The sequence below is a fragment of the Stenotrophomonas sp. genome (assembly GCF_032066555.1).
In the GTDB taxonomy this organism is placed as follows: Bacteria; Pseudomonadota; Gammaproteobacteria; order Xanthomonadales; family Xanthomonadaceae; genus Stenotrophomonas.
Window position 1 is genome coordinate 129,949 of sequence record NZ_DAMBKV010000008.1, and the last position, 50,164, is coordinate 180,112.

The window sequence follows — 50,164 nt, forward strand, 5'->3', positions numbered from 1 at the left end:
GGTCGGCAGCGAGCGGTAGCGGGAAGGCCCCAGCCGAGCATGGCTCGGCACTACCTTCCGGCTTCGCGATGGTTGGCAGCACGCCGGCTTCACTGTAGTGCCGACCCATGGTCGGCAGCGAGCGGTAGCGGGAAGGCCCCAGCCGAGCATGGCTCGGCACTACCCTACGGCTTCGGGATGGTCGGCAGCAGCTCGGCTTCACTGTAGTGCCGACCCATGGTCGGCAGCGAGGGGCACCGGGAAGGCCCCTGCCGAGCATGGCTCGGCACTACAAGGGCCTTGGCAGCGCCGTCAGGGCTGATCGAGCGGGATGCCGTTGAGCTGCCGTTCGACGATCTCCAGGATGGTCGCAATGCTGACGCCGAACGAGCCCGCGTTGCCGGCATCAAAGGCCTCGCGCCATTGGCCATAGCCCTGCAGGTACGCCGGATCCGGGTCGCGTCGGCCGATCAGCTGCAGTTGACTGCGGGCCAGGGTCTGCTCGGTCACCGGTGCATGCGCCAGCTGGGTCATGAGGCCCTCGGCCAGGCGGGGGTTCCGGATCTGCAGCGCGTTCAGGGTGACATGGTAGATATTGCCGCCGCCCAAGGGATGCTGGTCAATGCGGTTGATCAGCAGGGTGGGGCGCTCGCCGTCATGACGGCCCTGGCAGGCCCACAGCTGGCCAACTGCATATTGATTGGGGGGAATGACTTGGCTCATCGGGGCAGGATCCGGGTGCAGGTGTGCCCGATGATGCAGGCAATGCAAACCCGGGACTTTTCTTCATTTGGCGGAAGCGTTCTTGGCCAGGTACTTATGGCCAGCGCTGTAGCCCCCACGGCTGGCTAGAATGGCTGGGCACGCCCCCGCTGCCCGCCTGACTGATCCGATGCGTATTGATCCCGCCGAAATCGAAGCCCTGTTCGACGCCATTCCCAGCGTGCTGTTCTTCGCCAAGGACAGCGACGGGCGCTATACCCACGTCAACATGACCATGATGCAGCGGCTGGGCATGAAGTCGCGCAACGATGCGATCGGCAAGCGGGCCGACGAGCTGTACCCGGTGGGCATGAGCGAGGCCTATACCGAGCAGGACGCGCGGGTGCTGGCTGGCGAGGTCATAGAGAACGTGATGGAACTGCAGCTGTTCCCCAACCAGCAGCCGGGCTGGTGCCTGACCTGCAAGCGCCCCATTGTCGAGAACGGCAAGGTGGTCGGTTTGATCGGCATCTCGCGTGACCTCGGCCAGCGCGGTGGGCTGGAGTCGCAGTACGAGCCGCTGCGCTTGGCGCTGGATTACCTCAACACGCATTACGCCGAGAACGTGCGCATGCAGACGCTGCTGGATATCACCGGCTTCTCGCTGTCCAAACTGGAGCGCTCGTTCCGCAAGGTGTTCCAGATGACGCCGCAGCAGGTGTTGACCCGCCTGCGCATCCAGATCGCGTTGCACCTGCTGCATGGCGAGGACAGTGTGGCCAGCATCGGCCAGGCCTGCGGTTTCAGCGATCAAAGCGCGTTCACCCGCAAATTCAAGGCCGAGGTCGGCATGGCTCCACGTCAGTATCGGGCGATGATCGCCGAGCGGGCATTACAGGAAACAGCGCGCGCAGGGATATGACTTCCGGGAGTGTTGGGCGGCGGCGGTCGGGCAGATGATGGGATCTGCTGGGCATCCAGCCCATGTCCGTCAGGAGCTTCGATGCGCCGTTCCCTTGTTGTCGCGATCAGTCTTGCTCTTTGCTGTGCAGCCACGCCGGCCGTGTTTGCTGCCGAACCTGTTGCGGCAGGAGTGAGCCAGAGTGAAATCACCACGCAGCTGCCACGCACCGCACGGCCTGAGCACTACCGGGTGCAGATCACCCCGCATCCGGCGCAGATGCGTTTCGATGGCAAGGTGAGCATCGACCTGGAAGTGCTGCAGCCAACCTCAAGCATCGTGCTGCAGGCGGCGGGCATGCGCTTTGGCAAGAGCCATCTGCAGCCCGCTGGCGCCGGCAAGACGCTGCCGACCACGGTCAGTGTCGATGAGGCCAACCAGACCGCGAGCTTCACCGTTGCCGCCCCCTTGGTGCCCGGGCGCTACACACTGGCCATCGATTACAGCGGCACCATCAACACCCAGGCCAATGGTCTGTTCGCCCTGGACTACCCGGTGGCCGATGGCAGCAAGAAGCGTGCACTGTTCACCCAGTTCGAGAATTCCGATGCGCGGCGCTTCATTCCCTCCTGGGATGAGCCCGGCTTCAAGGCAACGTTCGACCTGAGCGTCAACGTGCCGGAAGCGGAAATGGCGGTCAGCAACATGCCGGTGGCCAGCAGCAGGACGCTGGGCAAGGGGCTCAAGCAGGTGGTGTTCCAGACCACGCCGAAGATGTCGACCTACCTGCTGTTTTTCTCCAGCGGTGAATTCGAGCGCGCAACGGTCAACGAAGGTGGCACAGAGATCGGCGTCATTGCCCAGACCGGCAAGGTCGAGCAGGCGCGCTTCGCGCTGGAAGGCAGCGCCGAGGTGCTGCGTGAGTACAACGATTACTTTGGAGTGAAGTACCCGCTGCCCAAGCTCGACAACATCGCAGCGCCGGGCGGCAGCCAGTTCTTCAGCGCGATGGAGAACTGGGGCGCGATCTTCACCTTCGAGTATGCGCTGCTGCTGGACCCGGCGGTCTCCAGTGTGTCGGACAAGAAGGCGGTGTTCTCGATTGCCGCCCACGAGATCGCGCACCAGTGGTTCGGCAATCTGGTGACGATGGCGTGGTGGGACGACCTGTGGCTCAACGAAGGCTTCGCCTCGTGGATGGAAGGCCGCACCACCCGCAAGCTGCATCCGGAGTGGGATATCAACAATGTCGATGCCGCGCACACCAGCCGTGCCGCGATGGGCCGTGATGCCTATGTCACCACCCATCCCATCGTGCAGCATGTGGCCACGGTGGAGCAGGCCAGCCAGGCCTTCGATGGCATCACCTATGGCAAGGGCGCGGCGGTGATCTCGATGTTCGAGGATTACGTGGGCGCCGACGCCTGGCGTGATGGTGTGCGTCGTTACATCGCAGCGCATGCCTATGGCAATGCGGTAACCGATGACCTTTGGGCCGAGATCGACAAGGCGGCACCGGGCAAGCGTTTCATCGAGGTGGCACATGATTTCACCCTGCAGCCGGGTGTGCCGCTGATCCGCGCCAGCAGCAGCTGCGTTGCCGGCAATACCCAGGTGAAACTGAGCCAGGGCGAGTACACCATCGACCGCAAGGACAAGCAGCCGCTGCATTGGCGCGTGCCGGTAAGCCTGCGTGTGGGCAGCGGCGAGGTGGTGCACACCCTGGTCGATGGTGACACTGCCGTGCAGCTGCCGGGCTGCAGTGGTCCGCTGCTGGTCAATGCCGGGCAGAAGGGCTACTACCGCACCTTGTATGCGCCGGCACAGTTCAAGGCACTGAGCGCAGGCTTCGACAAACTGCCGGTGGTGGACCAGCTGGGGGTGATGATGGATACCAGTGCGTTGGCCGCGGCCGGCCTGCAGCCCGATGCGGATCTGCTGGATTTGATCGCGAAGATCAGCGCCGATGCGCCCATCGATCTCTGGGATATGGCCTCGGGCACACTGAGCGGCATCGACGGTATGTTCGACGATGATACAGCGCGCCAGGCCGCTTTCCGCAGTTACGCACGTTCGCGTTTGTCGCCAGTGCTGCAGTCACTGGGTTGGGACGGGAAGGATAGTGACTCGGCGCAGACCAAGGAGCTGCGCAGTGGATTGATCGATACCTTGGCGGATCTGGATGACGCGGAGGTGATAGCAGAAGCGCAGCGCCGTTTTGATTCCTTCCTGGCCAAGCCGGATTCGCTGTCGCCGGACCTGCGCAGCAGTGTGCTGGGTGTGGTGGCGCACAATGCCGACGCGGCAACCTGGGACAAGCTGCACACGCTGGCCAAGCAGGAAACCTCGGCAATGGTGCGTGACCAGTACTACGCGCTGCTGGCGGTGGCCAAGGACAAGGCGCTGGCGCAGCGCGCACTGGACATGGCGTTGACCGATGAGCCGGGTGCGACCAACAGCGCGGGCATGATTGGCGGTGTATCGCGCGAGCATGCCGATCTGGCGTTCGACTTTGCCGTTGCCCATCGCGAGAAGGTGGACACCCTGGTCGACAGCACTTCGCGTGCGCGTTACTACCCGGGCCTGGGCCGCAGCGCCGACAACCTGCAGATGGTGGACAAGATCAAGGCATTCGCCGAGGCGCATATCGCGCCGACCTCGCGGCGTGATGCGGAGACGGTGATTGCCGGTATCCAGACCAAGCTGCGGCTGCGCGCGGAGCGCAAGCCGCAGGTGGATGCGTGGTTGAAGCAGAAGGGGTATTGAAAGCTGCAGCTGTTTGCTTGAAGCCCCTCTCCCGTTTACGGGAGAGGGGTTGGGGTGAGGGGAAGCTTCTAGCTAAGCAAAGTCAAAATCCCCCTCATCCGCCCTTCGGGCACCTTCTCCCGTAAACGGGAGAAGGGAGAGCGGAAGCCAAAACCAAAGCCAAAACCAAAGCCAAAACCAAAACCAAAGCAGAGGCCAAAGCAGAGGCCAAAGCAGAAGCCAAAGCAGAAGCCAAAGCAGAAGCCTTCCACACTTGCTGTTGGCACCGCTCCAGGAAAACCCGGCGCTCCAGCTCCCCAATCGACACAGAAAAAGCAGCCGGCTTTCGCCGGCTGTTTTCATTTACGCATCAGGCAATCAAACCCCGATCACGCCTCGACATCTTCCTTGTACGCATCCACCGGGATGCAGGCGCACATGATGTTCTTGTCGCCGTAGACATTGTCCACGCGTGCCACCGGCGGCCAGTACTTCTGCAGCTTCAGCGACGGCAGCGGGAAGGCAGCAAGCTCGCGCGGATACGCATGGGTCCACTCGCTGGCCGACACTGCACCGGCAGTGTGCGGGGCGTGCTTGAGCGGGTTGTCCTCGCGGTCCAGCTTGCCATCTTCGATGGCCTGGATTTCCTCGCGGATCTGGATCATCGCGTCGATGAAACGGTCCAGCTCATGCTGCGATTCGCTCTCGGTCGGCTCCACCATCAGCGTGCCGGCAACCGGGAAGCTCAGGGTCGGGGCGTGGAAGCCGAAGTCGATCAGGCGCTTGGCCACGTCCTCGGCACCGATGCCGGAGGTCTTCTCCAGCGGACGCACGTCGAGGATGCACTCATGCGCCACCAGGCCGTTACGGCCGGTATACAGGGTGGCGTAGTGCGGGGCCAGGCGCTTGGCGATGTAGTTGGCGTTGAGCAGTGCAACCTGGGTTGCCTTGCGCAGGCCCGCGGTGCCCATCAGGGTGATGTACATCCAGCTGATCGGCAGGATCGAGGCGCTGCCGAAGCTGGCGGCGCTGACCATGCCGACCGGGCCGTTGTCGCCGAGCTTGCCCGGCAGGAACGGTGCCAGGTGTGACTTCACCGCACATGGGCCAACGCCCGGGCCGCCGCCGCCGTGCGGGATGCAGAAGGTCTTGTGCAGGTTCAGGTGCGACACGTCCGAGCCCCACTTGCCGGGCTTGGCCACGCCGACCAGGGCGTTCATGTTGGCACCGTCGGTGTACACCTGGCCGCCGTGCTTGTGGATGATCTCGCAGATCTCGACCACTTCTTCCTCGAACACGCCGTGCGTGGACGGGTAGGTCATCATGATCGCGGCCAGGCGGTCGCTGTACTTCTCGGCGTTGCGACGGATGTCTTCGACATCGACGTTGCCGTTGCTGTCGGTCTTGGTGACCACCACGGTCATGCCGCACATCTGTGCCGAGGCCGGGTTGGTGCCGTGCGCCGAGTCCGGGATCAGGCAGATGTCGCGATGGCCTTCGTTGCGCGAGCGGTGGTAGGCGCGGATCGCCAGCAGGCCGGCGTATTCGCCCTGCGCGCCGGAGTTTGGCTGCAGGCTCACTGCGTCATAGCCGGTGCACTCGACCAGCATCGCTTCCAGGCCGTCGATCAGTTCCTTGTAGCCCTGCGCCTGGTCGGCCGGTGCCAGCGGATGGATGTTGGCGAATTCCGGCCAGGTCACCGGGATCATCTCGGCGGTGGCGTTGAGCTTCATGGTGCAGCTGCCCAGCGGGATCATGGTGCGATCCATCGCCAGGTCCTTGTCGGCCAGCGAACGCAGGTAGCGCAGCATTTCGTGCTCGCTGTGGTGCGTGTTGAACACCGGGTGGGCGAGGAAGTCGCTGGTGCGCAGCAGGGCCTTCGGCAGTGCGTCGGCGGTGCTGGCATCCAGTGCGTCCACGTCGACGCTGGCGTCGAACAGCTGGCCCAGTGCGATGACGTCGGCGCGGGTGGCGGTTTCGTCCAGGCTGATGCCGACCGAACCGGCATCGATGATGCGCAGGTTGATGCCGGCAGCTTCGGACTTGGCCTTCAGCGCGGCTGAATCAACGCCGGTGATGTGCAGGGTGTCGAAGAAGTCGTTGCCGACCGCCACGCCCTTGCCACGCAGTGCGGCGGCGAGGATGGCAGCCAGGCGGTGGGTGCGGCGGGCGATGCGCTGCAGGCCTTCCGGGCCGTGATAGACGGCGTACATCGAGGCCATCACCGCCAGCAGCACCTGTGCGGTGCAGATGTTGGAAGTGGCCTTCTCGCGGCGGATATGCTGCTCGCGGGTCTGCAGGGTCAGGCGGTAAGCGGCTTTGCCTTCGGCATCGACCGAGACGCCGATCAGGCGACCCGGCATCGAGCGCTTGTAGGCATCACGGCAGGCCATGAAGGCGGCGTGCGGGCCGCCGAAACCGAACGGCACGCCGAAACGCTGGCTGTTGCCGATGGCGATGTCCGCGCCCCATTCGCCGGGAGCGGCGATCAGGGTCAGGGCCAGCAGGTCGGTGGCGACGGCCACCAGGCCCTGGCGGGCGTGCACGGCCTCGACCAGCGCCTTGTAGTCGCCAATGTTGCCCAGGCTGTCCGGGTACTGCAGCAGCACGCCGAAGGTATCAGCGCTCAGCGCCTCGGCCGGCTTGCCGATCAGCAGCTCGATGCCCATCGGCTCGGCGCGGGTGCGCAGCAGTTCCAGCGTCTGCGGGTGCACGCTGTCCTGCACGAAGAACACCTTGGACTTGGACTTGGCCGAACGCTTGGCCAGGGTCATCGCTTCGGCGGCGGCGGTGGCTTCGTCCAGCAGCGAGGCGTTGGCGATCTCCATGCCGGTCAGGTCGGCGACCATGGTCTGGAAGTTGATCAGTGCTTCCATGCGGCCTTGCGAGATCTCTGCCTGGTACGGCGTGTACGCCGTGTACCACGCCGGGTTCTCGAGGATGTTGCGCAGGATTACGTTCGGCGTATGGGTGCCGTAATAGCCCTGGCCGATGAAGCTGCGCAGGACCTTGTTCTTGTCGGCGATGGCGCGGATCTTGGCCAGCGCGTCGACTTCGGTCAGCGACTCGGGCAGCGCCAGCGGCGCCGGCGACTTGATCGAACCCGGCACGATGGCGTCGGTGAGCGATTCCAGCGAATCATGGCCAACGGTGCGCAGCATCTGCGCGATTTCAGCGTCGTTGGGGCCGATGTGGCGGTCGACGAACGCCGAATTGTATTCGAGTTCGCGCAGCGAAGGGGTGTTCTGGGTCATGGCTGACGTCCGGAGAAGGCATGCAGGGCAGGGGCGGTGAGCCAGGTCTGCCCGGTAGCCGTCCGGGTGCCGCGCACGCGCGCCACCACAGTCGGCAAGCCAAAGGCTTACCTCGCGCCCCTCTGTCCTTTTGCCTGAGAGTTTGGAAGCGACGCGACGAGGATCGTGCGCTTCGTGCACCTTCGGCGCCGGATTGAACCGGTCTCTCCAGAGTTTTGATGCAGGTGGTATCGGGCCTGAGCGATTACGGGCGTTTGCGCCTTCGGCAGCGGGGTGAGCCGCTTCTCCCACCGTGTTCGTACAGCGCGCCGATTATAGCCCGGTATGGCCCGGTAAAGGTCCGGGGCAGACCCGCGCGGCGGCTTGGATTACCATCTACCTCCCGGTTCCGGGATCGCGCCTTGCGGGCGTTGGCCTGGCGACTCCAAAGTCGCTGGTCAATCCGGCTAAATGTCCGGACAATAAGTCTTCCGGTCGCGCGGCACAGCCTTGGGCCTTGGCCCTGTTCATTCTGAATTCCCACCCCGCACCGGACATTGCCGGTGCCGTTGCTGGTTGTTGAAACTGATGGAAGCAAGCAAGCAGGTCTCGCTGCGTCGGATTGCCATACTGGTCGGCGGACTCTCGATGTTCGGTCCGTTCGCGATCGACGCGGTATTCCCCGCATTTCCGCATATCGGCGCCGATCTGGGCGCCGACAAACTGGCCATGCAGCAGGTGATCAGTGTCTATCTGCTGGCCTATGCGCTGATGAGTCTGCTGCACGGTGCGCTGTCCGATGCGCTGGGACGCAAGCGGGTGATCCTGGGCGGGCTGGCGGTGTTCATCGCCGCCTCGGTCGGCTGTGCACTGGCCACCGACATGACCACCTTGCTGTTCTTCCGCGCGCTGCAGGGGTTGTCGGCCGGCGTGGGTTACATCATCGGCCGCGCCGTCATCCGCGATCTCTATGATGGCGATGATGCGCAGCGCCTGATGAGCCAGGTTTCGATGATCTTCTCCATCGCCCCGGCCATCGCCCCGATCATCGGCGGTTGGCTGCTGGGCTGGAGCAACTGGCAGGGGATCTTCTGGTTCCTGGTGGTGTTCTCCACGGCCTTGTTGCTGATCACCATGACCTGGTTGCCGGAAACCCATCCGCCGCATGCGCGGCTGTCCCTGCATCCGGCACGCCTGCTGCGCGATTACATCAGCATCGCCCGCAATCCACGCTTCCTGCGGTTGGCGGCGGCGGGCTCGTTTGGCTTTGGCGGCTTGTTCCTGTACATCGCCTCGGCACCGGCCTTCATCCTGGATCTGTTGCAGCTGAACGAGCGCCAGTTCGCCTGGCTGTTCATCCCCACCATTGGCGGCATGGCCCTGGGTGCCTATGCCTCGGGGCGTGCGGCCGGGCGCATGGACGGCGCGCGCGCGGTGCGCATCGGCTACGGCTGTATTGCTGCGGCGACGTTGTACAACATCGGCTACAACGCGCTGGCACCGCAGATGAGCGTGCCATGGGCGGTGCTGTCACTGCCATTGAGTTCGTTCGGGGTGGCGCTGATCTTCCCGATCCTCAGCCTGGCGATCCTGGATATGTACCCGCGCCAGCGCGGTACAGCCTCCTCCATGCAGGCCTTCAGCACCTTGCTGACCAATTCCATCATCGCTGGACTGTTGTCGCCGCTGCTCAGCCGTAGCGGGCTGTGGTTGGCGATCGGCGCAGGCCTGTTTGCCGTAGCCAGCGCAGCGGCCTGGAAATGGGAACGCAACAGCCTGCGCGCGCAGCGTGCGGCGGCCGAACCCTGAGTCCACCACCGCGTCATCACCTCCATAAGCGACAATAGCGTCGCCGCCATCACCGGCGACCGTTCACGAGTACTCAACGATGTCGATCCAATCCAAGGGCCGCCGCGAGGCGAAGAAGAAGCTGGCCGAGCGCGAGCGCAACCAGGCCGAGGCCAACCCGCCGGCAAAGGCCAAGGTTGAACCACATGCCGAGCTGCGTGACCAGCACCGTGCGCTGTTGGCCGGCATCGTCCGCCGCGATGGTGAATGGGTGCTGGGCATGGACGGCAAGATTGCCGGGGAGACCACCAGTGCCGCACGCGTACTTGCGCTGATCATGCAGGCCGCCGAATGGCATGAGAACAACGACACCCCGGTACGGCTGATGTATTCGGATGCACTCAAGGACGCCGCGCACGCGGAAGCGGCCGAGCAGGGCATCGACTTCGATACCTACAAGCGCAATCTGGCCGGTGAGCTGGGTGTGACCGGCAAGGCGGCGGCAGGTACGCATTGAGGCTGCGCGCAAGCTTGAAGCCGACAAGGGCGCCGTTGGCGCCCTTGTCGTCTGCAAACGGCACAATCTGCGCTATCCAACGTGGGAGCGGCGCAGGCCGCGACACATGTACAGAGCCCACCGCAGTGGGGCTTGGCCGTTGCTGAAACTGCTGCCAAGGCTGATTCGAGGTCCTGCATCATTCCACCGGTGAAGCCCCTCCCGGGCACGGCTCGGTGCTTTGGATCATTCCATCGGTGAAGCCCCTGCCGAGCACGGCTGGGCACTACGGGGAATACGCGCGGGCAAGCGGCTTGCACTGCGGAATTCGGCAGGGGGCAACGCCTTGGCTGCAGCGTCGTCGGATATCAAGGCTTCCCTGATCTGCCGCACCAGTGGGTGATCGCGATTGGGTTCTGCCTTTCCCTGGCAAGCGCGCAGTTCTCCCTGGTGGCGGCGGCATCCGCAGGCGACGGGCTACCGGCAGGTGTGGAACTGCATGCCATCAGGACCAGCAGCATCGGCATTGCGCACGGCAGGCGGGTGAGAAGCGTCATCGATTTGCTTGTTCCTTGAACGTGGGAGCCGTCTGGAGATTCCGCGGCAGCCGCAGGCCTGTGCGGGCTCGGTATTGGAGTGTAAAAAGTCGCAGGCGCCGTTGTGGCTATAATCCTGCCACGACGTCCCCTGAGCATGGAGGCACACCCGATGTCTGTTGCAGCTATTCCCGATGTCTCGCTGGTTGATAACAGCGAGCAGCGTACCCCCTTGATTCTGGTGCTGGACTGCTCCGGCAGCATGAGCGGGGCGCCCATTGCGCAGTTGAATGCCGGGCTGAAGCTGCTGGAGCAGGAGCTCAAAGGCGATGTGATCGCCGCCAAGCGCGTGCGTGTGCTGCTGATCGAGTACGGCGACATGGACCACGCGGCGGTCACCGGCGACTGGTGCGATGCGATGGATTTCAGTGCGCCGGAGCTTTCAGCCAATGGCACCACGCCGACCGGTGCGGCGGTGGAGCTGGCGCTGCAGGAAATCGAAGACGAAAAAGCCCGCTTCCGCCAGGCTGGCGTGGCCTATACACGGCCATGGCTGTTCCTGATGTCCGATGGCAATCCCACTGACGCATGGGAGGCGGTGGCCGAACGTTGCCGCGATGCCGAACAGGCGAACAAGGTGGCGGTGTTTCCGATTGGGGTAGGCAACGCCGACATCGGCGTGCTCGGTCAGTTCAGCCGCAACGGCGAGCGCGGCGTGAAGCGACTGCAGGGGCTGCAGTTCAAGGAACTTTTCATGTGGCTCAGTGCCAGCATGCGGGTGGTGTCCAACTCGACCCCCGGTGGCCAGGTACAGCTGCCGTCGACGGACAGCTGGTCGCACGTGTCGGTTTGAACATGCGCTGGCGGGTGATGGCCGCATCGGCCACGGGGCGCTCCCATCTTGATCGTGGGCAGCCCTGCCAGGATGCCTATGCATCCTCCTGTGTCGGCGGCGTACTGGTTGCTGCTGTCTGCGACGGCGCGGGCTCGGCCTCGCATAGTGATGCGGGGGCTGGGCTGGTGTCTTCGGCGGTGGTAGCCGCGGTAGCCGCGCACCGCCAGTTGGGCAGTCATCCTGCCGGGCTGGAAGTCGATGCGGTCAGGACGATCATCGAGGCGGCACTCGTCGCGGCGCGTGAGCAGTTGGCCGCCATGGCGGCGGCACGTCAGTTGACGCTCGCCGACCACGCCTGCACCTTGGTAGGTGTGGTGGCGGACGCGCGCGGTGGCTGGTTCTTCCATGTGGGTGATGGCGTCGCGGCCTGTGAGTTCGCGCCGCCGCAGCCGGCGGCGGTGTCGTTGCCAGCCAATGGCGAGTATGCCAACGAGACCTGGTTCGTCACCGGTGGCAACTGGCGCGAGCAGTTGCGTCTGACACGATTTGCCGGCAGCGTGCAGGCCATTGTGCTGATGTCCGATGGCGTGCAGCCGTTTGCGATGACGCGCGATGGCAGCGGTTTGTTCCAACCCTTCATCGCACCGGTGCTGCGCTACCTGGGCGGCGTGGATGCCACGCATGGCAGCCAGGCCTTGCAGGCGACGCTGGCCGATCCACGTACCGATCACATCACCGGCGACGACAAGACGTTGCTGGTGGCGTTGCCGGCCTAGGCGCATGGCTGCGCAAGCCGGCGACCTCATCTACGACGAGCAGCGTACGCCGCTGACCCTGGGCCGGCTGCTGAAGAGCGGTGGAGCGGGCAGTGTGTTCCTGATCAAGGAACGCCCGCTGGAGGTTGCCAAGCTCTACCATTCCAACAAGGGCGGTCAGGTCTACGAACGCAAGGTGCGGGCGATGCTGGAGCTGCGCCCGGACCTGCCCGATGTCGAGGACAAGGGCGTGCGCCAGGTGCAGATTGCCTGGCCTACCGGCTTGCTGCGCGACAAGGCGGGCGGCTTCCTGGGCTTCACCATGCCGGTGCTGGATGTGGCGGCCACCAGCGACCTGGAACATGTGCTGCAGGAGCGGCAGGCGCGCGAAGAAGGGCTGCCTACCGCGTTGGGCCCGAAGATGACCCTGGCCGCCAATCTGGCGGTGATGCTGGCAGCGCTGCACGAACGCCAGCACTACGTGGTGGACCTGAAGCCGCTCAATGTGCGCTTCTATCGCAAGTCCCTGTTCATCGCGATGCTGGATTGTGATGGCTTCAGCATCCAGGGCAAGGGTGAACGCTTTCTTTCCGAACAGGTCACTACCGATTACCTGGCTGCCGAATTCCAACAGCGCGGCGTTGTCGCCGGCGAGGAAGAGGCACAGGACCGGTTTGCGCTGGCGGTGATGGTGTTCCAGCTGCTCAACTCGGGCCTGCACCCCTATAGCGGCCGGCCCAACGGGGCGACATTGCCCAGTGATCTGCCTGGGCGGATTGCGGCCCATCTCTATCCCTATGCACAGGGCAAGGGCGAGACGCGAATACTGCCTTCGCCGGTCAGTGGCCATGCGGCGTTCCCGGCCGAGCTGCGTGACATGTTCGATCGTGCGTTCGCCAGCCAGGCACGGCGGCGCCCGGCTGCGGCGGAATGGTCATCGTTGTTGCTGCGCTATGCACGTCGTAGCAACGGCTTGTTGGTGAAATGTGCGAAGGACGGCGCGCATCAACATTTCAGCGGCCTGCCGTGTGCAGGCTGTGCGCGTGCCGAGTTGCTGGCAAGCAGCGCGCGTGCCGCGCAGTCGCGGGCAAGGCAGACGACTGCCACCGGCACGAAAGCTGCGCGTGTACCACGCCGTACCCGCGCCGCCACACCCAATGTGGCGGCGGCCCTGACCGCGGCAACGCCGGCACCGGCGACGCAGCCGATTGGGCTGGGTATGCGGGTGTTTTTTGCGGTCGTTGGGCCGGTGCTGTTGGGCTGGGCAACCACCTGGGGAATGGCGGCCTATCGTGACTACCTGTCGGACAAGGATCCAGGCTGGTGGTTGACGCTGGGGCTGGGCTTCCAGAGTGGCCTGCTGTTGGCGGCGGTGCTGCTGTTCATCGTGTGCGTGCCCGTGCTGATTCTGAGCAAGCGTCCATGAAAGTTGCCATCGGCATATTCGTCGCGCTGCTGATGCTGCTGTTGGTGACGGTGTTTGCTGGCTGGGTGGGCGTTTACATCTATGGCGGCGTCGAGTGGATCGGGCATCTGTTCGCCACGGGCATATTGCCGGATGGTAGGGCTGCGTTCCGTGCTGGCGTGCTGGTGGGTAGCCTGGTTTCGGTAGGTTCGCTGCTGCGTGTGGCGATCAAGGACAAGTCCCATGCGTATGCCGGCGCGGCGTTGATTGTGGGGCTTGGGTTTGCCTTCATGCTGTTTGCCACCCGCTTGTCTCCCTACGTCATGGTTGCGGAGGACGCGACGCAGAGCGTGGATGTGGCAACCGCTTCACCTGCAGCCAGGCGCAGCGAGATGCCCGAATGGTATTCGCGCAGCAGCTACGAGCGCGACGCGGCTGGAAAGGTGCATGCATTGGCCAGGGCTGCTGCACGCCAGGATCAGTTGGGGGTAGATGCGGGACTGGAAGAGCTGCAGCGATGGGCGCGCAGCGGAGTGCGTATTGGCGGCGACCGCGAGGCGTTCAACGCCGCGCGGGACAGGTTCAATGCCACCTTCGACATACCGGAGGGCCGTGAAACAAAAGGAAAGCTCAGCCGGGAGCGGCATGCAGCGCTGAGGGCGATGTGGCAGGCGGTACCCGAGGTGGATATCGCCGGACGGCGGGTGCTCGTGCAGGAGATGACAGTGCTTGCGTTTGCGTTGCGGTTGAAGGCCGAGCGTGGCACCGCTCAGGATGCAACGGCGGACGACGACGGGGTGCTGGATGAAAAACTCATCGAGCTGATTCGGCTGCAGGAGGCCATCCTCGGCTATGCACCGAGGTCTGCCGAGTTCTGGTCCAGTTATGCGGCTACCATCGTGGATGCCGACGAAGAGGTGGCGTTGGGAGCGTTGCTGATTGCCGATCAACTGCGGCGTTCGGCCGCATCCGGTCGCTCTGCGATGCGCATGTCGATCAGCGATGAGATGCTGTTTCAATCGGATATGCGGATAGGCACCAGCCTGTTGCCACGGGCCTCGGTCGCGCGTCTGAGCGTTCTTGAAGCGCGTGCTGCGGCAATCAACGGTACGACCGCGCCGGTAGATGGCGATACCCCGACTGAAGCGGGAGAGGCGGCATCTGCAGAGCAGGCGCTGCCCGCACCGCAGTTCGTGCACACCGGCAAGGGCTTGTTGCCTTCGCCGCGACCAACGCCTCCCGGGGGGCTGCCTGCGCACGCTACGGAGGCGTTGGTGCGGGTTGACCTGCCGTCCGCCGGGTTTGAACAGCAGCAGCGGCCGGTCGTGCTGCCGCCATCGGGTCTAAGCAGTGGTGGCAGCGTGCTGGTGGCGGTTGATGTACTGGCCGATGGCAGCATCAGCTCGGTCCTGATCGAGCGCAGCAGCGGCGACCCGGCATTGGATGACGCGGTGCGGTGGTCGGCGCGGCGCTGGAAAGCGCTGACGCCTATCGCCGCGAAGGGCGAGCGGCGGCGGGTGCAGTTGCGCTTCGAATCGCCGGTGCCGGTCGAGGAGATCCCTGGCTGGCCGCCACCGCCCATGGTGCCGGGCAGGGAGCCGGTGGCGGCAGCGGACACGGTGCCGACACCACGCCCGGTTTCGCCGTTCGCCGTGCAGCACTTGCAGGAGCTGTTGGCACGCCAGGCGCGTTTCAATCCGGCACGCTATCCCGCCGCCGCCTGGAAGGAAAAGGCGGGTGGCAGGGTGGTGTTGGCAATCCGGCTGGCAGGTTCCGGTGAGGTTCGCGGTGTCAGCATCGCCCAGAGCAGCGGCAATGCACTGCTGGATAGTGCCGCCCGCGAAGCTGCCTTGGGCTGGCGTGTTTCCCCTGGGGAAGCGGCAGCCGATGTGGATGAAGTGACGCTGCATCTGCCGGTGGTATTCAGGGCGGAGTAGGGCCGTTGATCAAGATTCGCTCGGTTCCCCGCTACAGCGCACCGTGTGGCCAAGGCCCGGCGAAATCGAAGAAGTGTGGTGTTGTGCTGCAAGAACGGCCGGGAGCCGTGCCTGCGGACCGTTACAGTCCGTGGCGTTCGAAGAGCGCGCGGTAGATGTTCGGCTCTTGCCCGTTGGCTGAGAACATGGGGTGTCGAGGATCGCGCTGCCACACTTCCAGCATGTTTGCGATTCTCAGTAGCTCGGCTATGAACGCCTGCTGCCGTGATGCCTTGGTGCTCTTAGTCGTTGCAGCATGTTCGGCAAGGCTCGTGCATTCTTCGTAGAAATCACGGGAAATATTGTCCCGTCGTATGCCAAGCTTTGACAGTTCGTCCGCGAGAATCCTGGGGCCGGACCATTCGATGGGGTTGCGGGAAGTCGGGAGGCAGATGGTGATCGCCGCCACAATGAAAGCCATTACGAGGATGAGAAGCGGTATCAATTCTTGGCTCCAGTTGCGTGCATGTTCCAAGCCGTTTCAATGCATCAAGAGAGGACAGGGCGAGATGGCTGCTGTCCGCAGTCCTGCTCAATAGTCACGCGCTGCATCGAACCATTGCTGTGCAAGATCATCGTTCACGCCCAGGCGCAGGGCATGCTCGGAACGGCCGAGCTGCCAGATCGCCTCGCCGAGGTCGTCGCGTTCGGAGGTTTCGATGCCCTTGAGCGTATTGAAGTGCATGGTGAAACGGGTAAGGGCAGCTTCCCCTTCGGCGAGAGTTTGTGCAGCTTTCAATGCCGCCAAAGCTGCATCGAACGCTTCATTGGCCTGCTTCGCCAAGCGCTTTGGCCACGCCGAAAAGGGGCGGCCGAATTCGCTTTCCCACCAACTGGCTTCGCGAAGCTGCGAGACCGACGCATGTCCGGTCCACGGGCGCTGTTGGGCGCGTGCCTTCAGTTGCTGACGCAGGCGCTTGCCTGCAGCTTCTTCGACATTGAAGGCAATCAAACCATCCAGCGCGGGCCAGCAGCTCAGTGCTGGCAGGCCTTCCAATGACGGCATGTAGCGCAGCTGCAGGCTCTGTAGCTGCGGCTGTGCTGCAAGCGCTTCAAGATCGACGAAATTGCCATACAGGCTCAGCGACTTCAGATGCATGAAGCGCGACAGGCATTTCAGCGAGATCGGGCGTGCCATCGGCGTGTTGACCAGCATCAGGTCGTGGACGTCATGCAGTTCGCCCATGTCCGGCAGTTCGAAAACAGTGGCTTGCCTGCGTGAACCCGTATCCGGGGCAAGCGACAGGGAGCGGGGCAGTTGCCCCAGGGTCGAGAAGCGACTGATATCGCCGGAGACACTGAGGTGGAGATTTGCCGCGATTTCCTGCCCTGGCAGGAGCAGCTGCAGGCTGGCTTCAGCGTGGTCCAGTTGAATCGCCAAGGTGCGGATGTTGGATTGGGCAGCATCGACTACGGTGTCCGTATCGAGTACAGGCACCCAGGTCAGCTGCTCGATGGGGCGCTGGCGGGCCCATTCGAAGATGCTCTGATCCGCGCCTGTGTAATGGATCACCCGTGGCCAGGGTGACCCAGCGGGCGTGGCGAACGGATTGAAGACTGCCCAGTTGATCCGGAGATCAGGGGCAACCTGAAGATCGGATTTGCCTGCAGCTGCGGCAGGTGCAATCACCAGGCTGCCTACGCCAAGCGTACGCACCAAGGTGTGGCTGCCTGCGCCGGTGAGGTCCAGCGGATAGCTGCCTGGCCCGGTGAGTGTGGCATCAACGCGGTTGTCTGTTGCGGTGTCTCTGCTGCCCATGTTCATCCTTGGCGTGGCCGCCGCTCATCCATGTGGTTCTGGCGTTGCTGCGTGTGCTGGTGCCGGCGCAACAAGACCTGCGGGGAATTGTATTTCTGTTTCCCGATGTGCGTGGATAACCATGCCATGCCAATGTGTCAAGGCGCGCATGCTGGACCGTGGCGTCCTTTGCGTTCGCGCGCGGCTCTGGTCGTTGCTGCTGTTTTGTATGTCTGCAGGGCCGACAGACAAAGGGCGCCATCATGGCGCCCTTTGCTTGCATGACCCGCGGGTCTGCTTACGGTGCCGAAGGCTGTGCCGGTGCAGCGGCAGGTGCAGCCGCCGGTGCCGCTGCCTGCCAGCCACACATCTGGCCTTCGTTCTGCTGCTTCAGCCATTCCTGCAGCGGTGCGAAGTATTCCAGCATCGGGCCGGCGTCGAGCTTCTCGGTGCCGGTCAGTTCCTTCAACGTGGCCTGCCACGGCTGGCTGGAGCCCTTGCTCAGCATGGCCCAGAACTTCTGCCCGGCTTCCTTGTTGCCGTAGAAGCTGCACTCGTTGAGCGGGCCGGTGTAGCCGGACGCGTCGCACAGGCCCTTGTAGAACTGGTACTGCAGGATGCGCGCCAGGAAGTAACGCAGGTACGGGGTGTTGCCCGGCACGTGGTACTTGGCACCGGCGTCGAAGAACTCCTCGCCGCGTGCGCTGGCCGGGGCCACGCCCTGGTACTGCGCCTTCAGTTCCCACCACTTCTGGTTGTACTGGTCCGGCTTGATCGAGCCGTCGAACACGCCCCAGCGCCAGCGGTCGATCATCAGCCCGAACGGCAGGAACGACACGCCCGACATCGCCATGCGCATCTGCGCATTGATGGTGGCTTCGCGGCTTTCCTGCTGCGCGCCGACGAGGCCGATCGAGTTGAGGTACTTGGGCGTCATCGCCAGCACGATGGTGTCGCCGATGGCTTCGTGGAAGCCGTCGTTGGCACCGCCCTGGAACAACGGCGGCAGCGGGTTGTAGGCCAGGTCGTAATAGATGTGGCCCAGCTCGTGATAGATGGTGGTGAAGTTTTCTTCGTTCGGGGTGATGCACATCTTGGTGCGCACGTCCGGGCCAACATCCTTGCCGTCGCCGCCCATGTTCATGTCCCAGGCGCTGGCGTGGCAGACCACGTTGCGGTCCAGCGGCTTGATGAACTGGGTGTTCTGCCAGTAGCTCTCCGGCAGCTTGGGCATGCCCAGCGAGACGTAGAAGTCCTGCGCGCGCTCGGTCATCTGCCGGGCGGTGACCAGCTCGGCCTCACGCTGTGCCTTGAAGCGGCTCGCCGGGTCGGCACCACCGGCCTTGGCCAGTGCAGCGCTCAGGTTGGTCTGGTACTGCTTTTCCAGCGCGGCGGTGATGTCCAGGCTGCCCGCGTTCGGGTACGGCGCGGTCATGTCCCACAGGTTGCTCCAGTCCTGCTGCCACATGTTGCCGGTCAGGTGCGCGGCAATCATGCCGCCGCCGACTTCGGCCTTGTCCTTGCCGTATTCCTTGTCCAGCTTGGCGCGGGTATAGCAATGCACCTGCTCGTACAGCGGCTTGACCTGCTCCCACAGGCGGTCGGTTTCCGGGCCAACCTGGTCGGCCGGCATGTCGTAGCCGCTGCGCCACATCTGGCCGGCATCGGTATAGCCCAGTTCGCGGGCGCCTTCGTTGACCAGTTCGACGAAGCGCTGGTAGTTGGCGCGCGACGGCACGGCGGTGGACTGCCAGCCCTGCCAGGCGTCGAGTTGCTTGTCGTAGTCACGCGAGGTGGCCAGCACCTTCTCAAGGTCGCCCAGCTGGCGGCAGTTCTTGTTGTCGCCTTCGCCCACGCAGTAGGTGCCGGCGCCGTAATCGCCTTCCAGCTTGGTGGCGATGCCGGCCAGTTCGGCCAGCTTCTGCGGGTCGCGCGGGGCGGGCATCGAGGTCATCAGCTTGAGCAGGCTGATGGCGCGCTTGGTGTCGGCGCTCATCGGCTGGCCGTCGTACTTGTTGGCCTGCTCGATCCAGCCATTGAGCACGGTCAGCCAGCGTTCGTTGGCCTTGGCCGCCACGCGTGCGGAATCGTCATTGATATAGGTGGACGACAGCCACTGCGCCGAGGTCATCTCCGGGTACATGGCCTTGTACTCGGCATTGACGCGGGCGATGAACTGATCGGCGCTTTCGGCCGGTGCGGCCTGGGTGGTGGCCGGCTTGGCGGCGTCGGTGGCGGCGTCCTTTTTACAGGCAGCCAGCGAGAGCACGGCCACGCCAACGGCGGCGGCCAGGACCAAATGACGATTCTTCACAGCAAACCCCGGTTTGTAAGTACCGGCGAAGGCTAGTGGGGCGGCGGCCGGGCCGCAAGTGGGGAAAGGGAGGCACCCCGGTAGTGCCGAGCCATGCTCGGCAGGAGCGTTACCGGTTGAGCCTTCTGCCGAGCATGGCTCGGCACTACATACGGCCTTAAGTGCAGGGGGCGAACAGGTCGCGGGACCGGTCATACACCGACGTCTGCACCTGCATCAGCCCAAGCACCGAGGGGAACAGGTTGTCCTGGTCGGTGCGCTGCGCAGCGCGGTGACGCACGCAGCTCATGTCCAGGCCACGATCCGCCGTGAACCCGGGCGAGAACCACATCACCATCGGTACCCGGGTCTGTTCCTCCGGTGCGATCGCATACGGTACGCCATGCAGATACAGACCCTTCTCACCCAGCGATTCGCCGTGGTCGGACAGGTAGATCATTGCCGTGTCGTAGTCGTCCATGCCGCGCAGGGTGGCAATGGTGCGGGTCAGGAAATGATCGGTGTAACGGATCGCATTGTCGTAGCTGTTGACGATGTCCTCGCGGCTGCACTTGCCCAGGTCCGCCGTGTCACAGGTGGGTGCGAACTGGCGGAACTGCGCCGGATAGCGTTGGAAGTAGCTCGGGCCGTGATTGCCCAACTGGTGCAGGACGAGTACGCGATCGCCGGGCTTGGCACGGACCTGCGTGGCGAGGTTTTCCAGAAGAATCTCATCCATGCAGCGGCCGTCGGCGCACAGGCCCGGTGTGGTCGCATCGTCCAGGCGCTGGATGTCCAGACCCTCGCAGACGCCCTTGCAGCCGGACTGATTGTCGCGCCACAGCGTGGCGATGCCAGCGTGCTCCAGCACGTGCAGCAGGGATTGGTGGGCACGGATCTTCTTCTCGTCGTAATCGTGGCGGCCAAACGGCGAGAACATGCACGGCAGTGAAACTTCGGTGCTGGTGCCACAGGAGTGCATGTCCGGGAAGTTGATCACGCCGGTCTGCGCCAGCTCCGGGGTGGTCTGGCGGGCGTAGCCGTTCAAGCCCCAGTTCTGTGCGCGCACGGTTTCGCCGACCACCAGCACCAGCAGGCGTGGCTTGCTGCCCGCAGCGCGAGGAAGGGCCTTGGCGTCGGTGCCCAGCGGCAGCTTGGGCTGCTTCTGCATCGGGCTGGCACTGGCGAGGTTCTGCTTCAGCGCGATCAGATAATTGACCGGCGTGGCCAGGTAACGCACCTCGCGGTGGTTGCGCATCAATGCGGAGATGTTCTGGAATGACAGCATCGTTCCGGCACCGCCTGCCACGATGACGCCAAGCAGGAAGGCAATACGCCACAGCAATGTGCGCGACCAGCTGCGCTTGCGCAGCCGCACGCGCCACAGCAACAAGGTCGGCAGCAGGCCGTAGCCGAGCAGCGGCAGCAGCAATGCCGGCGTCATCAGCTCGCGTGATTCCTTGTGGTCGGTGGCCAGTACATTGCGCAGCATGTCCGCGTCCAGATAGACGTTGTAGCTGTTCATGTAATGGGTGGCGAAGGCGGTGGTGATGAACAACACCGTCAGCACCACTTTGGCATTCCAGCGCCAGACCAGCAGGCCGAAGAGGATTGCGTGCACGCTTACCAGCAACGCAAACAGCGACACCGCGAACAGGATGCTGCTCGGGTTGGTGGCGATCGCGCTGCGCCAGAACAGGGTGTTGCAGACCAGGGCGAAAAACACACTGGCCAACAGGATCAGGGCCTCGGTGCTGATCTCGGGGCGCCAGTTGCGCAGGCGCGACCAGGAGAGCTGCGGTCTGGCAGGGCGGGGGACAGCGACGCTCATGCGTTCTCTCCAAGGGTGCCAGGTACGGCGGGCGACAGGAATGTGGTTGATGCAGATGCCGGGAACAGCCACAGATAGAGGGCAGTGGCGACCAGCCAACTGATCGTCAGGGACCAAAGGTCATGCGAGGCAAAGTGGGCGCCACGCAATTGCTGGGCCAGGCCGAACACCATGCCGACCAGCAGGGCAACGCCCAGTGCCGGCCAACGCCATTGCGGGCGTACCTGCAACATGAAGAAGAACAGCGCCACCCAGGCATAACCCGAGCCGGCATGGCCGGCCGGGAAGCAGGCGGCGTGGCCCAGTGCCACCGGACGCTGTTCGAACAGGCCGATGAAGGGGCGCAGGCCGCCATAGCGTTCCAGGTCCCAGGGGCAGTCCATGTGGGTCCAGGACTTGAGCAGCGCGATGATGCTGGTGGATAGCGCCACCGAGGACAGCAGGTAGGCCAGCGGCCGTCGCAGCGGCCGCCAGCGCAGGTCGACGCAGCTGCGGATCAACGCCAGTATGACCAGCAGCGCGACGAACCAGGTCAGGTTGCGGCCGCCCTTGTGGATCAGGTGGCTGGTCCACCATGCGTTCTTGTACAGCCATTGGCCGCCCTGCCAGCGGAACAGCTGGTCAGCCAGCCATTGATCGCCATTGCCGGCCATCAGCAGCAAGCTGCCGAGGGCGGCGAACAGCAGCGGCAACAACACCGTACGTGCGACAAAGCTCAGGCGGCCGCGCTCGGTAACCGGTTGCAGGGTGGTGGTCGTGGGCGGTTGCAACATGGAGCAGGGGCACCATCAGGCTGGGTGCGGCCATGCTGTGCCGGCTTGTGTCGGAGACCGGTCGGAACGTTGTCGTTATTTTGTCAGTGCTTCAGTTTCGTCGCGGGCATGGTTACGACGCCTTGATCGTAAGAGCGGCCATGCCGAAGAGGCATGGCCACGCCCGTGCAGGCTTCGGTGCGCCGGTGTCAGCAAACCTGCCTCGATGGGCTGGCGTCAATCGCCGTCGCTTTCCAGTGCATCCTCGCTACCGGCGACAACACCATGGGTCCTGGCAACGCAGTCCGCACGCAGGGCGGTGCCGGGCAGCAGCTGCCAGTTGTTGCGATTGGCACTGCCGATGTCGATGATCTGGCTGCGATCGGCACAGGGCGACATGGCCTTGTCCAGCACGAACAGCCAGCGCCGCTGCGGATCTTCACTTACCCATCGCGCCGCGTCCTCCCATTGCTGGGCGAGCGGGCGTTTGAAGCCGAAATCGGTGGCCTGGGGGTCGGTCTGCAGCAGGTTCTGTTCGCGCCAGGCCACCATGCCAAGTTGTGCATCCGGGCCGATGCGCTCGCGCACCTTGCCCATCACCAGCGATGCCGAACTGTAAGGATCAAGTGCGGGCATCGCGCCCAGGCCGTACATGGCCCAGAGCAGCACCGTGCACAACACCACCGCCAGCCCCGCGCGGCGCAGGCGCAATGTCACTACCAGCAGCAGCGAGGCGGTACCGAAGCCAATCAGCCACCAGCCGACGTGCGGCAAGACCCACGGATCGATCGCACGCTTGACCGCGTTGCGCTGGGCCCAGCCATCGCCATGGACGGCGCCATAGCCGACCACCAGGGTGGCCACGGCCAGCAGCAGCACGTACAGCAATAGCAGCCAGCGCACGCCGGTGCGTCGCAACAGGCCTGGCAGCAATGGGGCGGCAGCTACCGCCAGGGCTGGCAGCATCGGCAGGATGTAGACCTCGCGCTTGCCCGGGCTGGCACTGAAGAAGAGCAGTACCAGCAGTGCCCAGCCCAGCAGCAGGAGGTAGCGTGGATCGGCACGGCGGCAACGGCGCCACCAGGCTGGCAGGAGCCACGGTGCCAGCAGGCTGCCCGGCAGCCACAACGTCGCCATCACCTGCAGGTAGTACCAGAACGGTTGGTGATGGTGCCAGGCGTTGGCGTAGCGGGTGCCGGTCTGCTTGAACAGCAGTTCTTTGGCATAGGACTGCAGGTGCGGCTCGGGGTTCTGCAACAAGGCAATGGCCAGCGGCCCGAGCCAGATCGCGGTGCCCGCCAGAAAGGCGGGCAGCAGCAGCCACCAGCCCCAGCTGCGACCCGGACCTGGGGCCTGCGGGTGACGCCAGCGCCAGGCCATCCACGGCAGCAGCATCAGCAAGGGCAGGAAACCCACGCCCTTGGTCACGGTGCCGGCGCCGGCTGCGAAGGCTGCCAAGGCCAGCGCCCACCAGTTCGGGCCGAGCAGCAGATGCCGCACCAGCCCCCATAGCGCCAGCGTGGTCATGCCGACCAGCACCATGTCGATCTGCGCACGTTTGGCCATCAGCCCGAACTGGATGCAGACGAACAACCCGATGACCGCATAGCGGGCGATCTGGCGGTTCCAAAGCCGCCGGCTCATGTCCCAGGTCAGCCACAGGGTGAGCAGGGCGGCGAGCAACGAGGGCACCAGGAAGGACAGGTTCCAGTCGCCGATGAGCTTGTAGGTGGCGGCCTGGATCCACATGAAGGTGGCCGGCTTTTCCGCGTAGAGCTCGCTGCCGCGGTGTGGCAGCAGCCATTGCCCGGTCTCGACCATGTGCCGTGCGGCCAGCACGAAGCGAGGCTCGTCCGGAGGTTGCGGCGAACGCATGCCGAGCCCGGCGAACAGGCTGGCGATGACCAGCGCGATCAGGATGGCGAACCACAGTCTGTTGGACGAAGAGCGGGGCGGATTCGGGCGCACGGGCGGCTCGGTGGCAGAGGCTGGCGGGATGATGCCGCAATTGGCGTTGGAAACACGTCGAAACCGGAATGGCGAGTGGTTGCAGCGCGTTCCGACGACAATTCGACGGCAGCGGCGCTAGGATACGTCGGTAATGCCTCGGCCCGGGGCAGCAAGGTCATGCCCGCATGCGGCTGCTGGTCATCGAAGACAATCGCAATCTGATCGCCAACCTGTTCGATTATTTCGAAGCGCGCGGGCATACCCTCGACGTCGCCCCGGACGGCATCACCGGCCTGCACCTGGCCGGTACCCAGAACTACGATGCCATCCTGCTGGACTGGATGCTGCCACGCATGGAAGGGCCGGAGGTGCTGCGCAAACTTCGCGAGGACTTCCGTTCCGAAGTGCCGGTGATCATGCTCACTGCCCGCGACGAGCTGCCGGACAAGATCACCGGCTTCCGCGCCGGCGCCGATGATTACCTGACCAAGCCGTTCGCGCTGCCGGAGCTGGAAGTGCGGTTGGAGGCGGTGCTGGCACGCACGCACGGGCGTAATCCGCGCAAGCTGCTGGAAGTGCACGATCTGCAGCTGGACCTGGCCACGTTCGAGGCGCAGCGTGGTGGACAGGTGCTGCACCTGTATCCGGCCTGCCGCAAATTGCTGGAAGTGCTGATGCGGGCCAGCCCGGCGGCGGTGACCCGGGACCAGCTGGAATATGCGCTATGGGGCGACGAACCACCGGATGGCGACATGCTCAGGTCGCATATCTATGAGCTGCGGCGTGCGGTCGATGGCCCGTTCGAGCAGAAGCTGCTGCAGACCCTGCCGCGTGTCGGCTACCGCTTGTCCGCGCCCGCAGCAGCCGTGCAGCCATGAAGCGGCGCACACTGCGCCGCAAGCTACTTGGCTGGCTGGCGGCGTATGTCGCGCTGGTGACGTTGGCGGTGTTCAGCGCGGCCAACTATGTGCACGAACATGCCGAGCACGCGGTGTGGCGTTCGTTGTTGAATACCGAGCTGGACAGCATCATCGGTCAGATGCGGGTCGATCCAACTTACCATTGGCAGGATTCGGATACCTTGCGTTTTTACGCTGCCCATGAGCCTGCGGGTATACCCGAGACTCTGGGGCGCCTGCACCCAGGCTTGCATGATGGTGCCTTGCTGGAAGGCAAGCAGGCGGCGGTGATGGTGCGCGATACCAGCGATTTTGGTCGGGTGGTATTGGCCCTGGATATCTCCGACTTCGGCGAACTTGAACATTTCGTCACGCGTTGGGCGCTGCTGGCCGGTGTGGGCTTGTTGCTGGTGACCTTGTTGATGTCCTGGGTGGGCATGAACCGCCTGGTGCGCCCTCTGTCAGTGCTCGCGCAGGACATCGCCAAGCTGAGTCCCGAGCGTCGCCGGCAACAGGTGCGGGTGGACAAGCGCGGCAGTACCGAGCTGGAGGTGATCGCCGGTGCCTTGAATGATTACCTGCAGCGCAATGAACATTTCGTCGAGCGCGAGCGCGCGTTCATCACTACCGCCAGCCATGAGCTGCGTACGCCGATCGCGGTGATCACCGGTGCCGCCGAGCTGGCGCTGGAGCAACCGGGGTTGCCGGAGAGGGTGCGCCAGCAGTTGCTGCGCGTGCGCAATACATCGACCGGCATGGAGCAGCTGATCCAGTTGTTGCTGGTGCTCGCGCGCGATCCGGCCAAACTGGCCGCGATGAGTGAATTGGTAGCCCTGGATGAACTGTTGCCGGAAATCATCGAAGACCATCGCTACCTGGCCAAGGGCAAGGAGCTGGAACTGGTGCTCCTGGAACGTGCTCCGTGCCAGCTGCTCGCGCCGCTGGCGGTGGTGCAGGCAGCGATTGGCAACCTGCTGCGCAATGCCATCGAGAATAGTGATCGCGGCGTGATTCGGCTGGGGATATCTGCCAATGCCGTGCTGACCATTGAGGATCCCGGGCACGGCATGAGCCCGGAAGAAGTCGCCCAGGTATACGCGCGGATGACCAAGGGCGAGCGCAATCCGGGCGGTGGTATTGGCCTGGACCTGATCGCCCGACTATGCGATCACCTAGGCTGGCAGCTGGAAATCCATTCGCAGCCGGAGCGGGGCACGCGGGTCACCTTGGATATGGGGAGTTCCAGGCCGCGGTAGGAGCGCATTATCTGTAGAGCGCAGCCATGCTGCGCTGGGGCTTTACCGGGGAAGGCTTCTGCCGAGCATGGCTCGGCACTACAGGCTCACGGTGGCAACAGCTCGCGCTCGATCAGCCAGCGCTTTGCATCGTCGGCGTCCTGCTCGAACCAGGCCTGGGTCGAACCCAAGCGGTAGGTGTAGCCCCAGCTGTCCATGTCGGCCATCAGCCGCGCGCTGCCTACGCCCGGCAGTTGCCCGGCCAGCACGATCTGCAGGTAGCAGGTGGCGTCTTCCTCGGGGACCGAGTCGGTGGCATCGGTATGCACCTGCGCGCGCCGCTCGGGTGGCAGCACGATCAGGTGGCAGGATTCGTGCAGCATCGAATGCACCGGCGTGTCATCGCGTACATAGACGTCGCAGGCGATGATGCCGGCCTCGGGCTCGCCCCAGTAACTGCCGGGAATCTTCCCGCCTGCGGCAACATGGTTCAGGCGCAGGCCGTGGCGTGCGAGCAGGTCCGCAGCGTCGGTCCAGAGGATATCGCCAACGCACAGCACGGGCTGGGTTGGTTCGTTGGCAGGGCTTTCGTTCACGGGCACTGGAGTCCCGGCGGCGGTAGCCGCCGGAATCTGATCACTTGTCGTCGGGCAGGGCCACGGAAATGTCGAGCACGTCGTTGGCGCCATCCTTGACCAGGTCGACCTTGACCGCATCGGCGTCGATGTTGACGTACTTCTTGATCACTTCCAGCAGCTCACGCTGCAGCAGCGGCAGGTAATCCGGACCGCCGCGGGTGCTGCGTTCCTGCGCGATGATGATCTGCAGGCGGTTCTTCGCGGTTTCGGCGGTGGTCTTCTTCTGTCTCAGGAAGTCGAGCAGTCCCATGCTTATCCTCCAAACAACTTGCTGAAGAAGCCCTTCTTCTCCACGGTGGTGAAGCGCATCGGGCGCTCTTCACCGAGGATGCGGCCGACGGCGTCCTCGTAGGCCTGGCCGGCCGGCGACTCGGCATCCAGGATGACCGGCTCGCCCTTGTTGGAGGCGTTGAGCACGTCGCCGGATTCGGGGATGACGCCGATGGCCTTCAGTCCCAGTACTTCTTCCACGTCGGTGATGCTCAGCATCTCGCCGCTTTCAACACGCGAGGGGCTGTAGCGGGTCAGCAGCAGGTAGGCCGGCACGGCCTTGCCGGCTTCGGCGTTGGCGGTCTTGGAGTCGAGCAGGCCGATGATGCGGTCCGAGTCACGCACCGAGGACACTTCCGGATTGACCACGACAACGGCGCGATCGGCGAAATACATCGCCAGGAACGCACCCTTCTCGATGCCGGCCGGGGAGTCGCAGATGATGAAGTCGAAGCCGTCAGCGGCCAGGTCCTTGAGGACCTTCTCCACGCCTTCCTTGTTCAATGCGTCCTTGTCGCGGGTCTGCGAGGCGGCCAGCACGTACAGGTTGTCGAAGCGCTTGTCCTTGATCAGCGCCTGCTTCAGCGTGGCTTCGCCGTGCACGACGTTGACGAAGTCATATACCACGCGACGCTCGCAGCCCATGATCAGGTCAAGGTTGCGCAGGCCGACGTCGAAGTCGATGACGGCGACCTTCTTGCCGCGGCGGGCGAGGCCACAGGCGATGCTGGCGCTTGAGGTGGTCTTGCCGACGCCGCCCTTGCCGGAGGTGACTACGATGATTTCAGCCAAAGGATCTCTCCTGAATGTCGTTGTGAGCTGCGTCAATCCAGCGCAGCAATCATGATCTGGTCCTGTTCCAGCCATACCTGCACGGCCTTGCCGCGCAGGTTGTCCGGAATATCGTCCAGTACCTTATACCGTCCTGCAATCGCGACCAGTTCAGCGTGGAAGTCGCGACAGAAAATGCGTGCGCTGGTGTTGCCCTGGGCACCGGCCAATGCGCGGCCACGCAGCGTACCGTAGATATGGATGCTGCCGTCGGCGATGACCTCGGCACCGGCACCCACCGTTGAGAGTACGGTCAGGTCGCAGTTCTCGGCGTAGAGCTGTTGTCCCGAGCGCACCGTGGTCAACTGCATCCGGCCCGGCTGCGGTGCGGCGTCGGCGCTGGGCGACGCGGCCGGGGGTGTCGCCGCGGCAGTGGTGCGCTTGCTCTGCTTGGGAGCGGCGGCGGCTGGCGCGGGTGCCGGTTCGGCTTCCAGCGGTTCGTATTGGGCGCGGAACTTGGCCAGTACCGGCAGGCCCAGCTGCTGGGACAGGGTTTCTGTCTCGCTGGTGCCGTAGGCCAGCGCCACCGGCAGTACGCCCGCTTCGCGCAGGCCGTTGACCAGCTGCTGCGCGGTGGCCAGGTCCGGGAGTTGGCTCAAGCCGCCGAAATCCAGGATCACCGCCGCGCGGCCGAATAATTTGGGTGCACGTGCCACGCGCTCGCGCATTTCCTGGGCCAGGCGCTCCACGTCGAGGGTGCGGATGCGCAGGTTGGCAATGCCCACCTGCCCGATTTTCAGTTCACCAGCCTGTTCGTAATCCAAATTCACTGCCATCTCAGGTTCCGGTCGGCCGCTGTTGCAGCAGCCGGCGTGTGTTGCCTACCCAGGGAAGGTCGGGCAGGTTGTCGCCATAGGTTTCTTTTACCCACTCGTAGCTGCACAGATCCTTGAGCAGCATGCTGGCCCGCACATCCACCGAGGGCATGGTGTTCTGGCCGACTTCGCGGAAACCGAAGCTGCCATGGAACAGCAATGCGGCGTCGGCGCCGTGGTCGAGGAATACCTCGCAGGCCATCTGCGGGTAGCGCAGCTCGGCGTAGCTCTGGGCATCGGCATAGAACGCACGGCCGACACCGCCGCCGCGGCGGCGGCTGGCCACCACGATGCGGTCGATATAGAAGAAGCTGGGGTAGCGCTGCTGGAACCAGGCGAAATTGCAGCTGTCATGGGCACTGTTGCTGCCGTAGCCGACCAGGAACCCCGCCATGTTGCCGTCGCGTTCGGCAACCCGGAAGTATTCGGCGGTTTCGTAGAAACGGCGGAGCTTGGCTGCATCCAGCGGGAGAATCGCAAGACCAGCATTGTTGTTCAGTGCCAGGACGGAATCGAGCTCGTGCTCGCGCACGTCGCGGATAACAATCGACATTGTGACTCCGTGGGGTATCGCGGTCGGCCCAGAGGGCTGTGGCGCGATTATCGCATGGGTGGCACGAGCCGGGCGAGCCACGCGCCACGGTTGCCATGCATGACTTCCGAGGGAGGGCGCCGGGGCGGCCGGGTCCTTACCATGCACGGATGTTGGGATACCTCAGCCATACCCGCGTCCTCCGCCTGGCCGGCCTGTTTACCTGGGCCCTGGTCAGCTTGCCCCTGGTCTACACCCAGTACGCACCGGAGGAGGGCGTGCTGCAACCGGCCGCCGGCGAGGCGGTCTGGCTGTTCGTGGCCTACCTGACGTTCGGTGGCTGCTACTTCTGGCTGACCCGCGGGCTCAATGCCGCCGGCCACACCAGCTGGTACGACCGCCTGGCGCTGCTGCTGCTGACAGTGTCGGCACTGGTGGTCAGCTACCTGTCCGCCACTGGCCTGGGCAGCATCCTGATGATGGTCGCGGCCGGGGTGATCCCGTGGCTGCTGAGCCGCTGGGTGGGTGTTGTCTGGCTGGTCCTGAGCCAGCTGGCGGTGTTGCCGGTCTACAACCTGATCCTGGGTTTGCCGCTGTTCGAGGCCTTGCTGCAGTCGCTGTTGTACGGCGGTTTCTCGATGTTCATCTTTGTCACGAGCCTGGTGGCAAGGCAGCAGACCCAGGCGCGGGAGGAGCAGCGGCGCTTGAATGCCGAACTGCGCGCTACCCGCTTGTTGCTGGCCGAGAGCGCCCGGGTCAATGAGCGCACGCGTATTTCCCGTGAATTGCACGACCTGCTAGGCCATCACCTGACCGCGTTGAGCCTGAACCTGGAAGTGGCCGGGCACATCACCGAGGGCCAGGCGCAGGAGCATGTGCGGCAGGCACATACCTTGGCCAAGCTGCTGTTGACCGACGTGCGCGAGGCGGTCAGCCAGCTGCGCGAGAGCGGCGCGATCGACCTTGCGGCGGCGCTGCGGCCCTTGACCGAGCGGGTGCCATCGCTGGATATCCACCTGCAGATCGAGGATCCGTTCAGTGTCGAGGATCCCGAGCGCGCCCATGTACTGCTGCGCTGCACGCAGGAGATCATCACCAATGCGGTACGCCATGCCGGTGCCCGCAATCTATGGATCAAGGTGGAGCGGGACGCGGCCCAGGTGGTCATCAGTGCGCATGATGACGGCATCGGTGGCGATTTCGAGGAAATAATGCCGGGCAATGGCTTGCGCGGCATGCGCGAGCGGCTGGCGCAGTATGGGGGCGTGCTGGATGTGTCGGCGCGAAGCGGTGAGGGTTTCCGTCTTCGCGCCAGCCTGCCGCTGGTTACCAATATGATGTTGGCCTCAGGGCCGCAAGGAGTGCATTGATGATCCGTGTCTGTCTGGTCGACGACCAAACCCTGGTGCGGCAGGGCATCCGTTCGTTGCTGGCGCTGGACGACGGCATCGAGGTGGTCGCCGAGGCCACCGACGGGCGCCAGGCGGTGGAGATGATTCCGCAGGTGCAGCCCGATGTGGTGCTGATGGACATGCGCATGCCGGTGATGTCGGGGCTGGAGGCGCTGCAGACGCTGAGCCGGGCCGGTACGTTGCCACCATCGATCATCCTGACCACCTTCGATGATGACCAGCTGGTGCTGGCCGGGCTCAAGGCCGGTGCCAAGGGCTATCTGCTGAAGGATGTGACCCTGGAGCAGCTGGTCGGCGCCATCCGTACCGTGGCCAATGGCGGCTCGCTGGTGCAGCCGGCGGTGACCCAGCGCCTGCTGTCGGGGCTGGAGCACATGCGCAATGAGTTCGTCAGCCTGGACCGGCCGGATCCGCTGACCGATCGCGAGACCGAGATCCTGCGGCTGATGGCCAGCGGTTTTTCCAACAAGGAGATCGCCAACTCATTGGGTGTGGCCGAGGGCACGATCAAGAACCACGTGTCCAATATTCTTTCCAAGTTGGGCGTCCGCGACCGTACCCGTGCCGTACTCAAGGCCTTTGAACTGCAGCTGGTGTGAGCCACAGGCCGCACGGTGGCTGTCCGGCCCGCATGAATGCGCTACCGGGGTTCGCCCGGGGCGGGCAGGCGGTGATCGGGGAAAAGTTGCCTGCAGTACTGGTGCTGGACACCTCGGACGGTGGAAAATAGCGCGGCTAAGGCGAAATACAGCCCCAGCTATCGGGTGAAGGCGCGTAGGGTTGGTGGTTGATACGCTACCCTGCGGCCTATCGATGAGATAGCGCATTCTGGTAATGGAAACCGGCATGCCAAATGTGGTGAACAACCTGCGAAAAGCCTGATAGGATGGGGGCTTCGCTTCAATCAACCCGGCCGTGGGATCGGCCCCGGAGACTCCTGAATGACCCGTATTATCGAGTTCCTGATCGCTTTGGGGATCGTAGCTGGCCTGTTTGTCCTCATTGGCGTGTGTCTGCCGGGCGAACGCCACATTACCGAAAGCATCGAAACCAATCGCAAGATGACGATCGTGTATGACACGGTCAACAGCCTGCGCCGCTTCAAGGATTGGAATCCGCTGGTGCTGCGCGACAAGGCCGTGGAGCTGAAGTTCAGCGGTCCGGACGCCGGCAAGGGCGCACGCATGGACTATTCCTCCAAGGACCTGGGCCAGGGCAGCTGGCAGATCACCGATAGCGAGAAGAACAAGCGCGTCGTGATTGCCATTGAAGACCCGACCCGCGGTACCGACAAGGTGACCTCGTTCACCCTGGAGCCGACTGGCAAGAACGACCGCAACGTCAAGATCACCCAGGATTACAGCGTCAAGTACGGCTTCGACCTGTTCGGTCGCTATGCCGGCCTGTACGTCAGCCGCCACATCGGTGACGACCTGAAGCTGGGCCTGTCGCGCATGGCCAACATGCTGGCCTCGGTGCCGAACGTTGACTACGCCGCTGCCGAAGCCCCGCTGACCGATCTGAAGGTTGTCCAGGTGCCGGCCGAGAACCTGCTGGTGGTCAACGCCGGCAACATCGACCGCAACAACGACGCCATCCAGAAGTCGATCGACGACAACATGGAGTGGATCAAGCGTGCGATGGATGCCAATGGCCTGGTTGCAGCCGGTCCGGTGCGCATCGTCACCACCGATTTCGGTGCTGAGAAGTACGCCTTCGACGTGGCTCTGCCGGTTCGCAAGGGCAGCGCTGCTGCACCGGCTGCCGACAAGGCCGCTGACAAGAAGGACGGCGAAGCTGCTGCCCCGGCCGTCGCTGCCGCTCCGGCTGCTGCCGGTGATGCTGCCGAGCTGAGCGTCAAGATCCCCGCGGGCAACCCGGTGACCTACCTGCACGCACCGGCCCACCGTTCGGCATTTGCTTCCTACACCGGCCACATGGCTGGCCTGGACCTGGCCCGTAACGGCCTGCGTGCCTGGGCTACCACCACCGGCAACGAAGTTGTTGATCGTCCGTATGAGTCGTGGAAGGGTGGAGTGGCCAAGGCCTTCACCGTCGATGGTTCCTACGACCTCTACTGGGCGGTCAAGTAATCATCGGGTTGTTGTCGATGATCTGATCGAGAAAACGCGCCGCTTCCAGCGGCGCGTTTTTTTTGTGCAAAGCGTTTGCAGGATTGATGGGAGAGCGAGATGTTGGGAGTGGAACGGCGTGCGCGTAAGCCCTCGTTTCTTGCGTTTTGTGGTGGCTTGTTGGCGGCGGCGGCGATTGGTTTGTCGGCCTACGCCTCACATGGCGTGAGCGAGCCGCTGGCACAGTCACATCTGAATACTGCGTCCTTGTATGCATTCGGCCACGGGGTGGTGCTGGTGGGCCTGGGTGCTTCTTCGGTGAACCAGTTGGGCCGGGGGGCCTTGTATGTATTGCTGCTGGGGACGTTGTTGTTCTCCGGCAGCCTAGTGGGCAATGTGCTGATGCATTGGCCCACCCGGTTGGCGCCAGCCGGTGGCATTACCTTGATGGGCGGCTGGCTGCTGCTCGCACTCAGTGCCTTGCGTCGCTGAGCCATGCCCCGCTACCGGCGCGGTTTCGATATCGATGAGGCGCAGGCGCACCTGCAGCGGGTGGACAAGCGTCTGGCCAGCTGGGTGCGCCGCGTTGGACCGTTGCCGGCGCCGCAAGGCTGGGCGCGTTCGTTCGACCCGGTAGATGCGTTGGCGCGGGCTATCCTGTTCCAGCAACTCAGTGGCAAGGCTGCCTCGACGATAGTTGGACGGGTGGAAGCGGCGATTGGCAGCAAACGACTGCACGCTGCAAGTCTTGAACTGATTGATGACCCGGGGTTGCGTGCATGTGGTGTATCCGGCAACAAGGCCTTGGCGCTGCGTGACCTGGCCCGGCGCGAGCGCGCGGGCGAACTGCCGAGCTTGCGGCAGATGTCGGTGATGGATCACCAGTCCATCGTCGACGCCTTGGTGGCAGTACGTGGCATCGGCCGCTGGACAGTGGAGATGATGCTGATGTTCCGGCTCGGCCGGCCTGACATTCTGCCGGTCGATGACCTCGGCATCCGCAAGGGCGCGCAGCGTGTGGACGGTGGCGAGACCATGCTGACGCCCAAGGCCTTGGCCGAGCGCGGCGAGCGCTGGGGCCCGTACCGCACCTGGGCCAGCCTGTACCTGTGGCGTATCGCCGACTTCAGCACCGATCCGAAGCAGAAGACCAATCGTTCGCAGGATTGAGCAGCACGGCAGTGCGTGTGGCTGCTCTTTGCAGGAGCGGCGTAAGCCGCGAAGCCAGTAGAGCGTCAGCACCGAGTTTCTGCCTGCCAGGCCGCATCCGCCTCAGCGTCGAGCCGGGTGCTTGTCTTGGTTGCGATTTTGCCCGGCAGCCCGGTTGCGTCAGCGTCGCGGCTTACGCCGCTCCTACAAGTCCGAAGCGCTGCGATAGCACCAGTGCCAGGGCTCGTAGACGATGCCGTGCGGGTTGTCGCGCGGGTAGCTCATGTGGAAACCGAAGCGCGCGGCGTGCTGCTGCAACCAGGCGAAGCCTGCGGTGTGCTCGAAGGATTCCTCGGCCGGCGGTTCGCCAGGCGCGCTGATATCCAGCGCGTTGCCACCGTGGTGTTCGCTGTAGCCAGGCGCGGCATTGACGGTGAGGATCTCGTCTACGCTCAGGCCGCGTGCCAGCTTGCGCTCGAAGATGCCGAGCTGATAGTCGTGACTGCGATAGCCGGAGATTGCGTCCAGCGCCAAGCCATCAACGGCAGCGGCGTGCTGCATACGCTGCCAGCCGCGCGCAGCAGCACCGGTCAGCCACAGTGGACGACGGTAACGATCGAAGCCCGCCAGGCGCAGATGCGCCGGTTCGGCGACCAGCGGTAAGCCGGTCTGCGCCGCATAGGCATCGGCATCCAGGTTCAGTTGCTGCAGGTGCAGATGCAGCTGATGTAGCGGCAGGCTGCCGCTCGGCGGTGGAATGCGGGAGGACTGCGTGCGCAGGGCTTGCAGTGCGGTCAACGCAAAGTCGATGCCGGGTTCGTCCGCCAACCTGGTCACCAGGGGCATCAGTCCACCGCGCAGCTGCGCAGCCAGATAGCGCCCATCGCGCTTGCGGCGCAGTAAATGTGTTGCCCTGGACAGCACCCGGGCGTCGTCGCTGCTGCGCGCGCGCAACAGGCCACCGGGCCATATCTCGATGTCCGGTGTGTTGATCAGGATGTGGGGAGCATTGCGCATGCGCGCAGCTTAGGCCCGTGCGCCGTCGGCGGCCAGTCGCTTGAGTTCATCCAGCAACGCGCGCGGCTGCTCGGGGCTTACCAGCACGCAGTTGCCATCGCGCAACGGGATCACCAGTACGCGGCTGTCGTCGGTGATCAGGCAGAAGCCCTTGCCGCCATCCTTCATGTGGAAGTGCCCGGCGCGAAAACCGGGAAACTGGAAGCCGTTGGATTTCATGCCCGGTTTGAAGTCCGGGTTCTCGGCGAAGTTGACGATGCGTGCGCGGTCCAGGCGCATCGAACTCAGCGGTACGCGCCGGGTGTACAGGGTGCTGGCAATGGTCAGTTGCTGGGCATCCAGGCGCAGCTCGCGGCGACGGTAGGCCAGCGTCAATGCGGCCCCAACCAAGGGCAGCACCAGCCAGCCGCCCCAGGAGTTGAACGACGTGGTGAACGGCAGCTTGCCGGCGAACAGGCGGATCAAGGGATCGATGCTCATCACCAGCAACATCGGCCCCCATAACCAGAACAGCAGCGAGCTGGTGGGCTTGGCCACCCTCAAGGCTGCATCGAACACTGCGGCACGGGGCGCGGTGGTGCTCATGGCTGCGCCTTCAGCCAGTGCGCGATGTCGTTGATCATCGTGGCATCGACATGCCCCGGTCGCGCGTATTCCTCCAGCGAGCTCTTGCCTTCACCGGCGATGCCCAGGTGATTGAGGGCGGGGTAGTGATGGAAGCGGTAGCGATCGCCGGCCAGTCCCTGCTTCCAGCGTTGCCAATCGGCATCCACCACCTGGAAGTCGCGCCCGCCCTGCAGCAGCAATGCCGGCAGTTGGCTGTCGCGCACATCGGCGATCGGGTCGACCTGCTCCAGCTGCTGCCAGAAACGGCCGGGGGTATCCATCAGGCGTACATCCGGGTTGCTGCGTACCGCCGCGATGGCCGCATCCAGTGCCTGCAGGTGGGCCTGTTCTTCGGTGCTGATGTTGCCATCCAGGCCGACCATGTAGCGGTTCTGTTCGGCCAGCAGGTCCAGCAGGGGCCGCGCGGGCGCCGCAAACAATACCAATCCTGCGAGCTTCCCCTTGCTGGCCTTGGCAATGCGTCCGGCCAGCAGGCCGCCCTGGCTGTGACCGAGCAGATAGATATGGCGTGGATCAATGCTGGCAGTGCTGGCCAAGGCGGTGACCGCGGCGACGGCATCGTCGGTGGTTTCATCGTCGATGCTGAAGCTGCCCTGGAAATCCTGCGGCCTTGCGTGGGTGCGCTTGTCATAGCGCAGCACGGCGATGCCCTGCGCGGCGAGTCCGCGGGCGATGTCCAGGAATGGGCGATTGGGGCCGCTGCTCTCGTCCCGGTCCTGCGGACCGGAGCCATGCACCAGCACCACGGCCGGGAACGGGCCTTTGCCCTTGGGCAGGGCAAGGGTGCCGGGCAGGCCTGCCTTGTCGGGTGCGTTGCCAGGTACGGTGAACGGCTGCTCGTTGAAGTTGGCATCGCTGGCGGGTGCGGCTGCCGGCGCGGCGGCTGCTGGCTGCAGCAGGAAGCCGGCAATCTTGTCGTTCTGGTCCAGGGCCACGCGCGCCTGCAGCTGCCCGTTGGCATAGTTCAAGGGAATGACGACGATGCGATGGCCATCGGCTTCGCTGGTACGGGCCTGGCCGCGCTGGCCTGCCGCGCCCATCTGCGCGGGCAGTGATTCCCATACCGCCTTGAGCTTGTCCGCGGGTACCGCGGCCTTCATCTGCGTGGAAAAACTGGCCTCCGCTTCGCTGTAGTGACCCGCGTCAAGCTGATCGAGCAGGCGCGTGGCCAGCGCTGCGGGTGTTTCCGCCGCCATGCCGGGCGCGGTGATGAGCAGTAGGGCGGTAGCGATCCCGGCGAGCCGCGCCTTCATCACTGTTCCTTCTTGAAGATGAGCATGGCCGGTGACAGCTGGCCGTAGTGCACCATGTTGACCAGTTCCCAGCCGAGGTTGCCTTGTTTGGTCAGCTCCGCCTGGATCTTCTCGGCGGTAGGGCCACCCTTGAGCATCGAGGCAGACAGTTCGATGGTGAGGTATTGCCAACGCTTGCTCATTGTTCTTCCTTGTCATCAGCTTTGGGTTTGGGAAGACGCCCGGCCTTGCGCAGGGCATCGCGGATCACATACTCGATCTGCGCGTTGAGGCTGCGCAGTTCGTCATCGGCCCAGCGCTGGGCAGCCGCCAGAACTTCAGCGTTGATGCGCAGCGGATAGGCCTTCTTCTCGCTCACCGGCGGGGTGCTCCGTTGTTGCCGCGACGCAGGTGCAGCACCAGCGAAATGCCCAATGCATTGACCGCGACCACCAGCGCGATGATCACGCCGTAGGCGATGTTGCGGTTGTCGCCGGCCAGATAGACGCCGGTGGCGGCCACGAACATGCACAGCGCGATCAAGGCCCAGCGCAGCCCCATGCCGCGTGCGTGCGCGGTGCCCGGGCGCCCGCTCCACACCGCGAAGCAAAGAGCGGGGATGCCGGTGGCAGCGATGATCAGGGGGGCATAGACATTCACTACGGTTACCTCGTTACGTTGTTCAGTACAGCGAGCCAGCGTTGACGATGGGCTGGGTGCCGCGGTCCGAGCACAGCACGGTCAACAGGTTGCTGACCATGTGCGCCTTGCGCTCCTCGTCGAGGGTGACGACGGCGTTCTTCTGCAGTTCCAGCAGTGCCATCTCGACCATGCCGACGGCACCGGCGACGATCTGCGTGCGTGCGGCAATCACCGCGCTGGCCTGCTGGCGCTGCAGCATGGCCTGGGCGATCTCCGGGGCGTAGGCGAGGTGGCTGATGCGCGCATCGAGCACCTGCACGCCGGCATCGGCCAGGCGCTCGGCCAGTTCGTCCTTCAGGTGCTGGGAGATCTCGGTGGCGTGGCTGCGCAGGGCCAGCTGGCCTTCGGTGTGCTGGTCATAGGGATAGCTGGTCGCCATCGCGCGCAGCGCCGACTCGGACTGGATGTGCACGAAGCTCTCGTAGTCGTCGACGTTGTAGACCGCTTCGGACGCGTCGACCACCTGCCAGACGATGACTGCGGCGATCTCGATCGGCGAGCCGTCCAGCTCGTTGACCTTGAGCTTGCCGCTTTCGAAGTTGCGCACGCGCTGGCTGACCTTGCGCTTGGTGTAGAAGGGGTTGTTCCAGCGCAGGCCGTTGTCCTTGACCGTGCCGACGTACTTGCCGAACAGGCTGATCACCGCCGCCTGGTTGGGCTGGACCATGTACAGGCCGGCGCTGAGGAAGATGCCCACGGTGATCAGCACGATGCCGGCAAGCACCAGCAATCCGCCGCCGCCGATACCGTTGTTGGTGACGAACACCGCGCCGATGATGGACGCTGCGCCAGCCAGCATCAGCACGATGGTGCCGAGCAGGGTGGAGATGCCGGGGAGGGAACCGAGGGACTTCTCTTTCATGGCACATCTTCCGTGGTGGTTGGGTTGAAAGATATCAAATTGATATCAACATGCAAGCGATTCTGGCGCAGCCCTTCCACCCGGCCGGGAACCCGTAGCCCGGGTAAGCGCCAGCGCACCCGGGGAGTAGGCTGGCCCGCGATCGCCACGGTCGTTCCGCGCATTCCCCCGGGTGCGCTGGCGCTTACCCGGGCTACGATGTCCCCTCGCTGGGCGGCGTTGCCTAGAATAGGCACCCTCTTTAGCGTCTCCCGGACCTGTCTGATGATCACCCTCGGTACCCCGCTGTCCCCCTCTGCCACCCGCGTGCTGCTGCTTGGTTCGGGCGAACTGGGCAAGGAGGTTGCGATTGAGCTGCAGCGCTTCGGGGTGGAAGTGATTGCTGCCGATCGTTATGCCAATGCCCCGGCCATGCAGGTGGCGCACCGCAGCCACGTGTTGGACATGCTCGACCCGGCTGCGCTGAAGGCGCTGATCGCGCAGGAGCAACCGCATCTGGTGGTGCCGGAGATCGAGGCCATCCACACCGAAACCCTGGTGCAGCTGGAAGCCGAGCAGGGCCTGCGGGTGATCCCAACCGCGCGCGCGGCGCGCCTGACCATGGACCGCGAAGGCATTCGTCGCCTGGCCGCCGAGACCCTGGGGCTGCCGACCTCGCCGTATCGCTTTGTCGATACCGAAGCCGAATACCACGAAGCCGTCGCCGCCATCGGCCTGCCCTGCGTGGTCAAGCCGGTGATGTCGTCCTCCGGCAAGGGCCAGAGCACGCTGCGCAGCGACGCCGACATCGGCCCGGCCTGGGAGTACGCACAGACCGGCGGCCGTGCCGGTGCCGGCCGCTGCATCGTCGAAGGCTTCATCGATTTTGATTACGAGATCACCCTGTTGACCGTGCGCCATGCCGGTGGCACCGCGTTCTGCGACCCGGTCGGCCACCTGCAGAAGGACGGTGACTACCGTGAAAGCTGGCAGCCGCAGGTGATGTCGGCCAAGGCGCTGGAAGGCGCGCAGCAGATTGCCCGCGCCATCACCGATGACCTCGGCGGCTGGGGACTGTTCGGTGTGGAGTTGTTCGTGAAGGGCGACGCGGTGTGGTTCAGCGAAGTTTCGCCGCGTCCGCATGACACCGGCCTGGTCACCCTGGTATCGCAGGAGCTGAGCGAGTTCGCCCTGCACGCACGCGCCATCCTTGGCCTGCCGATCCCGAACATTCGCCACAACGGCGCTTCGGCATCCTGTGCGATGCTGGCGCAGGGCCATGGCGTGCCGTTCTTCAGCAACGTCGCTGAAGCATTGATCCATCCGGACTCGGCGCTGCGCCTGTTCGGCAAGCCGATGGTGCAGGGCCAGCGTCGCGTTGGCGTGACCCTGGCACGTGCCGCCGATGTGGAGCAGGCGCGTGCGATTGCACGCGATGCGGCAGCGGCAATCGGGATTGAGTTGCGCTGAGCGCTCAGCCCCCTCCCTTTACCGAAGGCAAGGGGAGGGTTGGGGAGGGGTAAAGCTTTGCTGCCCTGATGCAGCTCCCGCACCAGCCGTCGCCCGCGCGCTTGTGGGAGCGGCGTAAGCCGCGAAGCTGGCAATGCTGCAGCAGCGGGATGCATCGTCATCTGTTGATGTACGCGCTTCGTGGCTTACGCCGCTCCTACAATGGCAGGCGAGCATCATCAGTCGCGAAGCTGACATTGCTGAGTGTCATGGTCCTTGCGATCTGGTGGTGCAGCTGCTTCGCGGCTTACGCCGCTCCCACAAAAACCAGAAGCCAAAAAAAACGCCGGCCAAGCCGGCGTTTTTTTACTTCACATCCACCCAGACAAGGTGGTGATCGCTGCCATCGGCGATCTTCGCCTCCGGGCTGTCATTGGCGGGCCAGAACACGCCGCTGCCGATATAGCTCAGGCCGGTGGAAGGCAGCACGTAGTCCAGGCGCATCGTGCCCGAGCGCGGGCCGAAATCGCCGGTTGCATGTTGCGGCGCGCCGCGGCGGACGATGCCTTTCTCTGCGTAGGCCAGGCTGGTCTGTTCGGCGCCGACGCTGGTCGGGGTCGGGTAGCGCAACACGCGCGGGTGCTCGAGCAATTCGAGGATGGCGTCGTGACGGCCATCACCGTCGGCCGGATCGTTGTTCAGATCGCCGACGATGACGAAGCGCGCGTCGGCGGCCAAGCCACCACAGCTGCCCTTGTCATCGCACAGCCACGGCTTGTCGCCGCCATCGAGGTATTCCTTCCACAGCCGCAGTTCGTCGTGGTTGCGGGCGGCGTTGCGCTTCTCCTTGCCATCAAACACCGGCGGGGTGGGGTGGGAAGCCAATACGTGGATGGTGCCCAGCGGGGTGCTCACCGGCACATCCCAGTGCGATTTGGAGGACAGTCGCAGCTGTGACCACACCGCATCCGGCCAGAACGACTTGCCGGTGCTGGGGTCGGTCGGGCGCAATGCGCCGGGCATCGTGCTCCACTTCAGCAGCTGGAAGCTACGTACCGCCGCCTCATCGATCGGATACCTGGACAACACCAGCATGCCGTACTGGCCGGGGTGCAGGCCGTAGCCCCAGGCGTCGTTGCCGCGTTCGCGGCCCTTGCCGCCGACGCTGCCGTTGTTGTCCAGGTCCAGGCCGCTGGGTACGCCGGTATTGACCGGGGCCAGGTAACGATACGGGTACTTCAGGGCTGCGCCGCCGCCCGCCTGGGCGACTTCGAGATAGCGTTGCTGGAACAGGTCGGCGGCGCGGTGTGCGTCGTCGAAATCGAATTCGTTGAGCAGGACCAGATCCGGTCGCGTCTGCTGCAGCACGGCAGCAATCTTGCGCGCGTGCGCACTGTCGCCCTGCAGTTCACGGATCAGGCCGCCTTCTTCATCGGAATACAGCGAGGTGTTGTAGGTCGCCAGCCGCAACTGGGCGGGCGCGCCGGTGTCGGCACTGCCGCTGGGTGAGGTGGAACAGGCTGCCAACAGCAGGGTCATCGGGGCGAGTAGGGTTGAGATGCGCATCTGCCGATTTTCTCACGTCGCCATGACGATAGGGCGAAATGACGGCATCGCAAAAACGCGAACGCCCCGCAAGCGGGGCGTCCACGGACAGCGCGGCAACGTTTCTTAGAACGTGCAGCCCATCGCGCCGAAGCTGGTCTTGGCCTGTTCCAGCGCGGTCTTGCACTGGTTGGCCAGCTCGGTCTTGTCGGTCACGCCAGCCCAGGCGCTACGCGACTGCTCGATGCCCTGCTTCATCATGTCGCGCTGGGCTTCAGGAACCTTGTCGCTGATGCATGCGTAGACCTTTTCCAGGTACTGGTCGCATTCCGGAACGCCGGTGCCGGCCTTGACGGTGTCGGTGGATGGTGCCGGGGTGACTTCGGCTGCCGGTGCTGCCGGAGCAGCGGCCGGGGTGGCTGCCGGTGCGTCGGTGGCCGGGGTTTCGGCCTTCTTGCAGCCAGCGAGGGCCAGGGTGCCAATGGCAGCCAGAATCAGTAGTTGGGTCTTCACGCATTACTCCTGTTGAATGGATACTTCCTTGCGCCATCACGGTGCGCGATGACATTCCTATTCTGCATAAATCCCGGTTAAATATGTATCAAGGCCGCTTGAAATTGAGCTGCGTCTCAATCAGGGCAGGGTACTGCCAAGGTCCTGTTCGCCCTGCACCCAACGCTTGCCGTCGAAATACTCCAGCGGATGGAAGCGGCGCTTGTAGTCCATCTTGCGGTGGCCGTCGATCCAATAGCCCAGGTACAAATGCGGCAAGCCGTTGCGCTGCGCCCAGGCGATCTGCTGGAGGATGCCGAAGGTGCCGAGGCTGCGTTTTTCCTGCTCGGGGTCAAAGAATGTATAGACCGCCGACAAACCCAGGTCGGTGACGTCGGTGACCGCGACGGCCAGCAGTTGCCCGCGCTTGCCGGCCACGCCCTGGGTGCGGATCTCCATGAAACGGCCATGTGACCAGCTGCCGATCAGGAACTGGTCGAACTCATGCGGGCCGTGTTCGTCCATGCCGCCCTTGGCATGGCGATGGGTCAGGTAGCGTTGATAGAGCGCGAACTGCTCGTCCGTCCGTTCGGCCGGCAGGATCCGGCACTGCAGGTCGGCGTTATGTGCCAGGCAGCGGCGCTGGCTGCGATCCGGGTTGAAACGGTCGACCGGAATGCGCACCGGTACGCAGGCACGACAGCTTTCGCAGTGGGGCCGGTAGACCAGATCGCCGGAGCGGCGGAAACCCCAGGTCAATGCCATCGGGTAGAGCGCGCCCAGGCGCTCGTCCTGCGGATCCAGCACAAGATCGCGGGCCTGCCGTTCCGGCCAGTAGCCACAGGGGTGCTCGCCGGTCTGGAACAGGCGCAGTTCGTCGTTGTTTTCACCGTGGGCTGCCATGTGCACAGCATAGCCGTGGCGCGTCGCAAAACCTGCGCCTGTCTGCGCGATGAATATCGCCGGCCCGCCGGTCAACCGCTGCGGTGGCCCGCGCGTTGACCGTAGCGAGGACGCAATGCCGCGTCCGCTGTCTCACCACGGAGTCACACCATGACCAAGACCCACCGCAACCCCTTCCTCCTGCTGGCGATGCTGCTGGCCACCTCGGCAACCGGCTGGGTGTTCGCGGCTGCGCCGACCGGCCCAAACCCGGCGCCACCGCGTCTGGATGCCAACAATGATGGCGTGGTCGATCGTCAGGAAGCGGCGGCGCGTCCGCATCTGGCGCAGCGTTTCGACGAGCTGGACAAGAACAAGGATGGCAAGCTGTCGCGCGAGGAAATGGCGCAGATGCGCCATGACGGCCGTCACGGCGGTGATCGCCATGGCGGCCATCGCGGCCACCGCGATGGCGGCTTCATGCGTGGCATGGATACCGATAACGATGGCCGCATCAGCGCTGCCGAGTACCAGGCCAACTTCATCCGCCTGGACGTCAACAAGGACGGCTATATCGACCAGGCCGATCGCCAGGCCCGTGCCGAACAGCGCCGTGCCGAGTGGTTTGCCAAGGCCGATACCAACAAGGATGGCAAGTTGAGCCCGGCCGAACTGGAGGCCGCGCGCAAGGACGGCCACCGCGAGCACCGTGGCCAGCGCGGCCCGATGCCGCCGCAGGCTCCCGCTGCGAAGTAAGTGCTACAAAGGCGCCGATCGACAACACACCCGCTGGCAGCAGCGGGTGTGTTTTTTCGTTTGCTCAAGTGCGCAACAGGGAGAAAGCCACTGCGGCAACGACCAGCAACGAGGAACTGATGACCGCGGCACGCCCGAACAGGCTGCGATACACCCAACTGGGACCGGCGCGGCCATGCTGCGCTGCGTCGCGTGCCAGCATCAAGGCCATGGTGCGGGGCAGGGTGACCAGGTACTGGTAGTTCAGCGCAATCATGCCAACTGCCAGCAGGAGCAGCCCGGCAGTGGTGCCCAGCCGAAGCACGATGCCACTCAGCGCGCTGATGCAGAACAACAGAGCAGTGAGGGTATGCAGGCGCATGAAGCGCAGTACCTGGCTACGTTCTGTTTGGGTATGTGCGAAATGCAGCAGATAGAGGCTGGAGAAGAGCGCAGCCAAGGTGCCGAACACCATGGCACCCAGCACTACCCACATGTCGAAGGGATTGGGGAATACGGTGTTCAGGGTTGCGCCCAGCCCTCCCGCCGCGGCACCGCCGAATACGGTATTGGTGCCCAGTCCGCCAAGGCCGACTTTGCCGGCGCTACTGCCTGCCACGCCAAGCGAAGTTGAGAGAATGACCGCACTGGCGGTGCCCGGTGCGGCCAGCATCAAGGTGGAACTGACCAATGCCGCGAATGCGGTACCTGGCGCGGTATTGCGGGCAAACTCACCGAAGCGTCTGAGCATTTCCTCGCGCACGCTGGCGCGCGCGCGCGACAGGCGCTTGCGCACAGCTGCGTCGCTCAGGCCCAGCAGCATGGCCACCTGCTGCGAACTCTGCCCTTCGCGGTAGTACAGCAGCAGGGTTTCGCGGCTGTCCTCGGGCAGGGCCGAGATGATTTCCTCGGCGACCAGTTCTTCCTCCACCCGCGCCATCGCGTCGACACCGTTGGGCGAGGGATCGGCGGCCATGCCGATGGCGATTTCCGCAGCCTCGCCGCTGAGCGGACGGTTGCGGTTGGCGCGCAGCCAGTCGCGGGCCAGGTTGCGGGTGATCTGCCGCAGCCAGGGCAGGAAGCTGGAGCTGTTGTTGAGCTGGGTGAGCTGCTGCCAGGCCTTGATGAAGGCTTCCTGGGCGATGTCCTCGCTGGCCTGCACATCGCGGGTGATGGCCAGGGCGATCGCGGTCACCGTGTTCTGGCAGGCCACCACGATGCGCCCATAGGACTGCGTGCAGCCCTGGCGGGCGGCAGGCAGCTCGTTCTGCAGCAGGATTTCCAGCGTTTCGGTGCTCATCGGACAGGCCTTTTCGACGGTACTGCCAAACAGGACGGGCACCGAAGCCCGATGTGACCGATTATTTTTCCGGTGCCGGTGCCGGTGCCGGTGCCGGTGCCGCCGGCGGGGTGTCGGGCTGGGACTGGATGCGTACGCGGAACTCGTCTTCGCTGGCTTGCGGCTGGGCAGGCCGTGCCTGTGCCGGGTTGGCGGCCGGCGTCGTGGCTGCCGGTGCCGGTGCCGTGCGATGGCGCATCATGATCACCAATGCCACGCCGGCAATCACCACCAGCAGCGCGATGCGGATGCGCCAGGCCCAGTTGCGGCCAGTGCCGGCCTCGGCCGGGGGCTCGCGGAAGGCGTACTCTGCGGTGGGATGGTCGCGGCGGGTGGTGTCGAGCAGGCGCTTGTCACGCAGGATCTCGCGCGCACGTGGCTGGTCATTGGCATGCACCACCCAGACCGAAGGCAGGTTCTCGTTGTTGACCTTGTCGGTATAGCTGAACTGGCCGCGGCGCTTGCTGTGGTACGAGCGGCCGTTGGTGACGCGCACCTCGATGCCGGCATCACGCAGGATCTGCGCCACGCCTTCGGCATTTTCGACGCGCTGGCTGCTGAAAATCTTGCGCATGGTTCAGCCCTTGCTCGCTTCGTTGTCGTCGGGGGTCACGCGGATCAGGCCTTCCTGCGCGGTGCTGGCGACCAGCACGCCATCGCGGGTATAGAACTGGCCACGCGCCAGGCCGCGCGAATCCTGCGCACTGGGGCTGTCCAGCGAGTACAGCAGCCAGTCGTCGGCGCGGAACGGGCGGTGGAACCAGATCGCATGGTCGAGCGAGGCCATCTGCACATGCGGCTGGTAGTAGCTGATGCCGTGCGGGAAGGTGGCCGTGCCGAGCAGATGGAAGTCGGAGGCATAGGCCAGCAACGCCTGGTGCAGCTCCGGTGCATCGCCGATCTTCTCGTTCAAGCGCAGCCACACCTGGTGATAGGGCGGGCGCTTGGGCGGGTTCAGTTCGTCGCGCGGATAGACGTGGCGGAATTCGAACGGACCGCCGCGCGAAAGCCAGCGCTGCACCTTCACCGGCAAGCGCTCCAGCACATCGGCCGGCAGTGGACGGCTCGGCTCGATGTCCTCGGGCTGCGGCACATCCGGCATCTTGTGCTGGTGTTCGGCGCCACGCTCGGCCTGCTGGAACGAGGCCGCGCAGAAGAAAATCACCTTGCCGTGCTGGATGGCGGTGACCCGGCGCACCGAGAAGCTGCCGCCATCACGGGTGCGGTCCACGTCATAGACGATGGGGTGGTCGATGTTGCCGGCGCGCAGGAAATAGGCATGCAGCGAATGCACGTGACGGCCGTTCTCGACCGTGGCCTGGGCGGCGGCCAGCGCCTGCCCCAGCACCTGCCCGCCGAACACGTATTTGGTGCCGATATCGCGGCTCTGGCCACGGAACAGGTTGTCCTCCAGCCGCTCCAACGACAGCAGGTCAATCAGTTCGGAGACCACGGGTTCAGGCGTGTTGGACAAGGCGGCGGCCTTCTTTTCGACAGGCCGCGATTATATAAGGCGAGGAGTGAGTTAAGAGGAGTAAGGAGTAAGAAGGGCCAGAAGTGAGTCAAGAGGAGTGAGGAGTAAGAAGGGCGAGAAGTGAGTCAAGAGGAGTAAGGAGTAAGTAAGGGCGAGAAGTGAGTCAAGAGGAGTAAGGAGTAAGTAAGGGCAACAGCCGCAGCCACAGCCACTCCACGGCCACTGCAGGCTCCAGGTTCTTGCTCTTGCCCCTGCTTTTACTCTCTGCCCACTCCTATTCGCTCGTTTCTAGCTCTTGCCCCTGCTTTTACTCGTTGCTCACTCCTATTCACTCGTTTCTAGCTCCTGTCCCTGCTTTTACTCGTTGCTCACTCCTCTCCCCTCGTTCCTAGCTCTTGCCCAGGCGAGCCGCCAGGGCCTGCAAGGCGCCCTGCGCATCCGGCGAGAACCAGGCTTCGACAAAGCGCTCCAGCTGGATGTGCTCGGCCTGCATGGCCTCGTGCAGGTCGGCGCGGGCGATGGCGCGGGTCTGCAGCATCGGCTGCGGCGGCAGCTTGAGTTGGGCCTGCAGCCAGCCGATGGCGCGTTCGACCACCTGCGCTGCGCCGTCGGCCAGTTCATCGACCAGGCCGATCTCCAGGGCGCGCTCGGCGCTGACCAACTGGCCGCCGGTCAGCAAGACGCCGGCACGGTGGTGACCGACCACGCGACGCATCAGGCGCTGGATGCCTTCCGGCGCGACCAGGCCCACCTGTACCTCGTTCAGGCCGATCACATAGGGTTTTGCCGGGTCGGCGCTGCGCGCCATCACCCGGTAATCGCAGCACAGTGCAAGCACGCAGCCGCCGGCCGGCGAGTGACCGGTCAGCGCGGCTACCACCGGGACGCGGCTTTCGGCCAATACACGCGCAGCGCCGAAGAAAGCCTGCCAGCTGTCCATCAGTTTGCGCTTGTCATCGCCATGCGAGAGCAGGTGCGGCACGTCCATGCCGCCGGTGAAGATGCGTTCGCTGCCGGAAAGCACGATGCCGTGCACGTCGTCGGTCATCGCAAGGGTGACGGCGGCAATCAGTGCGCGGCACAGTTCGGTATCCAGCGCGTTGACCGGCGGCCGCGCCAGGCGCAGTTCGCGGATGGGGCCATGGTTGATCACTTCGATGAGCGTGGTCATGCTGCGGTTTCTCGAACGGCAAGGAGTCGTGGCTTGATGATAACCAAACCATTCGTGTGCGTACTGTTGGCCCTGTGTGCATTCGAGGCGGCTGCAGCACCGGCCTGCGTGAGCGTGGAGCAGGGCTGGGTGCGGTTGACCCCGGGGGCGATGCGGATGGCGGCCGGCTTTGCGCGTATCCGCAACGGCTGTGCCAGCGAGGTGGCGGTGGTGGGCGCGGGCAGCAAGGCCTTTGGCGATGTATCGCTGCATGAAACCACGGTCGTGCAGGGCGTCAGCCGGATGCGCGAGATCGAGCGGTTGCCGATCGCCGCTGGGGCTGTTGCCGAGCTGAGGCCGGGCGGTCTGCACTTGATGCTGATGCAGCCGGAAGTGCCGCTGGCGGAGGGCGCGCAGCTGCCCTTACGGTTGAGCCTGGAAGACGGAACCAAGGTCGACGGAATGCTGCAGGTACGGCGCGACGCGCCTGCGCGTTGATCAGGCCTGGGCCTGCTTCAACCAGTCGCGCGGCGACATTCCGGTTCTGGAGGCGAACACGCGCGAGAGCGCCGAGGCATTGGCATAGCCCAGCTCATCGGCCAGCGTCTTGATCGGTCGGCCTTGCCGCAGCCGGCGCTGGGCCAGTGCGATGCGCCAATCGGTGAGGTAGTCCAGCGGCGTCTGCCCGACGATGTCGCGGAAGCTGTTGGCAAACGCGGTGCGCGACATGCCGGCTTGTTCGGCCAGGCTGGTGAGTGTCCAGCTTTCGCCGGGGCGATCGTGCATTGCCGCCAAGGCACGCGACAGGCGTGCATCCGACAGCCCGGTGATGAAGCCGGCGGGAATCCCTGCTTCCTGCGGATGATCGAGCAGCCAGCGCAGCAGCTGGATGACCACGACTTCGAACAGACGATCGGTGAGCAGGCGTTGGCCGCAGCGGACGTTGTCGGTTTCGTTGAACAGCAGCTCCAGCGTCATCGCCAGGCCGGGGATACGTGCCAGCGGCAGTGCGATCAATGAGGGCAGGCCACGTACCAGCGGATGGGCGATGCCGCCATCGAAGTCCAGGCGTGCACAGGTGAAATCGGCGCCCTCGCGTGGCGGGTTGTGGAAGCGATGGCTGAACGGTCGTGGATAGAACAGCAGGGTCGGCTCCTCGAAGTGCATCGAGGTCGGGATATCGCGGCTGCCGGGATGGCTGACCTCGAGCCGGCCACGCCGCAGCACGTGCAGGTAGGCGTGGCCTTCACCTGCATCGAAGCTGGTCAGTCCGCATAGCGGACCGGAGTGGAACAGCTGCGCCTGGAAGCGGAAATTTTCCAGGACGCCGGCCAGGCGATCCACGGGCGGGAGGCTGCTCATCTGTATCAATTGGTTTGTTTACTGGACTGATCGTATCAAATCGTTCGGACCAGGGCGGGATACTTCTTTCACGGGCTGATGGCCCGGCAAGCATCCCAACCGATCAGGAGATCGCCATGTCACGCATCAATCTTGAAACCCGGACCGTCCCCGCCGCCAGCCAGCCGCTGCTGGCACAGATCCACCAGGCCTTCGGCGCGACGCCGAACATGTTCAAGGCAGTGTCCAATTCCCCGGCTGCACTGCAGAGCATGTGGGCTGCGTTCGGCGCACTGGGCAAGGGCAGCCTTGGCAGCAAGCTCGGCGAGCAGATCGCCGTTGCCATCGCCAACCGCAACCGTTGCGAGTACTGCCTGGCCGCGCACACCGTGTTGGGGCAGAAGGCCGGCGCCAGTGCGGCTGAGATGACGTCGGCACAGTCGGGCCAGTCCGAAGACGCGCGCACTGCGGCGGCATTGCGATTCGCGCTGAAAGTGGTGGAGAAGCGTGCGCAGCTGGACGATGCCGATGTGGCGGCGCTGCGGAGTGCGGGCTTCGGTGACGAGCAGATCGTCGAGATTCTTGCCCATGTGGCGTTGAACCTGTTCACCAACTACATCAACGTGGCGCTGGATGTGCCGGTGGATTTTCCGAAGGTGGCGTTGAAGTAAGGCAGTGAATGCGGGCAGGTTGAGGCCACGCTCGCAACTGCAGATCAAGCCCCTCTCCCTCCGGGAGAGGGGTTGGGGAGAGGGTGCGAGCGAAGCCTGGCATTGCTTGCAACGCCAGTGCTGAACCGGCCCTCATCCGCCCCTTCGGGGCACCTTCTCCCGGAGGGAGAAGGGTCAGGCGAGATCAGCTCGAAGCACCCCGCACAGCCTCCGGCAAGGGCGCGCTCTTGCCGGTCTGCGTATCCATCCAGACCACCACCACATTGCCGTCCGAATACAGCTTGCTGTCGTCGTTCTGGTCAACAATGCGGTGACCAATGGTCACGCTGCTGTTGCCCAGGCGCTCGACAAACAACTCGACCACGATGTCGTTCGGCCACACGATCGGGAGGCGATAGTTGATGTTGGTATTGGCCACCACCGGCGCGATGCGGTCGCTCATCGACACGCCTTCCACGCCCAGCATCCAGCGCACGCGCGCCTCTTCCAGATACGAAACGTACTTGGCGTTGTTGACGTGGCCCATCGAGTCCATGTCACGCCAGCGCACGCTGATCGGTACGCGGGCCAGTTGCTTGTGTTCGTTGCTCATTTTGCAGCCTTCTTCTTGGCGGGTGCGGCAGCCTTCTTGGCAGCAGCTTTCTTGACCGGCTTTTCCTTGCGCGGCGGGCGCGCATCAGGCTTGTTGGCCACGGCCGCCGGTTGTTCCGGGCGCGCGTTGGTCGAGGGCAGCATCTTGGCCAGGAACTGGCCGGTGTAGGAGGCCGGATGTGCGGCCACGTCCTCCGGCGTGCCGGTGACCAGCACGGTGCCACCGCGATGGCCGCCTTCCGGACCCAGGTCAACGATCCAGTCGGCGGTCTTGATCACGTCCAGGTTGTGCTCGATCACCACCACCG

48 protein-coding genes, 1 pseudogene and 1 riboswitch are annotated in these 50,164 nt (G+C 64.4%); of the genes and pseudogenes, 19 read left to right on the forward strand and 30 right to left on the reverse strand.

Features of this window, described 5'->3' with window-relative positions; translation table 11 throughout:
* Positions 1–291: 291 nt before the first annotated feature.
* The gene (locus tag RT131_RS11565; protein ID WP_313172959.1) at positions 292–702 is read right to left on the reverse strand and encodes a hypothetical protein; all 411 of its coding nucleotides are present in this window, start codon (positions 700–702) and stop codon (positions 292–294) included.
* 169 nt (positions 703–871) lie between these two features.
* Here RT131_RS11565 and RT131_RS11570 point away from each other — a divergent pair, with 169 nt between their 5' ends.
* Together RT131_RS11570 and RT131_RS11575 are read left to right on the forward strand one after the other, a co-directional pair.
* Positions 872–1,603, forward strand: coding sequence for an AraC family transcriptional regulator (locus tag RT131_RS11570; protein WP_313172960.1), 732 nt, complete (start codon positions 872–874; stop codon positions 1,601–1,603).
* 81 nt (positions 1,604–1,684) lie between these two features.
* The gene (locus RT131_RS11575; protein ID WP_313172961.1) at positions 1,685–4,348 is read left to right on the forward strand and encodes a M1 family metallopeptidase; all 2,664 of its coding nucleotides are present in this window, start codon (positions 1,685–1,687) and stop codon (positions 4,346–4,348) included.
* A gap of 368 nt (positions 4,349–4,716) precedes the next feature.
* Here RT131_RS11575 and gcvP read toward each other — a convergent pair whose 3' ends face one another.
* Complete coding sequence (gene gcvP / locus RT131_RS11580) at positions 4,717–7,581, reverse strand: aminomethyl-transferring glycine dehydrogenase (RefSeq protein ID WP_313172962.1); 2,865 nt, start codon at positions 7,579–7,581, stop codon at positions 4,717–4,719.
* A gap of 112 nt (positions 7,582–7,693) precedes the next feature.
* Positions 7,694–7,802, reverse strand: a riboswitch (glycine riboswitch).
* Between the two features lie 346 nt (positions 7,803–8,148).
* Between gcvP and RT131_RS11585 the strand changes: the two genes are divergently transcribed.
* From RT131_RS11585 to RT131_RS11610, 6 genes are all read left to right on the forward strand, one after another.
* Positions 8,149–9,369, forward strand: a complete 1,221-nt coding sequence (locus RT131_RS11585; RefSeq protein ID WP_313172963.1) for a multidrug effflux MFS transporter — start codon at positions 8,149–8,151, stop codon at positions 9,367–9,369.
* A 79-nt stretch (positions 9,370–9,448) separates the two neighbouring features.
* A complete protein-coding gene (locus RT131_RS11590; RefSeq protein ID WP_313172964.1) occupies positions 9,449–9,865 on the forward strand; it encodes a hypothetical protein in 417 nt (138 codons plus the stop codon).
* A gap of 687 nt (positions 9,866–10,552) precedes the next feature.
* Complete coding sequence (locus tag RT131_RS11595; RefSeq protein ID WP_313172965.1) at positions 10,553–11,233, forward strand: VWA domain-containing protein; 681 nt, start codon at positions 10,553–10,555, stop codon at positions 11,231–11,233.
* A gap of 2 nt (positions 11,234–11,235) precedes the next feature.
* Positions 11,236–11,991 (forward strand): PP2C family serine/threonine-protein phosphatase, encoded by a 756-nt coding sequence (locus RT131_RS11600; RefSeq protein ID WP_313173004.1) that lies wholly within the window; start codon positions 11,236–11,238, stop codon positions 11,989–11,991.
* 4 nt (positions 11,992–11,995) lie between these two features.
* On the forward strand, positions 11,996–13,396 hold the full coding sequence (locus tag RT131_RS11605) for a hypothetical protein (protein ID WP_313172966.1): 1,401 nt from the start codon (positions 11,996–11,998) through the stop codon (positions 13,394–13,396).
* Positions 13,393–15,312, forward strand: a complete 1,920-nt coding sequence (locus tag RT131_RS11610; protein ID WP_313172967.1) for a TonB family protein — start codon at positions 13,393–13,395, stop codon at positions 15,310–15,312. Before RT131_RS11605 ends, RT131_RS11610 begins: the two co-directional genes overlap by 4 nt.
* Positions 15,313–15,433: 121 nt before the next feature.
* Here RT131_RS11610 and RT131_RS11615 read toward each other — a convergent pair whose 3' ends face one another.
* The 6 genes from RT131_RS11615 to RT131_RS11640 all read right to left on the reverse strand — a co-directional run bounded on the left by RT131_RS11615 (position 15,434) and on the right by RT131_RS11640 (position 23,933).
* A complete protein-coding gene (locus RT131_RS11615; RefSeq protein WP_313172968.1) occupies positions 15,434–15,826 on the reverse strand; it encodes a hypothetical protein in 393 nt (130 codons plus the stop codon).
* 57 nt (positions 15,827–15,883) lie between these two features.
* Complete coding sequence (locus RT131_RS11620; RefSeq protein ID WP_313172969.1) at positions 15,884–17,110, reverse strand: hypothetical protein; 1,227 nt, start codon at positions 17,108–17,110, stop codon at positions 15,884–15,886.
* A gap of 277 nt (positions 17,111–17,387) precedes the next feature.
* Positions 17,388–19,403 carry a M2 family metallopeptidase gene (locus RT131_RS11625; protein WP_313172970.1) on the reverse strand — a complete coding sequence of 672 codons (2,016 nt, stop codon included), beginning with the start codon at positions 19,401–19,403 and terminating at the stop codon, positions 17,388–17,390.
* A gap of 157 nt (positions 19,404–19,560) precedes the next feature.
* Positions 19,561–21,213, reverse strand: coding sequence for a phosphoethanolamine--lipid A transferase (locus tag RT131_RS11630; protein ID WP_313172971.1), 1,653 nt, complete (start codon positions 21,211–21,213; stop codon positions 19,561–19,563).
* Entirely contained in the window at positions 21,210–21,986 is a 777-nt protein-coding gene (locus RT131_RS11635) for a phosphatase PAP2 family protein (RefSeq protein WP_313172972.1), read from the reverse strand. Before RT131_RS11635 ends, RT131_RS11630 begins: the two co-directional genes overlap by 4 nt.
* Before the next feature lie 216 nt (positions 21,987–22,202).
* Positions 22,203–23,933 (reverse strand): glycosyltransferase family 39 protein, encoded by a 1,731-nt coding sequence (locus RT131_RS11640; protein WP_313172973.1) that lies wholly within the window; start codon positions 23,931–23,933, stop codon positions 22,203–22,205.
* Between the two features lie 167 nt (positions 23,934–24,100).
* Between RT131_RS11640 and RT131_RS11645 the strand changes: the two genes are divergently transcribed.
* Both RT131_RS11645 and RT131_RS11650 read left to right on the forward strand, forming a co-directional pair.
* Positions 24,101–24,793, forward strand: a complete 693-nt coding sequence (locus RT131_RS11645; RefSeq protein ID WP_313172974.1) for a response regulator transcription factor — start codon at positions 24,101–24,103, stop codon at positions 24,791–24,793.
* On the forward strand, positions 24,790–26,070 hold the full coding sequence (locus RT131_RS11650) for a HAMP domain-containing sensor histidine kinase (RefSeq protein ID WP_313172975.1): 1,281 nt from the start codon (positions 24,790–24,792) through the stop codon (positions 26,068–26,070). Before RT131_RS11645 ends, RT131_RS11650 begins: the two co-directional genes overlap by 4 nt.
* Positions 26,071–26,156: 86 nt before the next feature.
* On the opposite strand, the gene RT131_RS11655 is transcribed toward RT131_RS11650, so the two are convergent.
* From RT131_RS11655 to RT131_RS11675, 5 genes are all read right to left on the reverse strand, one after another.
* Positions 26,157–26,609, reverse strand: a complete 453-nt coding sequence (locus RT131_RS11655; RefSeq protein WP_313173005.1) for a hypothetical protein — start codon at positions 26,607–26,609, stop codon at positions 26,157–26,159.
* Between the two features lie 76 nt (positions 26,610–26,685).
* Positions 26,686–26,937, reverse strand: coding sequence for a cell division topological specificity factor MinE (gene minE, locus RT131_RS11660; protein WP_282271139.1), 252 nt, complete (start codon positions 26,935–26,937; stop codon positions 26,686–26,688).
* A 2-nt stretch (positions 26,938–26,939) separates the two neighbouring features.
* The gene (minD, locus tag RT131_RS11665) at positions 26,940–27,749 is read right to left on the reverse strand and encodes a septum site-determining protein MinD (protein ID WP_313172976.1); all 810 of its coding nucleotides are present in this window, start codon (positions 27,747–27,749) and stop codon (positions 26,940–26,942) included.
* A 32-nt stretch (positions 27,750–27,781) separates the two neighbouring features.
* Complete coding sequence (gene minC / locus RT131_RS11670; RefSeq protein WP_313172977.1) at positions 27,782–28,564, reverse strand: septum site-determining protein MinC; 783 nt, start codon at positions 28,562–28,564, stop codon at positions 27,782–27,784.
* Position 28,565: 1 nt separating this feature from the next.
* On the reverse strand, positions 28,566–29,156 hold the full coding sequence (locus RT131_RS11675) for a GNAT family N-acetyltransferase (protein WP_303747064.1): 591 nt from the start codon (positions 29,154–29,156) through the stop codon (positions 28,566–28,568).
* Positions 29,157–29,305: 149 nt separating this feature from the next.
* Here RT131_RS11675 and RT131_RS11680 point away from each other — a divergent pair, with 149 nt between their 5' ends.
* From RT131_RS11680 to RT131_RS11700, 5 genes are all read left to right on the forward strand, one after another.
* Positions 29,306–30,505, forward strand: coding sequence for a sensor histidine kinase (locus tag RT131_RS11680; protein ID WP_313172978.1), 1,200 nt, complete (start codon positions 29,306–29,308; stop codon positions 30,503–30,505).
* Entirely contained in the window at positions 30,505–31,146 is a 642-nt protein-coding gene (locus RT131_RS11685; protein WP_313172979.1) for a response regulator transcription factor, read from the forward strand. Before RT131_RS11680 ends, RT131_RS11685 begins: the two co-directional genes overlap by 1 nt.
* A gap of 342 nt (positions 31,147–31,488) precedes the next feature.
* Positions 31,489–32,640, forward strand: coding sequence for an SRPBCC family protein (locus RT131_RS11690; protein ID WP_313172980.1), 1,152 nt, complete (start codon positions 31,489–31,491; stop codon positions 32,638–32,640).
* Between the two features lie 99 nt (positions 32,641–32,739).
* Positions 32,740–33,111 (forward strand): DUF423 domain-containing protein, encoded by a 372-nt coding sequence (locus RT131_RS11695; protein ID WP_313172981.1) that lies wholly within the window; start codon positions 32,740–32,742, stop codon positions 33,109–33,111.
* A gap of 3 nt (positions 33,112–33,114) precedes the next feature.
* Positions 33,115–33,789: a DNA-3-methyladenine glycosylase gene (locus tag RT131_RS11700; RefSeq protein WP_313172982.1), complete on the forward strand. Its 675-nt coding sequence runs from the start codon at positions 33,115–33,117 to the stop codon at positions 33,787–33,789.
* 183 nt (positions 33,790–33,972) lie between these two features.
* Here RT131_RS11700 and RT131_RS11705 read toward each other — a convergent pair whose 3' ends face one another.
* Genes RT131_RS11705 through RT131_RS11735 form a run of 7 tightly spaced genes read right to left on the reverse strand, consistent with a single transcriptional unit; the run spans position 33,973 to position 38,208 of the window.
* Positions 33,973–34,785 (reverse strand): D-alanyl-D-alanine carboxypeptidase family protein, encoded by an 813-nt coding sequence (locus RT131_RS11705; RefSeq protein WP_313172983.1) that lies wholly within the window; start codon positions 34,783–34,785, stop codon positions 33,973–33,975.
* 9 nt (positions 34,786–34,794) lie between these two features.
* Positions 34,795–35,370 carry a PH domain-containing protein gene (locus RT131_RS11710; RefSeq protein WP_313172984.1) on the reverse strand — a complete coding sequence of 192 codons (576 nt, stop codon included), beginning with the start codon at positions 35,368–35,370 and terminating at the stop codon, positions 34,795–34,797.
* Entirely contained in the window at positions 35,367–36,665 is a 1,299-nt protein-coding gene (locus RT131_RS11715; RefSeq protein WP_313172985.1) for an alpha/beta fold hydrolase, read from the reverse strand. Before RT131_RS11715 ends, RT131_RS11710 begins: the two co-directional genes overlap by 4 nt.
* Complete coding sequence (locus RT131_RS11720; protein ID WP_313172986.1) at positions 36,665–36,847, reverse strand: DUF4177 domain-containing protein; 183 nt, start codon at positions 36,845–36,847, stop codon at positions 36,665–36,667. The genes RT131_RS11715 and RT131_RS11720 overlap by 1 nt, the downstream gene beginning before the upstream one ends.
* Complete coding sequence (locus tag RT131_RS11725) at positions 36,844–37,023, reverse strand: Arc family DNA binding domain-containing protein (protein ID WP_293711405.1); 180 nt, start codon at positions 37,021–37,023, stop codon at positions 36,844–36,846. Before RT131_RS11725 ends, RT131_RS11720 begins: the two co-directional genes overlap by 4 nt.
* Entirely contained in the window at positions 37,020–37,304 is a 285-nt protein-coding gene (locus RT131_RS11730) for a hypothetical protein (protein WP_313172987.1), read from the reverse strand. The genes RT131_RS11725 and RT131_RS11730 overlap by 4 nt, the downstream gene beginning before the upstream one ends.
* Positions 37,305–37,326: 22 nt before the next feature.
* On the reverse strand, positions 37,327–38,208 hold the full coding sequence (locus tag RT131_RS11735; protein WP_313172988.1) for an SPFH domain-containing protein: 882 nt from the start codon (positions 38,206–38,208) through the stop codon (positions 37,327–37,329).
* A gap of 264 nt (positions 38,209–38,472) precedes the next feature.
* On the opposite strand from RT131_RS11735, the gene purT reads away from it, so the two are divergent.
* Positions 38,473–39,657 carry a formate-dependent phosphoribosylglycinamide formyltransferase gene (gene purT / locus RT131_RS11740; protein WP_313172989.1) on the forward strand — a complete coding sequence of 395 codons (1,185 nt, stop codon included), beginning with the start codon at positions 38,473–38,475 and terminating at the stop codon, positions 39,655–39,657.
* 345 nt (positions 39,658–40,002) lie between these two features.
* Here purT and RT131_RS11745 read toward each other — a convergent pair whose 3' ends face one another.
* The 3 genes from RT131_RS11745 to RT131_RS11755 all read right to left on the reverse strand — a co-directional run bounded on the left by RT131_RS11745 (position 40,003) and on the right by RT131_RS11755 (position 42,576).
* Positions 40,003–41,202: an endonuclease/exonuclease/phosphatase family protein gene (locus tag RT131_RS11745; RefSeq protein WP_313172990.1), complete on the reverse strand. Its 1,200-nt coding sequence runs from the start codon at positions 41,200–41,202 to the stop codon at positions 40,003–40,005.
* A gap of 105 nt (positions 41,203–41,307) precedes the next feature.
* Positions 41,308–41,694, reverse strand: coding sequence for a hypothetical protein (locus tag RT131_RS11750; RefSeq protein WP_313172991.1), 387 nt, complete (start codon positions 41,692–41,694; stop codon positions 41,308–41,310).
* A 120-nt stretch (positions 41,695–41,814) separates the two neighbouring features.
* Positions 41,815–42,576 carry an arginyltransferase gene (locus RT131_RS11755; protein WP_313172992.1) on the reverse strand — a complete coding sequence of 254 codons (762 nt, stop codon included), beginning with the start codon at positions 42,574–42,576 and terminating at the stop codon, positions 41,815–41,817.
* Between the two features lie 150 nt (positions 42,577–42,726).
* Here RT131_RS11755 and RT131_RS11760 point away from each other — a divergent pair, with 150 nt between their 5' ends.
* The gene (locus RT131_RS11760; protein WP_313172993.1) at positions 42,727–43,311 is read left to right on the forward strand and encodes an EF-hand domain-containing protein; all 585 of its coding nucleotides are present in this window, start codon (positions 42,727–42,729) and stop codon (positions 43,309–43,311) included.
* Between the two features lie 64 nt (positions 43,312–43,375).
* On the opposite strand, the gene RT131_RS11765 is transcribed toward RT131_RS11760, so the two are convergent.
* The 4 genes from RT131_RS11765 to RT131_RS11780 all read right to left on the reverse strand — a co-directional run bounded on the left by RT131_RS11765 (position 43,376) and on the right by RT131_RS11780 (position 47,274).
* Positions 43,376–44,590: a sigma-70 family RNA polymerase sigma factor gene (locus RT131_RS11765; RefSeq protein ID WP_313172994.1), complete on the reverse strand. Its 1,215-nt coding sequence runs from the start codon at positions 44,588–44,590 to the stop codon at positions 43,376–43,378.
* Positions 44,591–44,651: 61 nt separating this feature from the next.
* Positions 44,652–45,203: a pathogenicity-like protein gene (locus RT131_RS11770; protein WP_313172995.1), complete on the reverse strand. Its 552-nt coding sequence runs from the start codon at positions 45,201–45,203 to the stop codon at positions 44,652–44,654.
* Positions 45,204–45,206: 3 nt separating this feature from the next.
* Positions 45,207–46,103, reverse strand: a complete 897-nt coding sequence (gene tesB, locus RT131_RS11775; protein ID WP_282271430.1) for an acyl-CoA thioesterase II — start codon at positions 46,101–46,103, stop codon at positions 45,207–45,209.
* 388 nt (positions 46,104–46,491) lie between these two features.
* Complete coding sequence (locus RT131_RS11780; protein WP_313172996.1) at positions 46,492–47,274, reverse strand: enoyl-CoA hydratase/isomerase family protein; 783 nt, start codon at positions 47,272–47,274, stop codon at positions 46,492–46,494.
* Positions 47,275–47,310: 36 nt separating this feature from the next.
* On the opposite strand from RT131_RS11780, the gene RT131_RS11785 reads away from it, so the two are divergent.
* Positions 47,311–47,751 carry a copper chaperone PCu(A)C gene (locus RT131_RS11785; protein ID WP_313172997.1) on the forward strand — a complete coding sequence of 147 codons (441 nt, stop codon included), beginning with the start codon at positions 47,311–47,313 and terminating at the stop codon, positions 47,749–47,751.
* On the opposite strand, the gene RT131_RS11790 is transcribed toward RT131_RS11785, so the two are convergent.
* A complete protein-coding gene (locus tag RT131_RS11790) occupies positions 47,752–48,615 on the reverse strand; it encodes an AraC family transcriptional regulator (RefSeq protein ID WP_313172998.1) in 864 nt (287 codons plus the stop codon).
* A 116-nt stretch (positions 48,616–48,731) separates the two neighbouring features.
* Between RT131_RS11790 and RT131_RS11795 the strand changes: the two genes are divergently transcribed.
* Positions 48,732–49,265 (forward strand): peroxidase-related enzyme, encoded by a 534-nt coding sequence (locus RT131_RS11795; RefSeq protein WP_313172999.1) that lies wholly within the window; start codon positions 48,732–48,734, stop codon positions 49,263–49,265.
* Positions 49,266–49,449: 184 nt separating this feature from the next.
* Here the strand turns inward: RT131_RS11795 and RT131_RS11800 are convergent, their stop codons facing one another.
* Positions 49,450–49,857: a thioesterase family protein gene (locus RT131_RS11800; protein WP_293711362.1), complete on the reverse strand. Its 408-nt coding sequence runs from the start codon at positions 49,855–49,857 to the stop codon at positions 49,450–49,452.
* Positions 49,854–50,164, reverse strand: a pseudogene (locus RT131_RS11805) (excinuclease ABC subunit UvrA); the annotation flags it as partial. The gene RT131_RS11800 and the pseudogene RT131_RS11805, both read right to left, overlap by 4 nt.

Bases quoted from the DNA above. Each gene is read 5' to 3' on its own strand.
- RT131_RS11735 (WP_313172988.1), bottom strand. From the start codon at position 38,208: ATGAAAGAGAAGTCCCTCGGTTCCCTCCCCGGCATCTCCACCCTGCTC.
- RT131_RS11790 (WP_313172998.1), bottom strand. From the start codon at position 48,615: ATGAGCAGCCTCCCGCCCGTGGATCGCCTGGCCGGCGTCCTGGAAAAT.
- RT131_RS11760 (WP_313172993.1), top strand. From the start codon at position 42,727: ATGACCAAGACCCACCGCAACCCCTTCCTCCTGCTGGCGATGCTGCTG.
- RT131_RS11715 (WP_313172985.1), bottom strand. From the start codon at position 36,665: ATGAAGGCGCGGCTCGCCGGGATCGCTACCGCCCTACTGCTCATCACC.
- RT131_RS11650 (WP_313172975.1), top strand. From the start codon at position 24,790: ATGAAGCGGCGCACACTGCGCCGCAAGCTACTTGGCTGGCTGGCGGCG.
- minC (WP_313172977.1), bottom strand. From the start codon at position 28,564: ATGGCAGTGAATTTGGATTACGAACAGGCTGGTGAACTGAAAATCGGG.
- RT131_RS11770 (WP_313172995.1), bottom strand. From the start codon at position 45,203: ATGCGCAAGATTTTCAGCAGCCAGCGCGTCGAAAATGCCGAAGGCGTG.
- RT131_RS11720 (WP_313172986.1), bottom strand. From the start codon at position 36,847: ATGAGCAAGCGTTGGCAATACCTCACCATCGAACTGTCTGCCTCGATG.
- RT131_RS11785 (WP_313172997.1), top strand. From the start codon at position 47,311: ATGATAACCAAACCATTCGTGTGCGTACTGTTGGCCCTGTGTGCATTC.
- RT131_RS11745 (WP_313172990.1), bottom strand. From the start codon at position 41,202: ATGCGCATCTCAACCCTACTCGCCCCGATGACCCTGCTGTTGGCAGCC.
- RT131_RS11675 (WP_303747064.1), bottom strand. From the start codon at position 29,156: ATGTCGATTGTTATCCGCGACGTGCGCGAGCACGAGCTCGATTCCGTC.
- RT131_RS11565 (WP_313172959.1), bottom strand. From the start codon at position 702: ATGAGCCAAGTCATTCCCCCCAATCAATATGCAGTTGGCCAGCTGTGG.
- RT131_RS11755 (WP_313172992.1), bottom strand. From the start codon at position 42,576: ATGGCAGCCCACGGTGAAAACAACGACGAACTGCGCCTGTTCCAGACC.
- RT131_RS11620 (WP_313172969.1), bottom strand. From the start codon at position 17,110: ATGGGCAGCAGAGACACCGCAACAGACAACCGCGTTGATGCCACACTC.
- RT131_RS11585 (WP_313172963.1), top strand. From the start codon at position 8,149: ATGGAAGCAAGCAAGCAGGTCTCGCTGCGTCGGATTGCCATACTGGTC.
- RT131_RS11630 (WP_313172971.1), bottom strand. From the start codon at position 21,213: ATGAGCGTCGCTGTCCCCCGCCCTGCCAGACCGCAGCTCTCCTGGTCG.
- RT131_RS11765 (WP_313172994.1), bottom strand. From the start codon at position 44,590: ATGAGCACCGAAACGCTGGAAATCCTGCTGCAGAACGAGCTGCCTGCC.
- RT131_RS11685 (WP_313172979.1), top strand. From the start codon at position 30,505: ATGATCCGTGTCTGTCTGGTCGACGACCAAACCCTGGTGCGGCAGGGC.
- RT131_RS11570 (WP_313172960.1), top strand. From the start codon at position 872: ATGCGTATTGATCCCGCCGAAATCGAAGCCCTGTTCGACGCCATTCCC.
- RT131_RS11705 (WP_313172983.1), bottom strand. From the start codon at position 34,785: ATGCGCAATGCTCCCCACATCCTGATCAACACACCGGACATCGAGATA.
- RT131_RS11710 (WP_313172984.1), bottom strand. From the start codon at position 35,370: ATGAGCACCACCGCGCCCCGTGCCGCAGTGTTCGATGCAGCCTTGAGG.
- RT131_RS11595 (WP_313172965.1), top strand. From the start codon at position 10,553: ATGTCTGTTGCAGCTATTCCCGATGTCTCGCTGGTTGATAACAGCGAG.
- RT131_RS11605 (WP_313172966.1), top strand. From the start codon at position 11,996: ATGGCTGCGCAAGCCGGCGACCTCATCTACGACGAGCAGCGTACGCCG.
- gcvP (WP_313172962.1), bottom strand. From the start codon at position 7,581: ATGACCCAGAACACCCCTTCGCTGCGCGAACTCGAATACAATTCGGCG.
- minE (WP_282271139.1), bottom strand. From the start codon at position 26,937: ATGGGACTGCTCGACTTCCTGAGACAGAAGAAGACCACCGCCGAAACC.
- RT131_RS11800 (WP_293711362.1), bottom strand. From the start codon at position 49,857: ATGAGCAACGAACACAAGCAACTGGCCCGCGTACCGATCAGCGTGCGC.
- RT131_RS11635 (WP_313172972.1), bottom strand. From the start codon at position 21,986: ATGTTGCAACCGCCCACGACCACCACCCTGCAACCGGTTACCGAGCGC.
- RT131_RS11600 (WP_313173004.1), top strand. From the start codon at position 11,236: ATGCGCTGGCGGGTGATGGCCGCATCGGCCACGGGGCGCTCCCATCTT.
- RT131_RS11680 (WP_313172978.1), top strand. From the start codon at position 29,306: ATGTTGGGATACCTCAGCCATACCCGCGTCCTCCGCCTGGCCGGCCTG.
- RT131_RS11700 (WP_313172982.1), top strand. From the start codon at position 33,115: ATGCCCCGCTACCGGCGCGGTTTCGATATCGATGAGGCGCAGGCGCAC.
- RT131_RS11780 (WP_313172996.1), bottom strand. From the start codon at position 47,274: ATGACCACGCTCATCGAAGTGATCAACCATGGCCCCATCCGCGAACTG.
- RT131_RS11695 (WP_313172981.1), top strand. From the start codon at position 32,740: ATGTTGGGAGTGGAACGGCGTGCGCGTAAGCCCTCGTTTCTTGCGTTT.
- purT (WP_313172989.1), top strand. From the start codon at position 38,473: ATGATCACCCTCGGTACCCCGCTGTCCCCCTCTGCCACCCGCGTGCTG.
- RT131_RS11690 (WP_313172980.1), top strand. From the start codon at position 31,489: ATGACCCGTATTATCGAGTTCCTGATCGCTTTGGGGATCGTAGCTGGC.
- RT131_RS11590 (WP_313172964.1), top strand. From the start codon at position 9,449: ATGTCGATCCAATCCAAGGGCCGCCGCGAGGCGAAGAAGAAGCTGGCC.
- RT131_RS11645 (WP_313172974.1), top strand. From the start codon at position 24,101: ATGCGGCTGCTGGTCATCGAAGACAATCGCAATCTGATCGCCAACCTG.
- RT131_RS11795 (WP_313172999.1), top strand. From the start codon at position 48,732: ATGTCACGCATCAATCTTGAAACCCGGACCGTCCCCGCCGCCAGCCAG.
- RT131_RS11575 (WP_313172961.1), top strand. From the start codon at position 1,685: ATGCGCCGTTCCCTTGTTGTCGCGATCAGTCTTGCTCTTTGCTGTGCA.
- RT131_RS11610 (WP_313172967.1), top strand. From the start codon at position 13,393: ATGAAAGTTGCCATCGGCATATTCGTCGCGCTGCTGATGCTGCTGTTG.